Source organism: Bacillus sp. XF8 (genome assembly GCF_017498755.1).
GTDB lineage: Bacteria > Bacillota > Bacilli > Bacillales > Bacillaceae_G > Bacillus_A > Bacillus_A bingmayongensis.
Window position 1 is genome coordinate 1 of the sequence record NZ_JAGDQK010000036.1, and the last position, 57,671, is coordinate 57,671.

At 34.3% G+C, this 57,671-nt stretch carries 49 protein-coding genes, 4 tRNA genes and 3 pseudogenes (1 of these 56 running past the window's edge); 13 read left to right on the plus strand and 43 right to left on the minus strand.

The features are described from left to right. Positions 1 to 147: 147 nt before the first annotated feature. Complete coding sequence (locus tag J4P91_RS20825) at positions 148 to 1,455, minus strand: glycosyltransferase family 39 protein (protein WP_207995666.1); 1,308 nt, start codon at positions 1,453 to 1,455, stop codon at positions 148 to 150. A 311-nt stretch (positions 1,456 to 1,766) separates the two neighbouring features. Here J4P91_RS20825 and J4P91_RS20830 point away from each other — a divergent pair, with 311 nt between their 5' ends. The 4 genes from J4P91_RS20830 to J4P91_RS20845 all read left to right on the plus strand — a co-directional run bounded on the left by J4P91_RS20830 (position 1,767) and on the right by J4P91_RS20845 (position 7,955). After that, positions 1,767 to 2,282 (plus strand): acyl-CoA thioesterase, encoded by a 516-nt coding sequence (locus tag J4P91_RS20830; RefSeq protein WP_017150030.1) that lies wholly within the window; start codon positions 1,767 to 1,769, stop codon positions 2,280 to 2,282. Between the two features lie 221 nt (positions 2,283 to 2,503). After that, on the plus strand, positions 2,504 to 3,484 hold the full coding sequence (locus J4P91_RS20835; protein WP_207995667.1) for a glycosyltransferase family 2 protein: 981 nt from the start codon (positions 2,504 to 2,506) through the stop codon (positions 3,482 to 3,484). A 90-nt stretch (positions 3,485 to 3,574) separates the two neighbouring features. Then, positions 3,575 to 4,996, plus strand: a complete 1,422-nt coding sequence (locus J4P91_RS20840; protein ID WP_017150032.1) for an oligosaccharide flippase family protein — start codon at positions 3,575 to 3,577, stop codon at positions 4,994 to 4,996. 307 nt (positions 4,997 to 5,303) lie between these two features. After that, positions 5,304 to 7,955 (plus strand): YfhO family protein, encoded by a 2,652-nt coding sequence (locus tag J4P91_RS20845; RefSeq protein WP_207995668.1) that lies wholly within the window; start codon positions 5,304 to 5,306, stop codon positions 7,953 to 7,955. 150 nt (positions 7,956 to 8,105) lie between these two features. On the opposite strand, the gene J4P91_RS20850 is transcribed toward J4P91_RS20845, so the two are convergent. Next, a complete protein-coding gene (locus J4P91_RS20850) occupies positions 8,106 to 9,050 on the minus strand; it encodes an SDR family NAD(P)-dependent oxidoreductase (RefSeq protein ID WP_207995669.1) in 945 nt (314 codons plus the stop codon). Positions 9,051 to 9,106: 56 nt separating this feature from the next. Beyond that, entirely contained in the window at positions 9,107 to 9,679 is a 573-nt protein-coding gene (locus J4P91_RS20855; RefSeq protein WP_017150035.1) for a TetR/AcrR family transcriptional regulator, read from the minus strand. A 112-nt stretch (positions 9,680 to 9,791) separates the two neighbouring features. Between J4P91_RS20855 and J4P91_RS20860 the strand changes: the two genes are divergently transcribed. Next, positions 9,792 to 11,402: an ABC-F family ATP-binding cassette domain-containing protein gene (locus tag J4P91_RS20860; RefSeq protein ID WP_081584544.1), complete on the plus strand. Its 1,611-nt coding sequence runs from the start codon at positions 9,792 to 9,794 to the stop codon at positions 11,400 to 11,402. Positions 11,403 to 11,550: 148 nt separating this feature from the next. Further along, positions 11,551 to 13,023, plus strand: a complete 1,473-nt coding sequence (locus J4P91_RS20865) for an ArnT family glycosyltransferase (protein ID WP_207995670.1) — start codon at positions 11,551 to 11,553, stop codon at positions 13,021 to 13,023. 259 nt (positions 13,024 to 13,282) lie between these two features. Here the strand turns inward: J4P91_RS20865 and J4P91_RS20870 are convergent, their stop codons facing one another. The 5 genes from J4P91_RS20870 to J4P91_RS20890 all read right to left on the minus strand — a co-directional run bounded on the left by J4P91_RS20870 (position 13,283) and on the right by J4P91_RS20890 (position 17,708). Beyond that, complete coding sequence (locus J4P91_RS20870) at positions 13,283 to 13,612, minus strand: EamA family transporter (protein WP_207995724.1); 330 nt, start codon at positions 13,610 to 13,612, stop codon at positions 13,283 to 13,285. Beyond that, entirely contained in the window at positions 13,596 to 13,952 is a 357-nt protein-coding gene (locus tag J4P91_RS20875; RefSeq protein WP_207995671.1) for a DMT family transporter, read from the minus strand. Before J4P91_RS20875 ends, J4P91_RS20870 begins: the two co-directional genes overlap by 17 nt. After that, positions 13,949 to 15,697, minus strand: a complete 1,749-nt coding sequence (locus J4P91_RS29040) for a DUF6020 family protein (RefSeq protein ID WP_207995672.1) — start codon at positions 15,695 to 15,697, stop codon at positions 13,949 to 13,951. The genes J4P91_RS20875 and J4P91_RS29040 overlap by 4 nt, the downstream gene beginning before the upstream one ends. Continuing rightward, complete coding sequence (locus tag J4P91_RS20885; RefSeq protein WP_207995673.1) at positions 15,678 to 16,631, minus strand: glycosyltransferase family 2 protein; 954 nt, start codon at positions 16,629 to 16,631, stop codon at positions 15,678 to 15,680. The genes J4P91_RS29040 and J4P91_RS20885 overlap by 20 nt, the downstream gene beginning before the upstream one ends. Before the next feature lie 201 nt (positions 16,632 to 16,832). After that, positions 16,833 to 17,708, minus strand: a complete 876-nt coding sequence (locus tag J4P91_RS20890) for a TetR/AcrR family transcriptional regulator (RefSeq protein WP_017150043.1) — start codon at positions 17,706 to 17,708, stop codon at positions 16,833 to 16,835. Between the two features lie 150 nt (positions 17,709 to 17,858). Between J4P91_RS20890 and J4P91_RS20895 the strand changes: the two genes are divergently transcribed. Continuing rightward, a complete protein-coding gene (locus tag J4P91_RS20895; RefSeq protein ID WP_017150044.1) occupies positions 17,859 to 20,975 on the plus strand; it encodes an efflux RND transporter permease subunit in 3,117 nt (1,038 codons plus the stop codon). 24 nt (positions 20,976 to 20,999) lie between these two features. Here the strand turns inward: J4P91_RS20895 and msrB are convergent, their stop codons facing one another. From msrB to J4P91_RS20935, 9 genes and pseudogenes are all read right to left on the minus strand, one after another. Beyond that, complete coding sequence (gene msrB / locus J4P91_RS29775; RefSeq protein WP_374192061.1) at positions 21,000 to 21,452, minus strand: peptide-methionine (R)-S-oxide reductase MsrB; 453 nt, start codon at positions 21,450 to 21,452, stop codon at positions 21,000 to 21,002. A 45-nt stretch (positions 21,453 to 21,497) separates the two neighbouring features. Further along, positions 21,498 to 21,965, minus strand: a pseudogene (msrA, locus tag J4P91_RS29780) (peptide-methionine (S)-S-oxide reductase MsrA); the annotation flags it as partial. 98 nt (positions 21,966 to 22,063) lie between these two features. Continuing rightward, on the minus strand, positions 22,064 to 23,098 hold the full coding sequence (locus J4P91_RS20905; RefSeq protein ID WP_207995675.1) for an AI-2E family transporter: 1,035 nt from the start codon (positions 23,096 to 23,098) through the stop codon (positions 22,064 to 22,066). A 226-nt stretch (positions 23,099 to 23,324) separates the two neighbouring features. Then, on the minus strand, positions 23,325 to 24,017 hold the full coding sequence (lrgB, locus tag J4P91_RS20910; RefSeq protein WP_207995676.1) for an antiholin-like protein LrgB: 693 nt from the start codon (positions 24,015 to 24,017) through the stop codon (positions 23,325 to 23,327). A 35-nt stretch (positions 24,018 to 24,052) separates the two neighbouring features. Beyond that, positions 24,053 to 24,484 carry an antiholin-like murein hydrolase modulator LrgA gene (gene lrgA / locus J4P91_RS20915; protein WP_017150048.1) on the minus strand — a complete coding sequence of 144 codons (432 nt, stop codon included), beginning with the start codon at positions 24,482 to 24,484 and terminating at the stop codon, positions 24,053 to 24,055. 132 nt (positions 24,485 to 24,616) lie between these two features. Beyond that, positions 24,617 to 25,357 carry a LytR/AlgR family response regulator transcription factor gene (locus J4P91_RS20920; RefSeq protein ID WP_017150049.1) on the minus strand — a complete coding sequence of 247 codons (741 nt, stop codon included), beginning with the start codon at positions 25,355 to 25,357 and terminating at the stop codon, positions 24,617 to 24,619. Next, positions 25,335 to 27,107: a sensor histidine kinase gene (locus tag J4P91_RS20925; RefSeq protein ID WP_017150050.1), complete on the minus strand. Its 1,773-nt coding sequence runs from the start codon at positions 27,105 to 27,107 to the stop codon at positions 25,335 to 25,337. Before J4P91_RS20925 ends, J4P91_RS20920 begins: the two co-directional genes overlap by 23 nt. Before the next feature lie 136 nt (positions 27,108 to 27,243). Beyond that, on the minus strand, positions 27,244 to 27,996 hold the full coding sequence (locus J4P91_RS20930) for a DUF6944 family repetitive protein (RefSeq protein ID WP_207995677.1): 753 nt from the start codon (positions 27,994 to 27,996) through the stop codon (positions 27,244 to 27,246). Between the two features lie 329 nt (positions 27,997 to 28,325). Next, complete coding sequence (locus tag J4P91_RS20935) at positions 28,326 to 29,396, minus strand: nitric oxide synthase oxygenase (protein ID WP_207995678.1); 1,071 nt, start codon at positions 29,394 to 29,396, stop codon at positions 28,326 to 28,328. 297 nt (positions 29,397 to 29,693) lie between these two features. Between J4P91_RS20935 and J4P91_RS20940 the strand changes: the two are divergent. After that, positions 29,694 to 29,849 (plus strand): annotated as a pseudogene (locus J4P91_RS20940) (Fe-Mn family superoxide dismutase); the annotation flags it as partial. Positions 29,850 to 29,944: 95 nt separating this feature from the next. On the opposite strand, the gene J4P91_RS20945 reads toward J4P91_RS20940, so the two are convergent. From J4P91_RS20945 to trhA, 4 genes are all read right to left on the minus strand, one after another. After that, positions 29,945 to 30,814, minus strand: coding sequence for an NAD-dependent epimerase/dehydratase family protein (locus J4P91_RS20945; protein ID WP_207995679.1), 870 nt, complete (start codon positions 30,812 to 30,814; stop codon positions 29,945 to 29,947). 124 nt (positions 30,815 to 30,938) lie between these two features. Next, the gene (locus J4P91_RS20950) at positions 30,939 to 31,529 is read right to left on the minus strand and encodes an AmiS/UreI family transporter (protein WP_207995680.1); all 591 of its coding nucleotides are present in this window, start codon (positions 31,527 to 31,529) and stop codon (positions 30,939 to 30,941) included. 346 nt (positions 31,530 to 31,875) lie between these two features. Further along, a complete protein-coding gene (gene galE / locus J4P91_RS20955; RefSeq protein ID WP_207995681.1) occupies positions 31,876 to 32,892 on the minus strand; it encodes a UDP-glucose 4-epimerase GalE in 1,017 nt (338 codons plus the stop codon). Between the two features lie 297 nt (positions 32,893 to 33,189). Next, on the minus strand, positions 33,190 to 33,837 hold the full coding sequence (gene trhA / locus J4P91_RS20960; RefSeq protein ID WP_207995682.1) for a PAQR family membrane homeostasis protein TrhA: 648 nt from the start codon (positions 33,835 to 33,837) through the stop codon (positions 33,190 to 33,192). A 154-nt stretch (positions 33,838 to 33,991) separates the two neighbouring features. On the opposite strand from trhA, the gene J4P91_RS20965 reads away from it, so the two are divergent. Continuing rightward, the gene (locus tag J4P91_RS20965) at positions 33,992 to 34,552 is read left to right on the plus strand and encodes a DUF1836 domain-containing protein (protein ID WP_207995683.1); all 561 of its coding nucleotides are present in this window, start codon (positions 33,992 to 33,994) and stop codon (positions 34,550 to 34,552) included. Between the two features lie 36 nt (positions 34,553 to 34,588). Here the strand turns inward: J4P91_RS20965 and J4P91_RS20970 are convergent, their stop codons facing one another. After that, positions 34,589 to 35,299, minus strand: coding sequence for a Crp/Fnr family transcriptional regulator (locus J4P91_RS20970; RefSeq protein WP_207995684.1), 711 nt, complete (start codon positions 35,297 to 35,299; stop codon positions 34,589 to 34,591). 105 nt (positions 35,300 to 35,404) lie between these two features. Here J4P91_RS20970 and J4P91_RS20975 point away from each other — a divergent pair, with 105 nt between their 5' ends. Further along, on the plus strand, positions 35,405 to 35,758 hold the full coding sequence (locus J4P91_RS20975; protein WP_207995685.1) for a DoxX family protein: 354 nt from the start codon (positions 35,405 to 35,407) through the stop codon (positions 35,756 to 35,758). A 63-nt stretch (positions 35,759 to 35,821) separates the two neighbouring features. Here J4P91_RS20975 and J4P91_RS20980 read toward each other — a convergent pair whose 3' ends face one another. The 6 genes from J4P91_RS20980 to J4P91_RS21005 all read right to left on the minus strand — a co-directional run bounded on the left by J4P91_RS20980 (position 35,822) and on the right by J4P91_RS21005 (position 42,422). After that, positions 35,822 to 36,436 (minus strand): hypothetical protein, encoded by a 615-nt coding sequence (locus J4P91_RS20980; RefSeq protein ID WP_207995686.1) that lies wholly within the window; start codon positions 36,434 to 36,436, stop codon positions 35,822 to 35,824. Beyond that, positions 36,426 to 36,977: a sigma-70 family RNA polymerase sigma factor gene (locus J4P91_RS20985; protein WP_207995687.1), complete on the minus strand. Its 552-nt coding sequence runs from the start codon at positions 36,975 to 36,977 to the stop codon at positions 36,426 to 36,428. Before J4P91_RS20985 ends, J4P91_RS20980 begins: the two co-directional genes overlap by 11 nt. Positions 36,978 to 37,084: 107 nt before the next feature. Continuing rightward, positions 37,085 to 38,530 (minus strand): DEAD/DEAH box helicase, encoded by a 1,446-nt coding sequence (locus J4P91_RS20990; protein WP_207995688.1) that lies wholly within the window; start codon positions 38,528 to 38,530, stop codon positions 37,085 to 37,087. Positions 38,531 to 38,727: 197 nt separating this feature from the next. Further along, positions 38,728 to 40,005, minus strand: a complete 1,278-nt coding sequence (gene dctP / locus J4P91_RS20995) for a C4-dicarboxylate transporter DctP (protein ID WP_017150064.1) — start codon at positions 40,003 to 40,005, stop codon at positions 38,728 to 38,730. Positions 40,006 to 40,132: 127 nt separating this feature from the next. Next, positions 40,133 to 40,831, minus strand: a complete 699-nt coding sequence (locus J4P91_RS21000; protein WP_207995689.1) for a response regulator — start codon at positions 40,829 to 40,831, stop codon at positions 40,133 to 40,135. Next, complete coding sequence (locus J4P91_RS21005; RefSeq protein ID WP_207995691.1) at positions 40,821 to 42,422, minus strand: ATP-binding protein; 1,602 nt, start codon at positions 42,420 to 42,422, stop codon at positions 40,821 to 40,823. The genes J4P91_RS21000 and J4P91_RS21005 overlap by 11 nt, the downstream gene beginning before the upstream one ends. A gap of 87 nt (positions 42,423 to 42,509) precedes the next feature. On the opposite strand from J4P91_RS21005, the gene J4P91_RS21010 reads away from it, so the two are divergent. The 3 genes from J4P91_RS21010 (at position 42,510) to pepF (ending at position 46,910) form a co-directional block, all read left to right on the plus strand. Next, positions 42,510 to 43,583, plus strand: a complete 1,074-nt coding sequence (locus tag J4P91_RS21010; protein WP_207995692.1) for a DctP family TRAP transporter solute-binding subunit — start codon at positions 42,510 to 42,512, stop codon at positions 43,581 to 43,583. A 303-nt stretch (positions 43,584 to 43,886) separates the two neighbouring features. Beyond that, positions 43,887 to 44,870 carry a GMP reductase gene (gene guaC, locus J4P91_RS21015; protein WP_207995694.1) on the plus strand — a complete coding sequence of 328 codons (984 nt, stop codon included), beginning with the start codon at positions 43,887 to 43,889 and terminating at the stop codon, positions 44,868 to 44,870. A gap of 222 nt (positions 44,871 to 45,092) precedes the next feature. Next, on the plus strand, positions 45,093 to 46,910 hold the full coding sequence (pepF, locus tag J4P91_RS21020) for an oligoendopeptidase F (RefSeq protein ID WP_207995697.1): 1,818 nt from the start codon (positions 45,093 to 45,095) through the stop codon (positions 46,908 to 46,910). A gap of 54 nt (positions 46,911 to 46,964) precedes the next feature. Here the strand turns inward: pepF and J4P91_RS21025 are convergent, their stop codons facing one another. The 15 genes and pseudogenes from J4P91_RS21025 to J4P91_RS21095 all read right to left on the minus strand — a co-directional run. Continuing rightward, the gene (locus J4P91_RS21025; protein WP_017150071.1) at positions 46,965 to 47,843 is read right to left on the minus strand and encodes a radical SAM/SPASM domain-containing protein; all 879 of its coding nucleotides are present in this window, start codon (positions 47,841 to 47,843) and stop codon (positions 46,965 to 46,967) included. A gap of 369 nt (positions 47,844 to 48,212) precedes the next feature. After that, positions 48,213 to 48,335 (minus strand): annotated as a pseudogene (locus J4P91_RS21030) (CPBP family intramembrane glutamate endopeptidase); the annotation flags it as partial. Positions 48,336 to 48,601: 266 nt separating this feature from the next. Further along, the gene (rlmH, locus tag J4P91_RS21035; RefSeq protein ID WP_001026999.1) at positions 48,602 to 49,081 is read right to left on the minus strand and encodes a 23S rRNA (pseudouridine(1915)-N(3))-methyltransferase RlmH; all 480 of its coding nucleotides are present in this window, start codon (positions 49,079 to 49,081) and stop codon (positions 48,602 to 48,604) included. A 59-nt stretch (positions 49,082 to 49,140) separates the two neighbouring features. Beyond that, positions 49,141 to 49,326 (minus strand): CxxH/CxxC protein, encoded by a 186-nt coding sequence (locus J4P91_RS21040; protein WP_207995698.1) that lies wholly within the window; start codon positions 49,324 to 49,326, stop codon positions 49,141 to 49,143. A 55-nt stretch (positions 49,327 to 49,381) separates the two neighbouring features. After that, complete coding sequence (locus tag J4P91_RS21045; protein ID WP_207995700.1) at positions 49,382 to 50,566, minus strand: S1C family serine protease; 1,185 nt, start codon at positions 50,564 to 50,566, stop codon at positions 49,382 to 49,384. Positions 50,567 to 50,629: 63 nt separating this feature from the next. Then, positions 50,630 to 51,424, minus strand: a complete 795-nt coding sequence (locus J4P91_RS21050) for an MBL fold metallo-hydrolase (protein ID WP_207995701.1) — start codon at positions 51,422 to 51,424, stop codon at positions 50,630 to 50,632. 6 nt (positions 51,425 to 51,430) lie between these two features. After that, the gene (locus J4P91_RS21055) at positions 51,431 to 52,246 is read right to left on the minus strand and encodes a two-component system regulatory protein YycI (protein ID WP_207995702.1); all 816 of its coding nucleotides are present in this window, start codon (positions 52,244 to 52,246) and stop codon (positions 51,431 to 51,433) included. Beyond that, positions 52,227 to 53,564 carry a YycH family regulatory protein gene (locus tag J4P91_RS21060; protein WP_207995704.1) on the minus strand — a complete coding sequence of 446 codons (1,338 nt, stop codon included), beginning with the start codon at positions 53,562 to 53,564 and terminating at the stop codon, positions 52,227 to 52,229. Before J4P91_RS21060 ends, J4P91_RS21055 begins: the two co-directional genes overlap by 20 nt. Further along, positions 53,561 to 55,396, minus strand: a complete 1,836-nt coding sequence (gene walK, locus J4P91_RS21065; RefSeq protein ID WP_207995705.1) for a cell wall metabolism sensor histidine kinase WalK — start codon at positions 55,394 to 55,396, stop codon at positions 53,561 to 53,563. Before walK ends, J4P91_RS21060 begins: the two co-directional genes overlap by 4 nt. A gap of 3 nt (positions 55,397 to 55,399) precedes the next feature. Next, complete coding sequence (gene walR / locus J4P91_RS21070) at positions 55,400 to 56,107, minus strand: cell wall metabolism DNA-binding response regulator WalR (protein WP_017150079.1); 708 nt, start codon at positions 56,105 to 56,107, stop codon at positions 55,400 to 55,402. A 285-nt stretch (positions 56,108 to 56,392) separates the two neighbouring features. Next, positions 56,393 to 56,465: transfer RNA gene (locus tag J4P91_RS21075), tRNA-Phe, on the minus strand. Between the two features lie 42 nt (positions 56,466 to 56,507). Continuing rightward, positions 56,508 to 56,583 (minus strand) — tRNA-Asp (locus J4P91_RS21080). Between the two features lie 22 nt (positions 56,584 to 56,605). Next, positions 56,606 to 56,677 (minus strand) — tRNA-Glu (locus J4P91_RS21085). A 13-nt stretch (positions 56,678 to 56,690) separates the two neighbouring features. Next, a tRNA-Lys gene (locus J4P91_RS21090) sits at positions 56,691 to 56,766 on the minus strand. Between the two features lie 154 nt (positions 56,767 to 56,920). After that, positions 56,921 to 57,671: the 3' portion of an adenylosuccinate synthase gene (locus tag J4P91_RS21095; protein ID WP_207995706.1), read on the minus strand. 539 nt of this gene lie beyond the right edge of the window; only the last 751 of its 1,290 coding nucleotides appear in the window; its start codon lies beyond the right edge, outside the window; it ends in the stop codon at positions 56,921 to 56,923.

The window sequence follows — 57,671 nt, forward strand, 5'->3', positions numbered from 1 at the left end:
TGAGCCCTGTGGAATACAGAATCCAATCCTTATTAGCTGCTTAGAATATTTGTCTAACTTTTTGGGTTCACTTCATTACAAGTGGTGCGTTTTCTTTTATATTTCAAAATCCCTTCAAAAGTAAGATGCGAACCTCTCTACTTCACTTTATTTTTTAAAGAATAACTTTTGGCAATAAAATAACAGCGTATAAGCCCCTAAGCTTTGTAAAATAAAAACGCTTGGTATAGCTAAGCTACCAGATACAATATCTTTATCCAAAAACCTCATAATAATATATCCTGCTATAAGTAACAATAACAACATATACCCTTCGCTCTTTTGCTTTTGAATAAGAAAATGTAATAAGGCGATTGTCATAAATAAAGTAACAACTAGATAGATAAGCTTTTCACCTTTTAACAGTATCCCATTCATTCCTTCTGATGATAGTTGATCTATATTTGGTTTAAGAGAAGCTAACCGTTCTACTTCTAGTTCTTTTAATGTTTGATTCATACTTTCTTTCATACTTTGTGCCTGAGCCGTTTCTTGTTTATTTCGTTGTTCTCCGATTAAAATTGACTGCACATACGCATGATTAGAAATTGTATACTGTTTCATTCCCATCGCTTGAACCCCATAATTCATACCAAAATGGGTGGCGTAAAACACAGCAACAATTCCAATCATTTTCAACAAGACATTTTGTTTATCTGCACTTTGAAATACTTCCACTAGTGACACATATACAAGTACCAAAATAATGATGAACATTCCTACTGGATAAATGATATTACTAAGAGCAAGTAATATCGCTGCACATGCCCACATGTAAGAGTGACTTAATCCCTTATGGAGCAATATATAACAGGCGAAGTAAAATAAAAATATAGAGAATAGTTCCCCTGTTAATACTAGGCAAGAAAGAATATTTGGCAAGTATAGTGCATAAAATATTGCCGCAATGCGACCACATTCTTCTTGGAATAAAATTGTAGCAATTCGATAAATGAAAAACACGATTCCTGCACAATATAAAATATTACATAGTTGTAAAACAAATGTAGCATCACCAAACACCCGAATCAAAAATGACTCATATATAACGAAAGGTAATTGCCCCACAATATTTATGTTACCACTGTTTCCTAATGCAACCTGTTTTGCAGTTTCATGCATAGCTCTCGTATCACCGATCACTGAGGCATCTAAAAAAAGAACTGCTCCTATTCTGACAAGTAACGTCATACTCATTAAAAAAATGAGAAATTGTTTATCTGTAAATCGATATTGCAAAATAGATGAAAGAAGTAAAAGAAGTATAACGAAAATAAATAATACAATCGTTAAACTCGTAGAGCTTCCACCAAAAAATTGCTTACTTCCCTCGAAAGCGTTCCAGCAAGAGTAAGCAAAAAAGAAAAACATAATTCCAACAATTATTTTACTAAATCCTGTTTGTATGTGATTCATATGTACATTGCACCTCTATTTCCATTCATAACACAACGATTCTACCACGAATAGATACATGGCTGTTAGAAAATTTGTATGGCAAAAGTGTAGTAGCCACCTTTCACTTGCAATGTAAGCGAAACCTCTTTTACACTACAATCTATACAAAACAAAGTTTCTTTCAGTTACACGCATAGAAATACCACATTATTTTATATTTGATAAAACAAATTCCTTATCTAATCTCAATCACCTAGCTAACGAATGAGATTTTATACAATAAACACTACATGCCGCCCTGATTGAAAACATAAATAGGAGTAGATTATATGAATAAAAAATTTATGAGAGAATCAAAAGCAATTAAAACAACACGTGTTTTCCCAAATGATTTGAACAATCACCAAACATTATTTGGCGGAAAATTATTAGCGGAAATTGACAGCATTGCATCTATTGCAGCAGCAAGGCATAGCCGTAAACATTGTGTTACAGCCTCAATTGATTCCGTTGACTTTTTAACTCCAATCCATCAAACTGATTCCGTTTGCTATGAGGCATTCGTTTGCTATACTGGGAAATCCTCTATGGAAGTATTCGTAAAAGTCGTTGCAGAAAATCTATTATCTGGAGAACGCCGCATTGCTGCAACTTGCTTTATTACATTCGTAGCGATCAAAGATGGTAAACCTTCTTCCGTACCACAAGTGATACCTGAAACAGAGGAAGAACATTGGCTATATGAAACAGGATTAGAACGTGCTGAAAGTCGAAAAAAAGGGCGTTTAAAAAGCAAAGAAATGGCCGAAGTATTAACCTTAAATAAACCTTGGAATATTCAATAAATACCTTACCTTCCTTTTTTAAATACAAATAAAAAAGGAAGGTTTTTTATAATAAAACATATACTTTCTAGCATTTTAAAGCGTATTATACAAAAAACAGAGAGTTGCTTTACAAAGTTTATATGCGGTAAACTTATACAGATGTTCTTGTAATCTTCTTCCTTTAAAAAAGGCTTATATATATGATGCAAAACATAAAAAACTAGAGGAGATAAAATTCTATGATAGAACAAAAACGCCTCGTTTCAGTTGTTATCCCGCTGTATAATGCGGAAAAATATATTGAAGAAACGATGCAATCAATATTAGATCAAACATATAAAAACATTGAAATTGTAGTTGTAGATGATGGAAGTAAAGATCAATCATCTGCTATTGTAAAAGAATTTCAGCAAAAATATCCTGAGCAAGTGAGATATGTTCATCAGAACAATCAAGGCGTATCTGTTGCTCGTAACACAGGAATTGAACACGCTAATGGTGAGTATGTTGCTTTTCTTGATAGCGATGACCTATGGCATCCAAGTAAAATAGAAAAACAAGTGGAAAGTATGCATAGGAACAGCATGGATGCTTGTTATTGTGGATATATGAACTTCTATGAAGAAACAGGTGAGAAAGTAGAGCATGTAACAAACTTCATCAAGGGGGATATGACAAAAGCCTTCTTAACACATCAAGTTGTTGCTCAAACGAGTACATGGATTTTTAAACGTTCTATTGTCATGGATCACGATATCCGCTTTACACCTGGCTGCAGCTGGGGAGAAGATTTAGAGTTTCTCTTTAAACTGATGAGTGTTACAAACGTGTGCTACGTCGATGAATATTTAACATATTATCGAATTTTATCTGAAGGAAATCTTTCTTCTAAATATAAAGATTACGAATTAAAAACAACAAAAGAGTTAGAGGTATTCAATCGGATGAAAGACTGGGTTCATCAAAAATCTCAAGATTTGATAACAAAGGATTCTCAAGAACTTATCCAGATCTTAGAGACATACCTATTCCCATATACAGTTATTAATAATGCCTGTATCTATATTAAAGAGAACTCAAAATTAGAAAAATCACAAATTAACTTGATTAAGAAAGATTTAAAGAAGTATTGCCGCAAAATTTATTCTAAAAACGGAAAACGAAGTAAAAAACTATATGCAATGCTTTGGTTCGTACGAATCAAATTCATGTTTTCTTAAATAAAAATATGATTCTAAACATTCTTTTGTAAACAAATCATTGTTACAAATAGGAAAAATTCAGTCCTGAAGAATAGAAAGGTATTTTCAATGAAAACAAATAAAATCCTTAAAAACGCATCCTATCTCTTTGTAGGAAATATTATTGTTCGTTTTGTACTCGCTATTGCTACAATTCTCTTTGCGAGATATGTTTCGCCAACAGATTATGGTATGTTTACAACCGCATTAGCTGTTTCAGCTGTTATCTGTTATTTTACAGACGCGGGTTTAACACATACCTTTATGCGCGAAGGAACGAAACAAGGTGCTAATATTAGTGAACTCATAAGTAGTTATTTACGTGTTCGCTTAGTTTTAGCCGTTGTCATTTCTATTCTCTTTGCCATTTTCGCACAGTTTTTCTATGACAATGCTTACTTACGCGCGATGGTATATTTAATTGTATTGCCAACAATGTTCGGGGCAACCTTACAAGGTGTAGGAATGGCCTATTTCCAAGTAACAGAACGTATGCAATTCACTGCTATCATCTCTGTATTACAAGGTCTAACAGCAGCAGTTGCACTTTTACTAGGAATGTCTTTTAAGTGGTCGCTTATGATGGTTGCAGCAATGTACGGGGTATCAAGCCTTGTAACAGGACTGATCGCATTTATAATGGTAATCCGCTATACAACCATTCATAAAGGTTGGGATAGAAAAATTTTAGATCAGCTACTTGTTTTCACAATCAATGGAATCATCATTATGTTACTGCCACAGCTAGGTCCAATCATATTAGAGAAGGTTTCGACATTAAAGCAAGTCGGATTCTTTGGAGCTGCATCGAAAATCCCAGCAGTACTTTATCAAATACCTGGTGTAATTGCGGCTGCCTTTTATCCAAAACTATTCGCTTTTGGAAATGAAAAAAATATTGATGAGCATAGAAAATTATCACATTTTGAATTAAAACTTATGTCTTTTTTAGGAATGGGAATTTCTATTCCGTTTATCGCTGACCCAAGTTTTTGGATTGTTAGTCTACTAGGAGAAAAATATGCACCAGCAGGTAATGCGCTTGCTATTTTAGCATTTATGGTTATTTTGCAATCCATTAACTATCCACTTGCTGACAATTTAACAACAATTGGACAGCAGTGGAAACGTACGACAACAATGGCAATTGGTTTAGCAGTTGCCGTAATCAGTTATATCGTATTAGGTAGCAAATTCGGAATGATGGGTGCTGCTGCCGCAGCTATCCTAACAGAAGTTACTTTATTATTAGGATTTACTTTATTTGTTCATAAAGGATTCCAACTATTATTTAAAGGGATTATATTTAATACCCTAGCATTTGCAATTAGTTACGGTTTATATCGCGTTATATTAATTAATTTACCACCACTCGTTGCATTAACGCTTACTGGTATACTATACGGTATCATTGGTCTCGCAATTGACCCACAAATACGTGGTTTAATTTTAGGGTTTGTAAATAAAAAATTAGCTCGTAAAGAAGCGTAACATACTTGGTTAGACAAAAAAGATCAAAATATCTCCTTAATATTTTGATCTTTTTTTACTTTACTCCAAGCCTTTATATGATGCTGAGTGTGTACTCCCATGCCAAATTGACTTGTTTTCCCAGAATGATATACTGTAGATTGGGCAATACTGTTAATTTCATATGATTTAATAATACATATAACAGCTATTGTTTGCTTTATGTTGATATAGTTGTTATAGCACTACAGTACAATTATTTTTTCAACTGTAGTGCACATAAGAGATACACTTTGAAAAAACACTACTTAGAAGGAGTTATTTTGTAATGAATGTAGAACCGAATAATCGTAAATGGATTACAAAAAGCACTCTCATTGTAATTCCATTACTGATTGCATGTGCGTTTATTTTTCATTTCTTTTTTTTAGAATCGGATAATGCTTTTTCCAGTACAGGAGATGCATTAACCCAATTTGGATTTTTCACATTTCTAATTCAACATGCTTTTAAAGATGGAAACCTATTTTGGTCTTTTAACTATGGATTAGGCGGAGATTTGTTCAAAGAATTTAGTTACTATTATAGTACAGCCCCATTCTTTTGGATCACATTATTACTTCCAAAACTAAACCTTGAGCAAATTTTTGATTTGAAATTATACATGAGTATTATAAAAAACTTTCTAGCAATGCTCTTTATGTATGTTTCTTTACGTTATCATAAAAAAACAGCCTTTTCTTCTTTTATTGCTTCCATTATATATGGTGGATGTATCACATTTATCCGTCATTCTTTATTATGGGATTTTATGGCAGATGCTATTGTTTTTCTCCCTTTAGTAATATGGGGACTAGATAAATATATTATTGAAAAGAAAAAAGGACTCTTTTTATTTGCTACAGCTTGTATGTTAGCATCAAATTTTTATTTTGCATTTATGATAAGTATCTTTATCTATATTTATGCTTTTTTCCAATATTTCGCTACACAACAAAATAAATCGATTAAATCCTTTGTAACATACTATATAAGAATTGCTTTACTATACGCCTTATCCTTAGGATTAGCTGCTTTTTGCTTTATTCCTTCTGTAAATGGTGTATTAAGTGCGGATCGCTTATCGAAAAAGTTCCATATTCCGCTATTCTTTGAAGATTCATTTTATAAAAATGTAGTAGAAAGTATCTTTTTCATTCATGATCCAGAATACCAATTAGCATTACCTGTATTCTTACTTTTCCTAGGTTTTATGGGCTTATTCATTCGTGAAAAAACGATTTTTAATAAAGTATTATTTACAATATTTATGTTTATACTTTATCTACTTCCATATACCTATTCTGTCTTTAATGGATTTTCAGCAATGCAATCAAGATGGTTTTTCTTATTCGTATTTGTAATTGCACAAGCTATTGCGTATATATTAGATTGGCTACTTAGTCATAAAAGTAAATTCATCTATGTACTAACAACTATTGTACTTGCTAGTGGAACATTTATTTATGGATTTAATCACAAATTAAACGTAAATGGCAAAGCATTTACAAAAATTGATTATATTACAATGGGTGTCATTGTTGCTTCTATTATTATGCTGAGCATATGGCGATTTGTACCAAAAAAATTCATACAATTTTTAATCGCTCTCAATATACTTTTTAATTTAGCAATTGTAAATTACGCCTATTCCGATAAATCGCTCGGTGAATATTTCGGACAAGCTAGAGTCACAAAAGAAACATTACATGCATCTGGTTATGATAATAAAGAAGAAATAGCTGCAATTCGTTATATACAAAATCAAGATAAAGATTTCTATCGAGTTATCAACCCAAATAGTGTTCACAATACGCCGTTTGTTCAAGAATATCATGGCACGAGCACTTACCAAAGTTTAGTTGATTTTTATGTCCATGACTTTATGAAAAACAAATACAATGTTATGCAAAAAACTGATACCCCTTCAATGTTCTTCCAATTAGATAACCGACTATTTCTAGAAAACATGCTAGGTGTTAAATATTATGTAATGGGCGCAGACGTAACTCCGGAAAATATCCCATATGGTTATAAGTTACTAAAACAAGTGGGGACGCATAATATTTATGAAAATGAAAATGCATTGCCATTAGGAGTTGTATACGATTCCGCTATAAGTGAAGAAGAGTTTTCTAAATTAAACTTTGCACAAAGAGATCAATTACTATTAGATGCTGTAGTTGTTAATAATGCAAAAAATTATTCATTAGCTCATTTTGATACAAATAAACTGGATTCTAAATCATTACCTATTCATCATGATCAAATCAAATGGGAAAATATCGAAAAAAATGGCGATATACTAACTGTCCATGAAAACGGACGTATGATCGTACCTGTTGACTCTTCTAATGTTCTAGGTGACTATCTCGTTGAGCTGAAGATTAAAGATGTAAATAAAAATACTTTTACAGTCAATATCAATGGAAAATCTATGGTAAAAGGTCATGAAGACGGTGCTTATTCCTATCCATTAGAACGATTTGTCTATAACTTAGGAAAAAATAACCACCCATCAGAATTAACTATTTCTATAGATCCAGGTGAGTATTCTCTTCAAGACTTACAAGTTAATGTTACCAACTATCAAAACATGAAAGAAAAAGTAACAGCTTTAAAAGAGAATAGACTTCAAAATATTTATATAAAAAATAATTACCTAAAAGGTGATATAAATTCCAAAAAAGATGGATTATTATATCTATCCGTACCATATAGTAAAGGATGGTCTGTAAAAGTAGATGGAAAAGAGGCAAGCTTTGTAAAGGCAAATTCTTCATTCATCGGTATTCCGATTCAAAAAGGATCCCATACCATTGAAATGACTTATGTCACTCCATATTTCAAATTAGGTGTAATCATATCCATCACTTCATTAATCATCTGTATACTATTAATGGTTTTTGAAAAGAAACGCAGACAAAAAAGTTCTCAGTAAAACTTTTTACTGATGCATATACGATAATAAAAAGGTTATTTCCAAAATATAAGGAAGTAACCTTTTTTCATTATTAATTGATCTAACTTTACATCAATATATATTAATATATATTGATATTAACAATCGTAATAGAAAATAATCAATAACCTAACCAGTTTTAACTCTAGACCTCATATACTCAATTGTTTCCCGTAAACCATCAATGTACGCTGTCCTCGGAACTTCTCCTATATATCGTTCATACTTCTCTCCACTGAGCACTACCGGTTCTTCCGTTAAATATAACATCTCCACAAACTCTTTCATCTGTTTATCAAATAGACCAAGCATCCCTATCATACGTTTTTTTACGGTCATGACAGATTTTTTATATCCTGTTAGTTCCCTTATATATTGAATCATTTCTTCCCCTGTAATGACACCACAACCTGGTATATTCCAATTTTGTCCATATGCATCATTACGTAATGCAAGTTCAACAATTGCCTTAGCGCCATCAGGTGTAAATATATATTCTCTAGCAAGCTTTTTATCCCCAACAAAGCTAGATATTTTATTTTCAAGAACACTTTGTAACGTATGATGAATGAGGGTACTTTCCGCATTCGGACCATAAAAATCTGGAAAATGAGCAATAAGCACCGGCACGCCATATTGCTTTGCCATTATTTCAAGTTGTAAGCGAATGTTCCCCTTCTTTGTGTGCGGATTCTTTTCTGCTTCCTCCGTTATCTTCTCTCGCCCCTGCCTTCCGTACGCATAAATATTGTCTACCATCGCTAATTTAATGCCATAGTATTTCGTTGTTTCTAGAACATTCTTTAATAAATTTGACTGTTTTGCTTCCCAATCTGTATACGGAATATTTACAGCATGAAAAATAACATCAACACCTTTAGTCGCTTCCATTACATCCAATCGTTGAAATACATCTCCTGCTATTATTTGTACCTTTTCTTCTCCTTGAAATAACCTTTCCAGCCTTGTCTTATTTCTTGCAAAAGCAACCACATCAATTCCCCTGGCACATAACTCTTTCGTAATTGCATACCCCATTGCTCCAGATGCTCCCAATACTAACGCCTTTTTCATCACCATATCCCCCTTTTAATTAACCGATGTTCAATTAATGTTAAAAAGAAAATCACTTACATCAGAAGCGATTTTGCAATAAAATTCACATGTGCTTTAGCTAAATCTTCTACATCTTCAAATGTTTGATCACTTCCACAATAATGTGCAACAAATCCGTGTAATGATAAAAAAACAGACCATACTGTCATCGCATTTATATTTCCTTTACATAAAGAAGATATAACAGAAGCGAACTTCTCATAACTAACATTTGGTCCATCTGCTAAACATTCTTTTAATTCATCGTCTTTAATCAAGAACATGATTTCATAATGACTTTGATTTCGTAAACCGAATTCAATAAAGCCAAATAAAACCGCTTTTAATTGCTCTTCCTGTTTTAAATTTAGAGCATTAATTTCATCTAGTTTTTGATCCAATAATCGAAAATCTTGTTCAACCATCGCATAAAAAAGCTCTGCTTTATTTTTAAAATGATAATAGATTGAGCCATGACTATATCCTAATTCTGCTGCGATTTTACGCATTGAAGTATGCTGATACCCTTGTTTTATAAATAAATCCCTCGCTGCATTCATAATCATTTCTCTCGTTAATTCTTGTTTAACTGCTCTTCTTGGCGACATTTCTCATACCTCACAATACAATTAACCACTGGTCAATTATATTGTATTGTTTTTCCAAAAAAAAAGCAATCCTATTTTTGAAAAAATATACATTTTGAAAGGATAGCATTATATCCGAGAATTTAGTATCATGATTCAAGATACTATTTTGAAATGGACGGAGGACATTATGAGCTTATTAACAGTTGAAAATTTAGGTCATACATTTGGTGATCGTACACTATTTAAAGACGTATCAATGCGTTTATTAGCAGGAGAACATGTTGGTTTAGTTGGTGCAAACGGCGTTGGTAAATCAACATTTATGAATATTATTACTGGACAACTTATCCATGATGAGGGACGCGTAGAATGGACACCTGGTACACATTACGGATATTTAGACCAACATACAATCTTAACACCGGGCAGAACAATTCGTGACGTATTAACAGATGCGTTCTTACCTTTATTTGAGAAAGAAAAAGAACTCAATATCATTACTGAGAAAATGGGAACAGCTACGCCGGAGGAATTAGAAGAACTTCTTGATCAAATGGCAGAGATTCAAGATGCGCTTGAAGCAGGTGGTTTCTATTTATTAGATATTAAAATTGAAGAAGCTGCGCGTGGTCTTGGAATTGATGCAATTGGTTTAGATCGTGATGTTTCTGCATTAAGTGGTGGACAACGTACAAAAGTATTACTTGCAAAGCTATTACTTGAACAGCCAGAAGTACTATTACTGGATGAGCCTACCAACTATTTAGACGTTGAACATATTCAATGGTTAACAAATTATCTAAAAGAATATCCACATGCGTTCCTATTAATTTCCCATGATACGGAATTTATGAACAAATGTGTCGATGTTATTTTTCATCTAGAATTCTCAAAAATGACGCGTTACACAGCGACATATGAGAAGTTTTTAGAACTTGCAGAAATCAATAAAAATCAACACTTAAATGCTTATCAAAAGCAACAGGAATTCATTAAAAAGCAAGAAGATTTCATTGCAAAAAATAAAGCTCGTTATTCTACAACGGGCCGTGCAAAGAGCCGTCAAAAACAACTTGACCGCATGGAGCGTATCGATCGCCCAGAAACAGCGATTAAACCAGAATTTTCATTCAAAGAATGCCGTGCGAGTAGTCGCTTTGTCTTTGAAGGGGAAGACGTAGAAATCGGATATACACATCCACTATTACCAAAACTAACAATGACAATTGAACGCGGTGAAAAAATTGCAATTGTTGGGTGTAACGGTGTCGGTAAATCGACATTATTAAAAACAATCCTTGGAAAAATTAAACCATTAAACGGAAAAACAAGTCTTGGTGATTTCTTAGAACCAGCATACTTTGAACAAGAAGTAAAAGCAGATAACTTAACACCTATCGATGATGTGTGGAACACATTCCCGAATTTAGACCAACATCAAATTCGTGCAATGTTAGCGAAATGTGGTCTAAAAAATGAACACATCACTCGTCCATTAAGCCAATTAAGCGGTGGAGAGCAAGCAAAGGTTCGTTTATGTAAATTGATGGGTGAACAAAGTAACTGGCTATTATTTGATGAGCCGACAAACCACCTTGACGTTACAGCAAAAGAAGAATTGAAGAAAGCTATGAAAGCATATAAAGGAACAATCCTTCTCGTATGCCATGAACCAGACTTTTATGAAGATTGGGTAACAAAAGTTTGGAATGTAGAAGAATGGGCACAACAAAAAGCTTAAATACTAAAACATTTTCCTTGCTTTCTTATGCAAGGAAAATGTTTACTATATAGAACAAAATTTCTATCCGTACTTTACTTAAATAAATTTCATCTCATGTAATATCTCATTACTAAAAGTATGGATATACAAGGAGTATGAACGCAAAATGAAAAGTATATCCTCCACTAAAATCAATTCCCTTTTAACAAAATGTTTATTGATACTGTGTCTCATTATTTTTATATTTACCACATGGAATTCTGTAATCATTACTAGAGATACTTTCTGGACTCGAATCCTGATTATATTCCCAATCATTGTTATAATTCTACTTCTCCTACTTCTTCTAGGGTATATTGTAAATAAATATATTTCCCAGATATCATTTATTGTTTTACTAACTATCTTAGCTTTTTCTATTCGATTGATTTGGATTATAACCATACCCACTCTCATCGAATCTGACTTTGAAATGCTGTATAATAGCGCAGTGCAAGCAGCTAATGGAGATTTTAGCTTTGCTCAAGGCACGTATTTTACTACATGGGTTTATCAACTTGGCTTTACAATGTATCAAGCTTTCATTATTAAATTATTTGGTGAAGGAGCTTTCCCACTCAAATTATTAAATGTTCTATATTGCACAGGAACTGTATTACTCATTTATCTCATTACTAAAAAAGTTTTTAATGAATGGTCTGGACGTATTGCTGGATTACTGTATTCATTATATATTCCAAGTATTATGATGACCTCAGTATTAACAAACCAGCATCTTGCTACATTCCTTTTCTATCTTGGATTTTATTTATTAATTGCAAAAGGACTAAGTAGCCAATATACATGGATTTTCATAGGTCTTACATTATCTCTAGGAGACATCATTCGTCCACTCGGCATGCTAATTTTAGTAGCCGTAGTTATTTATATTTTCCTTCAAGGAATGTTGGGACAAACGAAAAAGGTGATTTTCAATTCTTTCAAAAAACTAAGTGGGATTTTAATTGTCTTCTATCTTGTACACTATGTAATAAGCTACGCTTTCATTACATCCGGAATTACACAGTATCCTTTATCAAACCGTGACTCCCTATGGAAATTTGTTTTGGGATTCAACCATGAAACAAGGGGAAGCTATTCAGATACAGACGCAGCTCATATTATGTCTTTTGAAATTGGTGAAAAGCGAGAGGCTGAAGAAAAGAGAATCATTAAAGAAAGACTAGCTGATAAACAAGAGGTTTTAGCTTTATTTAAAAATAAGTTTGCTCTTATGTGGGGGGATATCGATGCATCTCCATATTGGAGCTTAAATATGGAAGGTAAAGAAGATTTAAAAGAGACTTCCTTAAAATATGAACGCTATATGTATATCGCAACTATGCTATTCGGTATCGTATCACTCTTATCTCTCATAGCAACGAAACAAAAAAATTATTATTATACTCCTTTTTGTTTACTAATTATTGGATATATACTCATTCATTTCTTAATAGAAATTCAGGCACGATACCGTTATTTCATTATTCCAAGTTTCACCATTATCCAAAGTTATGGCATATACATGTGCTATAAACTGATAACAAAAAGAACAGTAACCAAAAGAAATAATGTAAAAACATCCTCTATTAGTAAATAAAGTGCCCCTTTAATTAGTGAGGATCTTCTTCATCCACCACCTAATTTCTTTACCTTTTCTGAAGTTTGAGGTGAGTGTATCATTGCCCGTTAATGCGAGATAAAAAATCATTACAAATATGAATGCTTTACGCAATGTTCTTTCATATTTCATAAACTAACTCTTCATTAAAATTGGGATAACAAAGATTGAGAACATTGAAGAATGAACATAAAAAGGTCATTGAGACACCTATCCTCAATGACCTTTTCTATATCTGTTACATACTAATGACTAAGGCACCTACAATAATAAAGCTCACACCAATCCATTTTCTTTTTGTAATCTTTTCCGATAAAAAGAAATATGCAATGATTAATGACCATACATACGTAATAGCTGTTAATGGATACACAATTGTATAAGGAACATATTTTAACAAGATAATGTTAAAGATTGCGCCACCTGAATACAGGATACCTCCTATAATGAAATTAATAAGAAAGCTCTTCTGAAATCCGATTCCATTCGATGTTGCCTTTTTAAAAAAATAGCCACCTAAAGCACCTAAAATTGTCATGAATATAAGTAAACTAACTTTCAGTATCACTGCCGCCAATTAATACAGCTCCTATAACAATTAATATTGTTCCTAAAATATGCTGATACGTTAAAGACTCTCCTAAAAAGAATGTTCCTAAGAAAAGTGCAAATACATATCCCATACTTAACAAAGGGTGTAGTACCGATAAACTTCCAAAACGAAAAGCTACAATCATAAGTGCTGCTCCTACAAAATACATAAAAAATCCAATTAAAAAATATAAATTTATATGACCATTGGACAACTTCCAAAGAAGCTGCCCAACTGCGGTACTGAAAGATGCTATAAGAATAAGCACAATACCAATCTGGTTATTTTTAATAGAGTTCCCTAGTCCATTCATCATGATTGCTGCTCTCGTTTCACCTGTACACTCGCCATTAAGAACAATATGTACGTAACTAAAATGTTTGCATATAAATACCTCACGTCTTGGGCTGGTAAAGCAACTGCCACTGTTCCTGCATTTAATAAACATGGTAAGGCTACTAAAATAAGTTTCCAGTTACTTTTTATAGCTGTTACAAATAAGCATAAAATCATAATAAACAGGTAAGCTGCAGGACGATTTAAAATATTTAAAGGACTATTCTCAACTTTAGTAAGTACTTTGCTTAGTACAGTTTGAACTTTTTCACTTCCATAAGCAACTTTAATACGATGCTCTTTTAGCACTTCAGGAGATGGTGGCTCTTTTCCATAAGTAGATGTATATCCATCAGCTGGCACCTTAATTTGCCACACAAGAGAGGTAATATCTAAGTAACTCTCCGTAACTAGTTTCGGATTTTGTTTACATAGTTCTAACCAATGCTCAAAGAATTCAGCTTTGTTTGCGTATAGAAACTTACGATTATAATTTTGACTTCCTTTCAATGGATCCGCAATATATGGATTATAATTGTTTTTCCACTCTTCTAACGGTAATACTTGTCCGTAATACTCTAACTGTTCTTTTGTAATATTACCATCATATGAAATTACTCGACCAATTTGCTGAATCGGTATTGCGTAAGCTTCGTTTGGGTCCGATGGCTTTACATGAAAATATGAAAAGATAGGTCCAGTTACGATAAAATGCAGTGCGATTACAACAATAGCGACCGCATACATTTTAACAAGCTTAAATCTAAAAATAATAAAGAAAATGATCATTGTAACAAGGAAGGCTGGAAAACCATTGTGTCTGAAGAACACAACGCCCACACTTGCTATAAAGAATAGTAGCACATTTGTGTTTTTATGTAGCCATTTTCCTTCCGTACTAACAATATTAAACAGCAAAATGGTTAAGAACATGATTGCTGTGCTAAATAAAATATCTTTCCATAGTGTTACAGAATAAACACCATTAATTGGCATACATGCAAAACCTACGATCGCTAAGTAAACAATCCATTTATTCGCACCTTGTTTTCTAAACCGATAAGCGCCATAAGCAAATACAAGTGACATGATTAAGATTTGCGCAATACCAACTACAGCTGGCGAATCCCAAATCTTTGTAAGTAATAATAAAAACCATGTGTGTACAACAGGATGCCAATCATTAAATTCAAGTATATGGATTTGTATCCATTGGAATAAAGAATCCACTGTCATAATCCCTGGGAAAAGACCGGCTAAATATAAAGAAAAAACAGCCATACTCGGTACTGCATACCAAAGAATATGAACTTTACTAACTTCCTTCTTATCGTTACGTAATCGGAAAAGAAACCGAACAATTACCAATATGAGTGCAAACAACACAATATATGTTGATACGTACACATAGATTTTCGTAAAAGTACTGTTATCTTGTAAATAATACTGTTCACCCTTTAAACTGAGTAATAAACATAAGGTATACAACACAAGAAAAGTAAAAGAAAATCTTTGATTTCTACGCTTTAGTTGGTAGTATGGTTCAAATGTCTTTCGACTAAAAGTAATAAAAAATAAAACGCTAATTGCAATTAAACTAATAATTAAATGAGTAGTCGATACATCGCGAATCGGATAGAAAAAGAAAATAAATCCGATTCCAAAAAACACAGCAAGTGATAGAATAATAGCTATTCTTACTAGACTAACATTTGCTTGTTTCACGCTCAGTTCCTCCTATTCTTTCATAAACACGGTGCAATTCCATTTCATACTGTTTTCTATTATTAGAAACAACCGTGTCTAGAATTAAACCACAAGAGAAGCTTAGCATGGATAAAACCACGAACCCAACAGCAAGAATTGCAGAAGGAACTTTTGCTACATACTGGGATGTGAAAAATTCAATAATTACAGGAACCCCTACAATAAGCCCTAATAATAAAAATACACTAGACCATACAGAAAAGAATGCAAATGGTTTATAGTCTTTAAACAATGTAAAGATTGTTTTTAATACTTTCATACCATCAGAAAATGTATTTAATTTCGATTCACTACCCTCTGGTCTATCACGATAATCAATTGGGATCTCTTTCAGTTTCATTCTTTTATCTAAAGAATGAATACTCAGCTCCGTTTCAATTTCAAACCCTGGGCTCATAACTGGGAATGATTTAACAAAGAACTTATTAAATCCTCTATATCCCGTCATAATATCTTCAATATCACTTTTATATAACTTATTAATTAAGCCTTTTACAAGATTATTACCAAGGTTATGAAATGCTCTTTTATTTTCATTTCCGTAGGTTCCATTTGACAAACGATCTCCAATAACCATATCTGCCTCATTATTTATCAACGGTTCTAAAATTGAATGTACAAATTCAGCCGGATACGTATCATCACCATCAACCATAATATAATAATCAGCTTCAATGTCCATAAACATGGAACGGACAACATTCCCTTTTCCTTGTCGGAATTCTTTTCTCACAATAGCCCCATGCGATAATGCCACCTCTGATGTACGATCAGATGAATTATTGTCATAAACATAAATTTTCGCAGTTGGTAATTCTTTTTTAAAATCATCAATTACTTTACCTATTGTTATCTCTTCATTATAACAAGGTACTAAGACCGCTATATCCACTTACTACTCCTCCTTTAATTATACGAACAACCTTCCAAATATCACTTTGTATAAAATTACCTTAGTAATATTTACCAAACAATTCTATCATAAATTAAAGAAAATATTAAATCCCTTTAATTAATTTAAAAATCCGTGTCTTTTGATGAAAAGACACGGATTTTCACTAAAATTACTTTAAATTTCTACATACTCTACCGTTTAAAACACTTTTATATGATAATATCCCGCTAACCTCAACCGAAAATCTTTCAACTTAGCATATGACTTCAAATTTGCCAACATCCCCTGAATCACCGGGATTCTTGGATTTAGTAGTCTCATTTCAGCTTCCAAAACATCCAGTGTAACTAACAACTCATCGTTTTCTAATTGATCTGCTAATGTACGTTTGAACGTAACAATTTCCTGTAAAAAATGCTCTTTTGCCTGCTCTTTAATAAGCTCTGAACTACAAAAGAATTGTCTTAGCTTTTCTTCATGTAAAACAGGCATATCCTTAGATTGTACAAGACCTGCTACAATATTATCCATTCTCTTTACAATAAATGATGAAACATGAAATAGATCTATTTCAGCTGCATTTAAAATAATCAACTCTAAATAACCCCTGCATATCCCTTCTACCATAATAACAAGATCTAAAAGGTATGGAATAACCTGTTCACCATAAATTGATAATAAACTATTTCGATAAAATGCATGTGACTCGAGCTTCATTCTCATCATAAATGCTTCTACTTCTTTATTAAACGGAATAGCACTTTCCCTTGCATGCATAATAATAAATTCCTTATGCTCTTGTACATCACTAAACTGACAATACAATTGTTTTTCAAACTTCTCACGTGGAACTAATGATTCTTTATCAAGATCCATCATCTTTTTATGGATTTTGTCATAATAATATCGGAGTGTCGCTAATAACAATTCATCTTTCGACTTGAAATATAAATAAAAAGCCCCTTTGGATATGCCGCATGCTGTTACAATCTCTTGAACTGACGTTGCATTCACGCCCTTAGTTGCAAATAACTTCATTGCCATTTCTATAATTAAACGTTCTTTTTCTTTCATGGTTTCTCTCCTAATTCAATCTCGCATCATAAGATTTTAACTGCCTTTTATTATATCATCCTTTTCCATTGACGACTGACCACTCAGTCAGTTATATTATGTATTAGACTGACCAGTTGGTCAATACATGTTAAAAAAGGGAGCGCAAACATGAACAAAATTATTAACTTTTCGTTAAAAAACAAGTTCGCAGTTTGGCTATTAACCATTATCGTTACCGTGGCAGGAATTTATTCTGGGCTTAATATGAAGCTAGAAACAATCCCTGACATTACAACACCTGTTGTAACAGTAACAACGGTTTATCCTGGTGCTACACCAGCGGAAGTAGCTGATAAGGTATCTAAACCGATGGAACAGCAACTGCAGAATTTAAGCGGAGTCAATGTTGTCAGTTCTTCCTCTTATCAAAATGCCTCTTCTATTCAAGTAGAATATGACTTTGAGAAGAATATGGAGAAAGCTGAAACTGAAATTAAAGAAGCACTCGCAAATGTAAAATTACCAGAAGGCGTGCAAGATCCAAAAGTTTCTCGAGTAAACTTCAATGCCTTTCCTGTTATTTCATTAAGCGTAGCAAGTAAAGATGAATCTTTAGCTGCCTTAACTGAAAAAGTTGAAAAAAATATTGTCCCAGGACTAAAAGGACTTGATGGTGTTGCATCTGTTCAAATTTCGGGACAACAAGTAAATGAAGTACAACTTGTCTTCAAAAAGGATAAGATGAAAGAATTAGGTTTAAGTGAAGATACCGTTAAAAATCTCATTAAAGGTTCTGACGTATCTTTACCACTTGGACTTTATACTTTTAAAGATACGGAAAAATCAGTTGTTGTAGATGGTAATATCACAACACTCAAAGCTTTAAAAGAAATGAAGATTCCTGCTGTTCCTTCAGCAGCAAGTGATCAAGGTAATCCAGGAGCAGGGGCTCAAGCACCGCAGATGAATCCAGCTGCAGCTAACGGTATCCCTACTGTTACATTAGAAGAAATTGCTGATATAAAAGAAATTGGAAAAGCTGAATCCATCTCTCGTACAAATGGAAAAGAAGCAATCGGCATTCAAATTGTCAAAGCTGCCGATGCGAATACAGTTGACGTTGTAAATGCGGTCAAAGATAAAGTAAAAGACTTTGAGAAGAAATATAAAGACTTAGAAATCATCTCAACATTTGACCAAGGTGCACCAATTGAAAAATCAGTTGAGACAATGCTAAGCAAAGCCATCTTTGGTGCAATCTTTGCCATTGTCATTATTATGTTGTTCTTACGCAATATCCGAACAACATTGATTTCTGTCGTTTCTATACCACTTTCTTTATTAATCGCCGTTTTAGTACTAAAACAGATGGATATTACGCTTAATATGATGACACTTGGAGCCATGACCGTTGCCATTGGGCGCGTTGTCGATGATTCGATCGTTGTTATTGAAAATATTTACCGACGTATGTCCTTATCAGACGAAAAATTAAAAGGTAGAGACTTAATTCGTGAAGCGACAAAAGAGATGTTTGTTCCAATTATGTCCTCTACAATTGTAACAATTGCGGTCTTTTTACCTCTTGGACTTGTAAAAGGTATGATTGGTGAAATGTTCTTACCGTTTGCTTTAACAATCGTCTTTGCTTTATTAGCTTCATTACTTGTAGCAGTTACAATTGTACCGATGCTAGCACACTCTTTATTCAAAAAGGAAAGTATGAGAGAAAAGCAAGTACATCATGAAGAAAAACCAAGTAGGTTAGCAAATGGCTATAAAAAAGTGCTTGAATGGGCACTAAATCATAAAATCATTACATCTAGCATCGCTATTCTTTTATTAGTAGGTAGCCTTGCACTTGTACCAATTATCGGTGTAAGTTTCTTACCATCCGAAGAAGAGAAAATGATTATTGCAACATATAACCCTGAACCAGGACAAACATTGGAAGACGTTGAAAAAATAACAACAAAAGCTGAAAAACACTTCCAAGATAAAAAGGATGTAAAAACAATTCAGTTCTCATTAGGTGGAGAAAACCCAATGAGCCCAGGGCAAACAAATCAAGCTATGTTCTTCGTTCAGTATGATAATGACACGAAAAACTTTGAAAAAGAGAAAGAAAAAGTAATTAAAGACTTGCAAAAGATGACAGGAAAAGGTGAATGGAAGAGCCAAGACTTCGGGGCTAGTGGCGGTAGCAATGAAATTAAGCTATACGTATACGGAGATAGCTCAGAAGACATTAAACCTGTCGTTAAAGATATTCAAAATATCATGAAAAAGAATAAAGACCTAAAAGATACCGACTCTAGTATTGCAAAAACATACGCAGAATACACATTAGTGGCAGATCAAGAAAAACTAAGTAAAATGGGTCTAACTGCTGCGCAGATTGGAATGGGACTTTCTAATCAACATGATCGCCCTGTTCTTACAACCATAAAAAAAGATGGTAAAGATATTAACGTATATGTAGAAGCTGAAAAACAAAATTATGAAACTATCGATGATTTAACAAATCGTAAAATTACAACACCACTTGGTAACGAGGTAGCTGTTAAAGATGTTATGACTGTAAAAGAAGGTGAAACTTCTAATACAGTAACCCATCGTGATGGCCGCGTTTATGCAGAAGTAAGTGCAAAATTAACATCCGATGATGTTTCCAAAGCATCTGCTGCTGTTCAGAAAGAAGTAGATAAAATGGATCTTCCTTCTGGTGTAGATGTGTCTATGGGCGGTGTAACAAAAGATATTCAAGAATCATTCCAGCAACTCGGCTTAGCGATGTTGGCTGCGATTGCCATTGTATACTTCGTTCTTGTCGTTACATTCGGCGGTGCCCTTGCACCATTCGCGATTTTATTCTCGCTACCATTTACAATCATTGGTGCTCTTGTTGCCCTATTGATTTCTGGTGAGACATTAAGTGTATCAGCAATGATTGGTGCCCTTATGTTAATCGGTATCGTTGTAACGAATGCGATTGTTCTCATCGACCGTGTTATTCATAAAGAGAATGAAGGTCTATCAACACGCGAAGCATTATTAGAAGCTGGCGCAACACGCTTACGTCCAATCCTAATGACAGCAATTGCAACAATTGGCGCTCTTATCCCACTTGCACTAGGATTTGAAGGCAGTGGATTAATTTCTAAAGGCCTTGGAGTAACGGTAATTGGTGGATTAACAAGTTCTACATTATTAACACTTCTTATCGTTCCAATTGTGTATGAAGTGCTTAGTAAATTTAAAAAGAAAAAGAAAATAGTAAAATAAAAAATAACCTCGCGTGCAGCGAGGTTATTTTTTATTTCCAAACAGAATGAGAAAATCCCCATAACCCTCTTTCTCTAGTTCCTCTTTCGGAATAAAGCGAAGTGCCGCTGAATTAATGCAATAACGGAGGCCATTGGGCCCTGGTCCATCGGGAAATACATGACCAAGATGGGAATCTCCTTCTTTACTTCTTACTTCCGTACGCGTCATATTGTGACTAACATCCATTTTCTCTTTTACACTAGCTGACATAACTGGCTTTGTAAAACTTGGCCACCCACATCCACTATCAAATTTATCTAAAGAGGTAAATAGTGGTTCACCAGAAACAATATCCACATAAATACCTTCCTCTTTATGATTCCAATATTCATTTTGAAACGGTGGCTCCGTCCCATTTTCTTGTGTTACATAAAATTGCATATCTGTTAATCGCTCTTTTAAGTGTGCATTATCTTTCGGCCAATGTTGTTTAATAAAGGCATCTCGCCCTGATCCTTGGCGATATAATTCATACCGAAAAGCATTTTTCTTATGGTATCCTTGATGATATTCTTCAGCTGGATAGAAAGTAGCTGAAGGGAGAATTTTTGTAGCAATTGGCTTCGAAAAACGACCGCTCTCAGCAAGTTTTATTTTTGAAGCTTCTGCTTGTGCACGTTGTTCTTCACTATGATAAAAAATTACGGTTTCATAAGATTGTCCACGATCATGAAATTGGCCGCCGACGTCTGTTGGATCAATCTGTCTCCAATAAATATCCAATAATTTTTCATACGGCATTTTATTTGCATCGAATGTAATTTGTACCGCTTCATAATGCCCTGTTGTTTCAGAACATACTTCTTTATATGTTGGGTTCTCTTTATGCCCACCCGTATAACCTGAAACAACCTTAATTATGCCTTCCATCTCTTCAAATGGTGAAACCATACACCAAAAACAGCCTCCAGCAAATGTAGCAAGCTCTACTTTTTCATTTATAGTCAATTCGCATCACCTCACTATTTATTCTTCCTACAGTATGGCATATAAAGATAGACAATATGAAAGAAAAAGCATCGGACGCCGATGCTTTTTCTTTTACTTTATTTTTCAGCAAGATCTTTTTCTTTCTCATCACTCGTCACATCTAACACATCTAATAAAAACATAAAGACTGGAATACCGATAATAAGTCCCCATACACCTAAAAAGTGTTCTGAGAAAATTAACACCATAAATGTATAAAAAATCGGTAAATTTGTTTTTTGTGACATGAATTTTGGATTTAAGACATAACTTTCAAGCGCATGAATAACGGTAACAATAATTAAAATGTAGATTACATACGTAATGCTACCAATATTATAAGCAATCATACAAAGCGGAACAAGCGAAATAATGACACCAGCCACTGGAATTAAACCAAGTAAGAAAATCATTAACGCTAAACCGAGTAATTGCGGAAATCCTAAAATCCATAGTGCAATCACTGACAGAATACAATTGACAATCGCAATTAGGAACTGCGCTTCAATTACTTTCCCAAACGAACGAGCAAATTTCTTTCCGAAATATTCAATTTCATTATAAAAAACAGCAAGTCTGCTCTCTTTGAATTTTGCAGTAAAGGCAACAATACGAGCCTTCTCTAGTAAGAAGAATAAACTTAAAATGAGAGAAAGTAAAAATTGCAGGCCAAATTTTCCGACATTGGCAATAGATTTATAAAGAATATCTACACCTTGCCCCACATATTTAGAAAGTTCCATATGGTTAATTGCATTAATTGAAGCCTTGATAATTTCATTATCTGGTGGATTTTTAAGAAACACGTTAAACTGATAGATCAATTGTGAGATTTGCACCGTCAATACTGGTAGATATTTAAATAATGTAATGAAAATTCCACCAACTAACATTACATATAAAAATGCTATAATAATTTTCCGATTAATCGGCATAAAATGACTCAATTTTCGAGAAATAAACTTTTGGAATCGATCCATTAAATACGTAAGAATAAACGTAATTAAAATTAAATTAAACATACTTTTTAGCCCATATAGCATAAGGGCAAGTAAAAGTAGTACAAGTAATCTTTGGAATCCTTTGCTTTGAAACAGGTTTTTCATTTGCATAATCGACGAGTGATCTCTCCTGTCCTATAAATCATGTTACTTTCTATTTTACAATACAATGGTCCTTTTCAGAACGCATTATGCAAAGTATTAATGAAGATTTAAGAAAAATCTTATTTTCTTTCATATAAAATAGGTCTTACGACTACTGTAACACAAAAAGCAAGCTATCAGTAGAAATCTGTTCTACGAATAGCTTGCCTTTATTTTTCACAAATATATCCTGCTACGCGATGAATGGCATAAACATTGGAATAACAACAACTGTTACAACCCCAACTACTGTTACAGCAATACTTGCCATCGCTGCCTCTACTTCACCCATTTCAATCCCAACTGCAACGCCAAGTGCATGTCCTGCTGTTCCTAGCGCTAAGCCCTTTGCAATCGGATTTTTCACTCTAAATGTTTTTAAGAATAAAGCACCAAGTGCATACACAATAACCGCATTAAAGATAACTGCAAAAGATGTAATTGCTGGAATACCGCCGATGCTTTCAGATAGTGGTAATGCAATTGCTGTTGTTGCTGCTTGTGGTAACATAGAGTTCATTACAGATGTATCTAAGCCAATTGCTTTTGCGACAATGAACACGACAACCACTGAACAAACAGACCCAACAACGATAGCAGATAAAATTTGCCACCAATATTTTTTCAACTTATCAACTTGTTTATATAACGGAATTGCAAAGGCAATTGTTGCTGGCTCTAAGAAGAAACTAATCATTTTACCGCCAGTATTATATTCTTCAAATGTAAAGTTACCAACCTTCAAAAAGACAATTCCAAGTACCATTGCTACAAACAGTGGTGTGAATAAGAAAAATCCTTTTGAATGTTTAAATAAGAATGTTCCGATCCCGTATGCGATTAATGAAACGACGATTCCGAAATATGGAGTCATTGTGCTTGCCATGTTCATTACCTCCTAACCATGTATGGTCTAATATATTACGCAACTTTTCCGTGTTTGCGTCCTTTATTTACAACATCTAATTGTTTTGTATCTGTTGTTTCTTTTTCGTCTTTGCCTAGAATAAATTGTGCAAATAAACCTGTTACTGCTAATAAGATGATTGTTGCAACAACGATAACAGTTATGATTTGTACAAAGTACTGCCCCATTACGCCAAGAGAGTTAATAACGGAAATACCAGATGGTACGAATAAAAATCCGATAATACCTGTTAATGCTGTTCCAAGTGATTCAACCTGTTCCAATTTGATAACCTTTAAACATAATAGACTAAACAAAATGACTAATCCGATTACTGATGAAGGCATTGGAATTGGTAAATGCGTTGCAATAATATGAGAAACAAACATAATAGCTGAAAAAACAAATGCTTGTGATAAGAAACTGTATACTTTTTTTGTACTCATTTTGGCCACCTCTTTCGATTTGGTACCTTTATTGTATATGATGTAAACGATTAAGTAAGCGTTTACATATCGGAACGTCAAATATACGGAATCAGTTACAAAAATAACAGGATGAAATGCAAAAGCTGCTTCTTAAATACGAAGCAGCTTTTTAAGTTCTTTTGCATATGTACGACTTACAGGTACCTTAGACCCATCTTTCATAATTAAATTATAAGTAGAGTTAAACCAAGGTTGTATTTCTGAAATATGGTTGATATTCGCAATAAAACTGCGATGAACACGCATAAAGTTTGTTTGTGGTAATTTTTTTTCTAAAATAACAAGTGTATCATGGGTTACATATGTTTCCAGGGTTGTCTTTACAGTTACCTTCCCGTCCACAAGCCCTACATAAACAATATCTTCAATATTCACAAGTACAATGGACTCTTCTATTGGCAGTGCAAGCTTATGCATCTCTGCTGTAACATCTGGAACTTTCACATCCTGCTTTTTCTCTGTTTCACTTTGCTTGCGCTTCTTATATTTTTTCAGTGTCTGTGCAATCCGCTCTTCATCAAACGGCTTTAAAATATAATCTAATGCATCCACCTCAAATGCTTGCAGCGCATATTGATCGTACGCTGTTGCAAAAACAATGGCTGGCGGATTCTTCATTTTCTTTAATATATTCGCAATCTCAAACCCATTATCATCTGAAAGCTGAATATCTAAAAAAACAAGATCTGGCTTGTTCCCCATTAACTTTTCTAATGCATCTTCCACACAATCAGCTTCATCAATTACGTCAACTTCTTTTGTACGCTGTAATAAATATTTCAATTCATCCCGTGCTAACATTTCATCATCAACTACTAATACCTTTAACACCGCTTTCTTCCTCCCCTATGTTTTGGATGGGTATTACAAATGAAATCTCTGTCCCTATTTCTACTTCACTCTTGATATGAAGGGTTGTTTCTTTCCCAAACAATCCTATTAACCGTTGATTAATATTATATAAAGCTGTGCCAGTCCCTTTTTTTGATGGCACAACTGCTTTTCCTAATTGTTCTAGACGCTCTTCTTCAATTCCCTGACCATTATCTTTCACTTTAAAATGAATCATATCTCCCTTAGCGTGTGCATAAACTTCTACCTGGCAAATCGGTTGTTTTTTGGGAAAAGCATGGCGAAGTGCATTTTCTACTAACAATTGCAGTACAAATGGTGGAAGTAAAATCGTCTTTAATCCTTCCCCAATATATGTTTTCACCTCATATTTATTTGGAAATCTCGCTTGCTCTAATGATAAATATGCATGTACATGATTTAATTCTTGTTCTAATGGAATAAGTAACTGACGTGCTCCCTGTAAATTACAACGAAAATAAACGCTAAGTTGTAATAAAAGCTTTCTTGCCTTTTCTACATCTGTACGACATAAAGCTGAAACCGTATTAATTGCATTAAATAGAAAATGTGGGTTAATTTGTGCTTGTAATGCCTTTATTTCTGCATCTTGAAGCAGTTTACTTTGCAATTCTGCTTCTCCTAATTCAAGTTGTGTCGAAAAAATCTTCGCTAATCCTTCTGCTAATTCTTCTTCTACACGACTTAATCGATTTGGATTTTTAAAATAAAGCTTTAATGTCCCAATTGTATTCCCATGTGATGTTAGCGGAATTACTACCGCTGCTTGCAATGGACATCCTTCATGTTGACAATTAATCACCTCTCGTGATTTCGCTTTCATTATTTTCCCTGTTTTTAATACTTCTTTTGATAATCCTGTAATTAAACTATGGGACGGAATATGGTGATCAGATGCTAATCCAACATGTGCTAATATTTTTTCTGTATCTGTTAAAGATACTGCATCTGTCCCTGTAAAACGATGAATAATTTGTGCCACATGCTTACAAGATTCCTCCGTTAAACCTTGGCGAAAGTAAGGTAATGTTTTATCAGCAATCCGAAGCACTTTATGAGTTTGTAAAGCCTTTGCGTTTTCTTCTTGGCGCATAATAGCTTGTACCATAGACAGTAAAATAAAACTACCAAAACTGTTCACGAGAATCATCGGGATTGCGATCGTTTTCACAACGTTTATCCCATCTTCTACAATAAACAGAATCATCACCATTTCTAAAGATACAATAAAAACACTTAAAATAGCAGAAAACTTAGGTGTAATTACACGATTATGCTTTTGAAAAATACGGCCAATATAACCAGTAATAATCCCTGCTAAAATAGACGAAATCGCACAGCTAAGCGCTGTCGTCCCCCCAAGCATATAACGATGAATACCAGCAATAAATCCAACGCCAATCCCAATAATCGGTCCACCTAATAAACCACTAATTCCAACCCCCATAATACGTGTATTGGCAATCGTACTCGATGAAGAGACACCTTGCAGCCAATTTTCATTCATAATTGTATTCCCTGCAATTTCAATCCCTGTGTAATTGCTTACAATTGTAAATAACGAAAAAATACAAATAAGCATAAGCTTATCTTTATATCCATCCTGTTTATGAAGGAGACGTCTGAATGTTTTAATATGAGAAAGTAAAAAACCTAATATAACAATTAACCCAACACGTTCAATCATCATAAGCACTAAATCTAGCATCTGTGATTCATCCTTTATTTGTTTAGTTAGTTTTATTATCGGGAAATAATGGAGCAAGAGTCAAGGATGAATAAATCAACGAAAGTAAAATTATATAAAAATAGGATGTTTTCTTTATTATGAAAACATCCCTTTATCAACTTTGTGGCTCTACTGTTTCTCCAATTGCTTCAATTACTGCTCCAATTGCTTGTACCCAGTTTCCAATAAGCCCAAGTAATTGTTCATCTACTTCTTTCTTTTCCCCCTCTTTCTTATTAGCAGCTTCCTGATCATCAGCATTTTCTTTTTCCATCCGCTCTTCCTTTAAAACATTATATATACCTTGAAACGCTTGTAATCCAGCTCCGAGTGTTTGTATAGAGTTTCCTATTACCTCTAACCATTGAATATTCGGAATGTCTCGCAGTTCATCAACAACTTCTAAAAAAGCCCCTAAAGCTTGCAAACTATTGCCCGTAATGATTAAATAATCATTTTCTTTTTGTTCTTTCTCCATATTCAAAATCGTCCCAATAATATCAGAAATATTCCCTAAGGCTTGCACTTCAGCACCCGTTTTCTCGAGTGATTTTCCTTGCTCCCTCATCGGCTTTATATTATTTTCTTTTTGCTCTTTTGCATCATCTGATTGTTTATTTTCTTTTTCCTGAACGGATTCATCTAACTGTCCGGTTGTTTCCTTTTCACCTTCTTCGTTGTTTATTGAATGTTCTGGCGCCACCGCTTGTAATACATTCCCAAGAGCTTGCAATGACTCCCCAACAATAACAAGCGGATCCTCTACATTTTCTTCTCCTATAAACGCTCTTGTATTTCCAATGGCTGATATAATATTTCCACCCGCTTGAAACCACGCTCCCGTAACTTCGAAACCTCTTGGATTCATGATTCTTCATCCACCCTAAATAAATCTCCTTATAATTTATTACAATATTCGAAAGCCTTGCCCATTGTTTATATACAATTAAAACAAATCCCATTTTACCTCTTTATTCATATAAATACGTATACCCTTTTACAGGAACACGTATGCTTTTTTGGCCTTCTTACAATACTAGGTGAGAAGACCTTTTATTATTCTTCCATAGCGAATGTATAACAAATGAGGAGGAGTAATGAAGTACAACAAAGAGCAGAAGAACCGAAGGGAAAGTACTAGACTAGACTTAATCAAAGAAAAAAGCATTGAAATCTCTTATTTCAATGCTTTTATTTTTATTTATGAAAGAAATTTGGAGTCAAAATGTTATTCGGATAAGGTTTATGATAAATATGTGTTGTAGCTGGTGATAACGGCGGAATAAGCCATACCCAATTTCCTGTCACAACGCGTCCACAAGCTGCTTCTTGCTTTTCAAATTGCCCAAACTGCTGCGCAGCTGTATGGTGATCTACAATACTTACTCCTTGTTTTTTGAAAGAATGCAAAACAGCTACATTTAATTCAACTAACGCCTTATCTTTCCATAATGTACTGTTTCTCGAAGTATCCAAGTTCATCATTTCCGCAACAGCTGGAAGTAAATTATAACGATCATAATCTGCCAAATTACGAGCTCCAATTTCTGTTCCCATATACCAACCATTAAAAGGAGCAGCTGTATAAGAAATACCACCAATTTCTAGACGCATATCTGAAATTATTGGTACTCCATACCACTTTACTCCTAGGTCGGACAATGGATATTCTGGGTGCTCAATCTCAACCTCTTTTACCTCTTCTTTAGGAATTTCCCTATATACAGGTTCTCGTCCATCAACGGAAAATACGAGTGGCAACACATCAAAGTTCGTACCTTCTCCATTCCAACCAAGCCCCTGACAAAACGCTGTAAATGGAACTGAATGAGAATCACCAATCACTCCCATTTCTGTTTCATATCCCGCATAACGAATTAACTGATGGTTATAAATTCGAATGTTGTTTTGTTCACCGTTATACTGCTTAAAAATCGTAATTGTCGGTTTAATTTTCCCGTTATTTGTTGCATATCGAATATGATGAATAAGCGCATTATATACACCTTCCTCATCATTTACTTCACGAGCATCTAATATATGCATTTTATTCCAAAATAATCTTCCGATACATCGATTACTATTTCTCCATGCCATCCGTGCACCATGAACAAGTTCATCAAAAATATGTTCATACGTTCCTGTCCGCTCTATTTCTAACATAATTTGATTGAGACGTTCTTCGATTTGCTGTTCTCTACCAAGCTCTTGATAGCAAGTTGTAATAAACTTCCTTGCCTCATCTATTAATTCTTTCATTTTATCCATAAACAATCTCCTTCTGCTTCAACAAGACACTATTACTTTACAGTATAAGCAAAAAGGAGTGTAGTAACAAACCAAATAGGATGGTCTATCTTCTTCATTACAACTTATATTTTCAGAAAATTAATAGAATTATATGTTTTATTGTTGACTTATAAAAAAAACAGGTGTATTTTTGAGTTGGGTAAATTATCTTTACCTTGCGCAACTTTTTTAATTAAAAAAGGAGGTGAATCATATGGCTTCATTTCATTTGCCTGAACTTTCATATGACTATGATGAACTAGAGCCGTACGAGAAAAAGTCCCATTGCTTGTAATTGATGTATGGGAACATGCTTATTATTTGAAGTATCAGAACCGTCGCCCAGAATTTGTTACAAATTGGTGGAATACTATTAACTGGGATCAAGTAAATGAAAATTATTTAAAAGCAATTAAATCACAAAAACATTAGTTATGCGTATAAGGTACATTTGGTAATGTAAAAGTAGTATCATCGAAATCCTCCAGAATCCCCCGGATTGCCACCGGGGGATTTATACATAACCATTAAATTACTTCAATATAATGTTTCAATATATTATTCACATCAGTCTCTAACTTCCTAAACTGAAATCCTAACTCTTTTGCTCTCGTATTATTTATTGTACAATTTGTCATCCCATTATACGGGGCTGTGTTCTCTCCTTTTGATTCCATACGAGCTTTCATTCCTGTATTCTCTTCTACAAAATGAATAACTTCTCGCATAGAGATCACACCATTACTACATGCATTGATTGGACCGCTTACATCTATCGTACTAAGCCAAGCTAGAAATTCTCCCGCTTCTTTTTCATGTATAAAGGACATTTCTCCATCTATATCTTCTACTACAAAGGGCTTTTCTCTTACAATATTCTCAACATAGAACTGCAATCTCTTTGTATAATCATTTTCACCAATGACAACTGGGAAACGCACTGCAATTACAGGGAATGTTGCATGTTTAAACAAAACGGCCTCTGCTAATCGTTTTCCTTCGCTATAAGAAAAATCATGTCTGTCTCCATAAACAATCGGATACTGATACGGATTGAAATCTCCTTCTTTTACAGATAATGCTGGCTCATAGACAGCCATTGAAGATATAACAATGTATTTTTTTACTTTGTTATGAAGTACATTACATATAACCTGTGCTGCATTGGAGCTATAACAAATGTTATCATATACAACGTCATAGCTTTTTCCTACTAGCACTTTCTGAAGTGCCACTTCATCTTCTCGATCTACAACGAGTCTTTTAACAGCACTACCAAATGAATCTTTCGTAAGTCCTCTCGTTGCAATTGTTACATCGTGTCCAGCTTGCATGAGACTTTCAACTAATCGTTTTCCGAAAAACCTTGTTCCGCCCAATACTAATACCTTTTTCATATTCACCATTCCCTACTTACTATAGTTTTTCATGATGACTGAATTTATGATTATTACCTTTATTAATTATATATAAAAAGCAGGGAATCTCCATACAGATTCCCTGCTCCTCAAATTAAAACAGTTATCGTATTCGATACTTAAAAATACAATAACAAAAATATAAAATTGAAAGCACTGAGACATAAATCCATGCCTGATAGGCTACCGGTGTTCCCCATACCCCCATAAAATAAAGAAGAGATGGAAGCGTGAGCGTTACCCATGATTGTACAAATGCTATTCTCCCAAGATATTGGTTTATATTCTTTTTCTGTACATTTAATACAAAGAATAAATACCAAAGAAGGGCCCACATAAACCAAGTCAGTGCATTAACGATGTCTTGAAATTGAACAAACGACACAACCATATAGAATAATGCAACAATGGCTACCCATAGACAAAACCATCCTAGCCCATTACCACTCATTCCTGTAATAAAAGTGATACCTACATATAAGTACGTCAAACCAAATAGAAAAGTAGCTGCATATGAATACACAGTCCAGTTACTTTGATCTGATATCATAATAAGATAAAACGGAATTACAATTTGTAGTACCCCTACAAATAAATTAAAAACACCTGCACTTTTTTCTTCTGCTTTTCCTAATATAACAAGGCTATTTAAAAATAGTGCTGCACCTGAAAGTAATAATCCAACATAACCCATACCTATTCGTGTGAAAAATTATTCCTTTTCACACCCTATCCTCCCCGCATCATAAAATCATACTAGTAGTATTTTTCTTCTTATTTAGAACTGAATACATAAAAATATATATCAACAACGCCTACCTGTATTTTCACAAAAATAATAAGTCAGACTTCCTACCTCTGAAATTAAAGATATAAAAAATATTAGCTACACAACTCAATGGTTAAAACGCTTTCAATTAAATGCATCAAGAGCAAATAACAAGTAGGATTCCTTGATTATAAACTTACTCTGGGATCGATACAAGTGGATGAAAATAAAAATAACCTTTTTAGCTTTTCTAAAAAGGTCATTTTTTATTTTATGCTTCTTGATAGCCATTTTTATTATTCGACTGCCATTTCCATGAATCCGCGCACATTTCTTCAAGCCCATGCTTTGCTTCCCATCCTAATTCTTTCTTTGCTTTAGAGGCATCCGCAAAACATACCGCTACATCTCCAGGACGGCGCTCTGTAATTTTATATGGAACGGCTTTTCCTGAAACTTTTTCGAAAGCTTCAACCATTTCTAATACACTATAACCAGTACCTGTACCAAGATTATACGCGTCTACTCCTGTTGTATCTAATACTTTTTCAAGAGCCTTCACGTGACCATTTGCAAGGTCAACAACATGGATATAATCACGGACACCTGTACCATCTTTTGTTGGATAGTCATTTCCAAACACACTTAATTCCTTAAGCTTCCCAACTGCTACTTGTGTTACATATGGCATTAAGTTATTTGGAATTCCATTTGGATCTTCTCCGATACGTCCACTTTCATGTGCACCAAATGGGTTGAAGTAACGAAGTAACGCAATGCTCCATTCAGAATCAGCTACAGCTACATCACGCATAATTTGTTCGATCATCAATTTTGTTTGACCGTACGGATTTGTTGCACTTAAAGGAAATTCTTCCGTAATTGGTGATGTTTCAGGAATACCATACACTGTTGCAGATGAACTGAAGATCATTTTCTTCACATTGTGCTTCTGCATCACATCACATAACACTAATGTACTTGTAATATTGTTATGATAATAAGTAAGCGGAATTGCTACTGATTCCCCCACTGCTTTTAAACCAGCAAAATGAATTACCGCTTCAATTATATTTTCTTCAAAAATCGTATCAATTGCCTCATGATTTAAAAGGTCTTCTTTATAAAATTTGAATTGCTTTCCTGTTATTTCTTTTACTCGATTTAACGATTCTAATGAGCTATTAGAAAGGTTATCAACTACTATGATTTCATAACCATTATTTAATAATTCCACGCATGTATGACTACCAATATATCCTGCTCCACCTGTTACAAGTATCGCCATAGTTATAGTCCTCCATATTTTATTTCATTCATTATAAACTTTTAAAATTATACCACATATTTGCTACTATATGTTTATTCATCATATACTTCATTTTACATTTCATCCCATATATAAATGTTAAAATAGTCGCTTTATCCCGCATGAACGGGCATCTCCATCTCAAGATTCAGAGAGAAGCGAAGAAGATAAGTGGAAGATGAAGAAAACCTTCACTGAGGGAAGTTTCATTTTATCCTAAATAATGAAAAGCCACATAACTTCCGCTATGTAGCTCTGCCATATAATTTATTTACGCTAAATTACATAAAAATATATACATAAAAAGTGTGCAAGACTACCTAATAATACAAAAATATGAAAAATTTCATGATGTCCCATATATTTAAATTCTAACCATTTTGGTTTTGCACCATAAATAAATCCACCAATCGTATAAAAAATACCACCAAGTACTAAAAACAAAATACCCTCCATACTTAGATTTTCTGATAGTGGTGCAAAGAATAAAACAATTAGCCATCCCATCATAAGATAAATTGCTGTTGATAGCCATCTCGGACAGTTAAACCAAAACATCTTAAAAACAATGCCACATATAGCTGTTGCATAAACTAGCACAAACAATAGCAAACCATTTGCAGCCTGTAATGTAATTAAGCAAAAAGGTGCATATGTGCCTGCAATTAAGAGAAAAATCATGGAATGATCCAGTTTTCTAAAGAAATAAATAACACGTTCACTTGCTACAACACTGTGATACACCGTCGAAGCCGCATAAAGGATCATCATCCCTACTCCAAATAAGATAACCGCTGAAATTGTAGAAACAGATGGCATTTTGACAGAAACCTTCACCAACATAGCTAAAAGTGCAACAAATGATAAAATAGCGCCTCCTAGATGGGTAAACGCATTAACTGGTTCTCTTACATAAGCATTCACATTAACAACTCCTTATATAATTACATGTAGTTTTGATAACTACATGTAATTATATACACAATTCATCTAGCGGTCAACATTTACAATTCATTTGTTTCGTAATACCATATTTAAAGATAAAGTGTACATTATTCTTACAAAGGTGAGGGTTTATATGGAAAACATAAAGAACTTACTCGAAACATTACATTTAGAAAAAAATATTAAGCTTGAAGATATCCCTAATGTGGATTTATACGTAGATCAAGTTGTTCAACTATTTGAAAATAACTACGGCGATACAACACGAACAGAAGATGAAAAAGTACTTACAAAAACAATGATCAATAACTACGCAAAAGGAAAATTATTCATCCCTATAAAGAATAAGAAATACTCAAAAGAGCATATGATTTTAATTAGTTTAATTTATCAATTAAAAGGTGCTCTCTCCATTAATGATATTAAAAGTTCTTTGGCAAATCTCAATGAGAGACTAATAAACGAGGATACTTTTGAATTGGACAGCCTCTACAAAGATTATCTTGAACTTACAGAAACCAATGTTGAGAACTTTAAAAAGGATGTAGATCATCGGGTAGCTGAGGTAAAAGCTGCTGCTTCATTTGAGGATAAAGAGTTAGAAAAATTCTTATTGCTAACTTCATTTGTAACAATGAGCAATATGTATAGACGTTTAGCAGAGAAATTAGTTGATGATTTGAAAGAATCTTAACCATGAAGAAAAGCCACCTTTCTAGGTGGCTTTTACTTATTTTTGTTTTTCATCACTTTCTAACGCCCTCATTAATTTCACCAAATGAATGTGTATTGGTTTACGTACGCCTATTTTACGGATAATACCATCTTTAGTTAAATCATTTAATAAACCTGTTACCGTTTCGCGAATACTTCCCATCATATTTGCCAATTCTTGATGTGTAATAGAAATTTCAAGTTGTCTCCAATCTTCAGCAGATTCTACTTCTACTCCAAATTTCTCCGATAATTTATATAATAAAAAGAGCAATCGTTTTCTGGCACTGCCATACGCCATATGTTCTAAAAGCTCTTCCATTTCCTTCAGACGATTGGATATTACTTCTATAAACTTTAAAGCGATATCTGGCCTGTCGCGTATGATTTTTTCAAATTGTACTTTATCCATTTTACAGATATGCGAATCTTCCCATGTTTCTGCGTATACACCTTCAGATCCCATTGTAAATACTCCCACTGCGCCAAATACATGCCCCATACCTAATATATCGATCGTAAGCTCTTTTCCATCTTCAGATAATTTATATAAGCGAACTTTACCTGATTTAATCAAATATAAAAATTTTTGTTCCATATGTGGAGATGTAATAATCGTTCCCCTTTTCATCACATCAATCGGGGTATCCGGCTCAATATTCTGTAATTCTTCTAGTTCTAATTCATGAAATAACTGTATCCTTGATAAATATTTTATTTTATCCATGAAATTCCTCCCCTTGTAGTCTAGACTACATATTTTCCGGATGAAGCATACTACACTCTTATGTAAGAATCATTTATTCTATTATCTTATCAAGGAGGACATCGTATGGATATTGTTATTATTATCATTCAGATTGTTTTAGCATGTATGTTTTTATTATCATTCTCCCTAAAAGTTTCACGTGCAAAATCAATGGTTCATCATTGGCATGAGTACCGTTATCCTAAGTGGTTGATGAATGTTATTGCCTTATTAGAGCTAACTAGTGCTATTGGGGTAATTATAGGGTTTTGGCATCTAAACTTCTTAAAATATTCGGCTATTCTTATTGTTTTTCTTATGTTAGGGGCATTACATGCTCATTTCTTTCGCGCAAAACATAAAGCAGTTATGACACTTAATGCGTTTCTTATGCTTATTCTTTCTGTTGTCGTTCTATTGTTTTCACAGAATATGTAAGTAAAATCCCCAAAATAAAAGGAAAAAGTACAGCTTACACCAAAAGAATGTACTTTTTCCTTTTTAATGGTCTCTTTTCGAATTAATCTCCTTATCAAAATACTTAGCTATACTATCCCTATCTGAGCTATTAATAACCATATTAATTCTTCCTTGCAAATATCCATAAAACATCCAATTTGAACATTCTCTTAACTGATTATACTTATCCCTTTTTGCTTTAAAACATAATACCGTATGGCTCTTTTTTATTTTATAATAATATTTAAAGATATCATCATAATCAATAATATACGCCCTTTGAACTTGATAAAGTTCCTTTACTTCATAGATCATAACTTTATGTCTTGTTCCAAAAACAACAAATCGATTTCCTACATCCATAAGCGCTAATGGCATTACAGCATAGTCTGCTGAACACATAAGCGTGCTCAAATAGTAGCCACCTGTAGCTCGTGCTTGAAATTGTAATTCGATAAATTCCTTTTTTTCTAATTCATTATTTGCTTTTTCTTCTATCTCTTTAAAATTTTCTCTAGCAATTCGTTTTCTAATATCTTTTTTCTTATTCTCTAAACTTCCAATAAGGCGCTCCCCTATTGCTTCAAATTGGAGTATTTCTTGTTTATCCCACTGCTCAAAAGCAATTTGATCGATACAATAGTTTTCACAATTCATAATACCCCTCCATTACTCTTTTTAATTTTTGCTTTCCCCTTGATAATCTTGTATACACTGCACTTGTACTCATATGTAACTCTTTTGAAATGTCTCCTATACTCTCATCCACAATATACCTTCGATAAAAGATACTATGGTCTACATCATCTAACTGATTAATCGCTTGCAAAACAAACTCTTTTTCCTCTTCTTTAAGCAATACTTTTTCTACATCTTCGTCATCTTGTAAAATCAGTTGCTCTATTGTTTGTTCAATACGCTTTCGCTTAAGTTTCCTTTTATAATCCAGTGCTTTAAACTTCGCAATAGAAATAATCCAGTTCTTAAGCTGTCCTTTTTCAATTCGAAAATTGTCTATTTTATACCACAGTATAAGAAGAACATCGTTATAGCACTCTTCAATTTCTGCTCTTTCATGATGCTCTCCTAATACACTTCCAATTACTCCATAAATCAACTTACTATATTGAAGAATCAATTGATCCAATGCTTCCGTATTTTGTTTTTTTATTTCATCTATTAATTCCCTATCATTCATATCTGCCCCTCCTTCACTTATATATACGAATATAACAAATATAATCTTACATGATTTCCTTATTTTTCAATAAAAAACGATCCACCCGTTAGAGTGGATCGTTTCTTTTACTTAATCGCCTCATGAACTTTTAACTGCTTACCTTTGATTGTCGTATTTTTCATTACTTTTAAAACAAGTGGGCCTTTCCCGTTTAATATATCAACATAAGAAACATTATCTTGTATCGTAATAATCCCTATATCATCCGCTGTGACACCTGGAATTTTGGCAATTGTACCAACGAAATCTACTGCTCGGATTTTCTTTTTCTTTCCACCATTAAAGTACAACTTCATAATATCTTTATTTAACCCTGCGCTTTTCTCTTTTTTCATAATTGGTTTAGCATATATTTTATCTTCAAAGGCTGCTGTTTTCTTTGCAACATCCTCTTTTGATGGAGCATCCATTTGTGAAATTTCAAAACCAATATATTCTTCAATTTCGGTCAAGAATCTATCTTCATACGGCGTTACAAATGTAATTGCTTTTCCGCTATTACCAGCACGTCCCGTTCTTCCTGTCCGGTGTACATAGCTTTCTTTTTCTAATGGAATATCATAATTAATAACATGGGTAATATTTTCAATATCAATTCCTCGCGCTGCTACATCTGTCGCGACTAAATAACGGAACTTCCCTCTTTTAAAGTCATTCATTACCGCAAAGCGGTCTTCTTGTACCATACCGCCATGAAGTTTATCACAAGGGTAACCAGAACGTTTTAACTGCCTAAATATATGGTCTACATTTTCTTGCGTACGACAGAAAATAATACAACTATCCGGATTTTCAACAGTTGTTATATCTTTTAAAAGTGAAAACTTCTCTTCCTCTCTCACATTCAAAAGACTATGTTCAATTTTATCTGTCGTAATTCCAGACGCCTTTATCTCAATATTGACTGGCGATTTCATATAGGTACGAGATAAATTCTCAACGTCCTCTGGTAATGTCGCAGAAAATAGCATTGTCATTCGTTTTGTAGGTAATTCATCAATGATTGCCTCTACTTGATCGATGAATCCCATATTTAACATCTCATCTGCCTCATCAATCACCAAATATTTCAGACGCTCTAAAGAAAAAGTTCCTTTTTCAATATGATCTAACACACGCCCAGGGGTTCCGACAACAATATGTGTTTTTTGCTTTAATTCTAATTTTTGTCGTGCAAACGGTGATTTTCCGTAAATGGCTGTTGCCTTAATCCGTTTAAATCTTCCTATATTCGTGATATCCTCTTTCACTTGCGCAGCAAGTTCCCTCGTTGGTGTAAGTATTAATGCTTGCGGCTTATTTTCTTCCCATTTGACCATTTCACAAAGCGGGATACCAAATGAGGCCGTTTTCCCGCTTCCAGTTTGTGATTTCACGACAAGATCTTTTTTTTCTAATGCAACTGGAATTACTTTTCCTTGCACTTCTGTTGGCTTCTCATATTTTAAACTAGTAAGTGCTCTTACAATTTCCCTACTCAATGCATATTCTTTAAAACTTTTTCCGCTCATGTACTAACCTCATTTTGTTATGTATTTTAATTTGTTTATTATTTAACTATAATCTAAATATTATATTTGTCATTTCCTACACTTCATTATACTGAAATTATTTCCCTAATCGAAAATTATGTTCATCATTTAATAAGAAAACAAAAAGCAGACTTAGAATAAAGTCCGCTTTTCTATTTCTTATGTTCTACACATATTTATACAGCTTCTTTTGTCTCCTTCAACACTTTCATATTAGCAACTGCTTCTTCATGCTTTGTTTCATCAAACTCATTCTCACTCTTTGCAACAACGATTGTAGCAATCCCATTTCCAATTAAGTTTACGATCGCTCTTCCCTCACTCATAAAACGATCAACACCAAGAAGTAATGCTAATCCTTCTAAAGGGATAACCTTTAGTGCCGCTAACGTAGAAGCTAACACGATAAATCCGCTTCCTGTTACACCAGCAGCACCTTTAGACGTTAACATAAGTACTAAAATAATCGTAATTTGCTGCCCGATTGTTAAATCGACACCAAATACTTGCGCTAAAAAGACAACTGCCATGGATAAATAAATTGATGTACCATCAAGGTTGAAAGAATAACCAGTTGGAATAACAAGTCCAACAACAGATTTTGAACAGCCATATCGCTCCATTTTATTCATCATTCTTGGAAGTACTGATTCCGAAGAACTTGTTCCTAATACGATTAATATTTCATCTCGAATAAACTTCAAATAATTCCATAAGCTAAATCCATATATCTTGCAAATAATGTTTAAGACAACAAATACGAATAAGAACATCGTAATATATACCGACATCATCAATTTTCCAAGTGGTACGAGTGAAGCAAGTCCAAAGTGACCGATTGTATATGCCATAGCACCGAATGCCCCAAGCGGCGCTGCCTTCATTACATAACCAATAATTTTAAAGAATACGTGTGAAAGCTTGTCTAAGAAATCAATCACCGAATTTCCTTTTTCCCCAAGAGCTGCTAGCCCAACACCAAACAAAATGGAAAAGAATAATACTTGTAAAATATCACCCTTTGCAAACGCATCAACCATGTTAGAAGGAACAATATGAGTGACAAAATCAATCCAATTAATCCCCTGTCCCCCGTCTTGTGTATATTTAGATACGTCTCCTTTTGCAAGTTCATTAAAGTTAAGACCTGAACCCGGCTTCATAACATTTACAACGATTAATCCAACAATAAGTGCAAATGTTGTAACAACCTCAAAGTAAATAAAAGCTTTTCCACCGACCTTACCAACCTTCTTCATATCTCCCATTTTGGCAATACCAAGTACAATTGTTAAGAAAATAATTGGTGCAATTACCATTTTTACAGCATTAATAAACGTATCGCCTATCGGCTTCATTTCCTTTCCAACGCTTGGCCACATAAGCCCGACTAATACGCCGAGTGCAATGGCTGTTAATACTTGAAAGGTTAAATTTTTGAACAGTCGTCTCACCTTCACTTCTCCTCCCCCTTTTTCATTTTTGAAAACTTTCCCATCATTATGTTTTTACATAATGATAGCGTTTCCAATTAGAGATGAAAAGTTTATGGTCATAACGAATGTTTTGGTCATTTTGGTCTCATTTTTTTACTTCACGATATACATAACGATTGATTGGTCTTCCAACTCCTCCATATTGAACTGCTAAACGAATCAATCCGCTTTTCTCTAAATAATCTAAGTAGCGCCGAGCGGTAACTCTGGCTATTCCAATTGCACTCGCTACCTCTTCTGCAGAACGAGGTTCATCTTGTTTTTTTACATAATCTTCAATTTCATTCAATGTAAATTCATTTAATCCTTTTGGCAAATTGCTTGATGTTTTTTTAGAACGCCCGGAATATAATAATAAATCAAGCTGTTCCTGTGAAATCGCCCCAGATTCCTTCAGACTCATTCTATATTGCCGATATTTTTCTAGAGCTTGCTGAATTCGGTATAACTTAAAAGGCTTAATAATATAATCCATCGCACCATTTTGAAGCATGAGTTTAATTGTTTCCCTATCTTTTGCAGCAGACACAACGATTACATCTGTTTCTAACTCTTGTTTTCGAAATTCCTGTAATACCTTGATACCATCCTTTTTCGGCATAAAAATATCTAAAATAACGAGATCTGGATTTATTTTTTGGACAAGGTTAATCCCCTCCTCGCCATTGCTAGCGACGGCGACTACTTGAAATCCCTTTACACTTCTAATAAATTCTTTATTTACTTCTTGAACCATTGGATCGTCTTCAACCAATAGTACTTTGATTTCCTCTTTATATTTCATACAATTCCGCCCCCATCTCCATTGGAAAAGTAATGATAAAAGAAGTTCCTTCACCTTGAAAAGATGAAATGCAAATTTCTCCTCTTCCCTTTTCAACAATTTGCTTTACTAGAAAAAGTCCATAACCTGTCCCACTCATTTTATTCACAGTAAATCCCTTCTCATACACCCTTGGTAAATACTCCTCTTTTATGCCGCATCCATTATCCTCAATCAATATCGCACATACATCTTCTGACTGTTCAATACTAATATCAATTTTTTTATTCTCTACATCAGTTTGTTCGAATGATCCAAATGCATTTTCAATTAAGTTACCTAGTAATACAACAAAATCATGTTGATCTAGTTGATAAGGAAATGCTTCTAAATAACTATTTTGATCAATTACAACTTGTATACCTAATTCCCTTCCTCGGCTTATTTTACTCAAGAGGAGACCTGCGATAGCATCATTTTTAATCGTTTCATTTAGAAAATTTGTTACACTTTCCTGTTCTTCTGAAGTGTGAAAAGCAAGTTGCAATGCCTTATCTGCTTTACCAAGTTGAATTAAACCTGCTATTGTATGAAGTTTATTCATATGCTCGTGGCTTTGTACTCGAAGTGCCTCTACAAAGGTTTTCACTCCTGTTAATTCTTCTGCAAGCTTTGTTACTTCAGTACGATCTTGAAAGATTGCCACGGCTCCAATTAATTCATTATCCTTCTTGATTGGTATACGATTACTTAAAATTACCTTCCCACTCACTTTTATCTCTTCATTGTATACTGCCTGATTCCTCTCCACGATTTCTGGAAGTCTTGTATCCTTTAAAACTGTACGGATAGGCTTTCCTACGACATTTCCATCTACATGAAAAACCTGCTTTGCTTTCTCATTAAAAATTGTAATAACTTCTTGGTTATCAATTGCAATCACGCCCTCATTAATCGAATGAAAAGTTGCTGTCCTTTCTTCTAACATTCGCTTAATTTCATATGGTTCTAACTGAAACATCTGTTTTTTTATATGGTTGGCAAGCATTAACGAACCTATCAATCCAAATATTAAAGTTAATATAACAATAAAAGAAATCTCTTCCGCTAGTCCTATCATAATCTCCCAAAAGTTCGGGATTTTGTTCCCTACAACAACAACACCAATTTGATTTAAGCTTTGATCCTTAATGGGCATAAAAGCACGAATTACAGTACCTATCTCTCCTTTTGCTTTTGAAAAATAAATATGTTCCGCAAATGCTGGTTCTTCATCGGCCCCTTTTGATTGCCTTCCAATCATTTCTTTCACAGGATGAGAATATCGAATTCGCTCCATATTCATTACTACAATATAATCTGTTTCATTAATCACCCGAATATTTTCAATAACAGGATTCAATGTAAACCACCCCGTTTTTTCCTGAAGTGATTTCTTTACATCTGACAGTTCCGCTACTGTCCGCGCCGTATTCATAGATCTAATTCTTAATTCTTTTTCTTCCTTCTGTTGAATATTTGCGATGATAATAATTCCACCTATCAGTAATGAAAAGATAACTACAGCATAGGATAAAATCGTAATTTTCCAGCGGATGGGCAATTGTTTCACTGTTCATTCCCCTTTCCTCTAAAAGCATCTTTACGAATAAAAATCTTGTCGGTATGCTTACAATAACAACCCAAGAGGAGGTTTAAGATGAAAAAAATAGTTACTTTTATACTCCTTGTTATTGTTTTAATTACTAGTGCTTTATTTGTAGGGTCTCACAGTCTTTTTTCCCAAAGTAAACTTGCTTATGACGATGACCAAGAAGGGCTGAAAAAACAAATTGTTTTCAAATTTAGTCACGTTGTGGCAGAAAATACCCCTAAAGGGCTTGCTGCTAGTAAATTTGCTGAGCTTGTGAACGAGAAATCGAATGGGACTATAAAAATAGAAATTTTCCCAAACGGGAGCCTCTACTCTGATATAGAAGAAATCCGTGCTTTAAAAGCTGGACAAGTTCATTTTATTGCTCCTTCTACTTCAAAGCTTGGCATGCTATCTCACGAATGGGGTGTACTAGATTTGCCATTTGCTTTTCCAAATTATGAAGCCATTCAAGAAGGCTTAAACGGAAAAATTGGGGAACAATTACTTCAGTCCTTACAAAAAGATAAAATTAAAGGTCTTGCCCATTGGTCAAATGGCTTTAAACAAATCACTTCAAATAAAGGGCCTATTTATACACCTGAAGATATACAAGGACAATCCTTTCGCATTATGCAAAGCGATGTGATCCAATCTCAATTTGATTTATTAAAAGTTGATGCACACCAAGATTCATTTAATTCTACATATAAATTAATTGAAACTGGCAAAGTTGATGGTGAAGAAAATACAATTTCAAATATCTACTCTAAAAAATTTTATAACGTTCAAAACTATTTGACAATTAGTAATCATGGGTATTTAGGCTATGTTGTCATGATGGATCAAAAAACATGGAATCAACAAACAGAAAAAACGAAGCAAATACTACTTGACGCAATAAAAGAAACGACTGACTGGAATAATCATCAGTCCATCCGAATGAATGAAGAACAACTTGAACTTATTAAACAAAATTCATCCATTCAAATTCATGAACTAACTAATGCACAAAAGAAAGAATGGGAAAAGGCATTAGCTCCTATATATGAAGATCTTGCTCCTACAATTGGAGAGAATTTAATAAATGATTTAAAAGAATTGAAAAAGAAATATCAATTTCTTGAAGAGAATAAATAACAAAGAAAAAGGGTATTGTTTAATACTCTTTTTCTTTGTTAAGTCCGTCATTATATATATTGAAATATTATTCCGATATTATCATTCGAACTTTTGTAATATACATTTTTAAAATGCGAACATTTTTCTAATATAAAAGAAGTTTAATTCGGTATTACTTCTATAAAAATTAGATTTCACACCTATATTTGCTAAATAAACAATAAAAAACTTTGACTTATTGGTAAAAATAATGTACATTATCAAATGGACGAACATTTTTAATGATACACAATGAAATATTCGTATTTAGGGGTGTAAATGATGGAAAACGTATTCGACTATGAAGATATTCAATTAATTCCGGCAAAATGTGTGGTAAATAGCCGTTCTGAATGTGATACAACTGTAACTTTAGGTAAACATAAATTTAAATTACCCGTGGTACCTGCAAATATGCAAACAATTATAGATGAAAAGATTGCTACTTACTTAGCAGAAAGTGGCTATTTCTATGTAATGCATCGTTTTGAACCAGAGAAACGTACATCTTTTATTAAAGATATGCACTCACGTGGATTAATCGCATCTATTAGTGTTGGAGTTAAAGAAGAAGAATATGGATTTATACAACAATTAGCTGAAGAACACCTTGTACCTGAGTACATTACAATAGATATTGCACATGGCCATTCCAATGCTGTAATAAAAATGATTCAACATATTAAAGAACATTTACCTGAGAGCTTTGTTATCGCAGGAAACGTTGGAACTCCAGAAGCAGTAAGAGAATTAGAAAATGCTGGTGCTGATGCAACAAAAGTAGGCATTGGTCCTGGTAAAGTATGTATTACGAAAATTAAAACTGGATTTGGAACTGGCGGTTGGCAATTAGCCGCTTTACGCTGGTGTTCAAAAGCAGCAAGTAAACCAATTATTGCTGACGGAGGCATTCGTACACATGGTGATATCGCTAAATCCATTAGATTCGGCGCAACTATGGTTATGATTGGTTCTTTATTTGCTGGACATGAAGAATCTCCAGGAGAAACAATTGAAAGAGATGGGAAACTCTATAAAGAATACTTTGGTTCAGCTTCAGAATTCCAAAAAGGTGAAAAGAAAAATGTTGAAGGCAAAAAAATGTTTGTCGAACACAAAGGTTCTTTAGAAGACACATTAATCGAAATGGAGCAAGATCTTCAATCTTCCATTTCTTATGCTGGCGGAACGAAATTAGAATCAATTCGTACTGTAGATTATGTTGTCGTGAAAAACTCAATCTTTAATGGTGATAAAGTATACTAAGGGATATTCTCCATTTTAAATGTAATAAATATTTGATTGTTATATAAAAAACGAGCAAGTACTTCATTTCGTGCTTGCTCGTTTTTCTTATGATACGATTCAATGTACATAACCAATCAGAGATTCCTCCGATTCCCTTATCAAATAGATAAATAGTTTAAATTAACAGAATTTTCTAGTATTATTTTATTAAATATTAGAAATAATAAGGAGGGATTCAAAATGGAAAATGTAATAGAGAAACGTCTTAATCGCTCAGAAGTCCCTGTTGAATTAACATGGGACCTTACTGATTTATTTATGTCCAATCAGGATTGGGAAGATGCACTCAAAGTGCTGGACGAAGATATGAAGAAAATAGATACCTTTAAAACAACTTTGCATAATGGACCAAGGGTTTTATTAGATTGCCTACTCTTACAAGAGCAACTGTTGATGAAATTGATTAAACTTTTGACATTTGCAAACTTAAAAGAATCTACAGACCGAACAGATCCGATTATCCAAGCAAATTCATCAAAAATTTCTGCCTTAGGCACAAAGCTGCATACAGCCCTATCTTTTATTCCAAATGAAGTTCTGCTACTTCCTGAAGGAACAATTGAAAAATATCTTCAAGATGAAACAGAGCTTGAGCCTTTCCGTAAATCGCTATTAGACATTCTGGAAACGAGAAAGCATAAGCTTGAGCCAGAAACAGAAGAAGCACTCGCAGCGCTTGGTGAAGTACATGGAGCACCTTATAAAATCTATGGAATGACTAAGTTAGCAGATATGGAGTTTTCTCCTATACAGGATGAACAAGGCGCGGAATTACCGGTATCCTTTGCATTATTTGAAAGTCGCTACGAGTTTTCTCCTAACACAGATATTCGCAGAAAAGCGTATAAATCTTTCATTTCAACGCTCAAACAATATAAAAACACTGTTGCTGCTACTTACTCAACAGAGGTCATGAAGCAAGTAACACTCTCTCGTTTACGTAAGTATGATTCTGTCACTCATATGCTTTTGGATCCACAGAAAGTAACACTTGAAATGTATAACAATCAGCTAGATATTATTTATAAAGAATTAGCACCTCATATGCGCCGCTTTGCTGCGCTTAAAAAGAAAGTTTTAGGACTTGAACAAATGCTTTTTTGTGACTTGCATGCACCGCTAGATCCAGATTTCAATCCAACAATAAATTACAAAGAAGCTGGTAAATTAATTCAGGAATCTTTAAAAGTATTGGGCCCTGAATACAGTGCAATCATAGAAAAAGGTTTTAAAGAAAGATGGGTAGACCTCGCAGATAATGTTGGAAAATCAACTGGCGCCTTCTGCTCTAGCCCATATGGATCACATCCTTACATCCTCATTACGTGGCAAGGTAATATGCGTGGATGTTTTACATTAGCACATGAATTCGGACATGCCGGACATTTTTATTTAGCAAATAAAAATCAACGTATGATGAACGTTCGTCCGTCCTTGTATTTCGTTGAAGCACCATCTACGATGAATGAAGTGCTACTTGCCCAGCATTTGCTAGCTACAAATGAAGATAAGAGAATGCGCCGATGGGTTATCTTACAGTTACTAGGAACTTATTATCATAATTTTGTCACCCATTTACTTGAAGCCGAATATCAACGTAGGGTATACACTTTAGCTGAGGATGGAAAAGCCCTTACTGCAACAACATTAACAGAAGTAAAAACGAATGTTCTTTCTGAGTTTTGGGGAGATACGGTTAAAATTGATGAAGGAGCAGGTTTAACTTGGATGCGTCAACCGCATTATTATATGGGTTTATATCCATACACGTATTCTGCCGGTTTAACTGCATCGACTGCTGTAGCCCAGTTGATTCAAGAAGAAGGACAGCCAGCTATTGATCGTTGGCTCGATGTACTGCGTGCAGGCGGAACGATGGAACCAATTGAACTACTAAAACATGCTGGAGTTGATATGTCGACACCAGAGCCAGTCCGTAAAGCTGTTTCTTATGTTGGTTCATTAATTGATGAGTTAGAACGTTCTTATCAAGAGTAATCAAAAATGAGCCCCCATGAGAATGTATTTACCATTCTTATGAGGGCTCATTTCTTATTTTCCAAATCTTTTACGATACCCACATTTTCTACATAATTCCTCTACTGCCACTCTACGTGAAAATCCATCTACAAGATTTTTAGCTCTATCCCTTTCGATAATCTCAGAGAATGAGGCCTCATTAATATTTCCAAGGTTAATGATTCCCTCACCATCTAAACAACAAGGAATAACAGTTCCGTTTGCTAAAATACCTGCTTGATTTCGAAGACCATGACAGAAGCCCTTTCCATCGTCCTCTTCTTCATGCAAGGCCGGCCACTGAAATTCGTAATCTTGGTTAATGAAAATGCGATCCGCAATCTTCACACCACTTCCTGGGGTGATCTTCTCTTCAATTTTGTATGGTAAATCAAATTCTTTCTCAATAATTTCTAATAATTGTCTGTTTCTTTGTATTTCAAGATTCGTCTTATTGTCTTGTGTCAGGTTCCATAGTCTCAGCGAAACAATTAATTCTGATTGACTCGTTGCTTCTTTAATAAAAGAAAGGATGCTTCTTACATATCCTTCTTTATCTTCAGATCCTGGATGACCATCAAAACTATGAAGTGAAAAATTCATCTGTCTTAATGCAGGTTTATTTAATAATTTATGCCTCTTTTTATTAATTAACGTTCCATTGGTTGTAATATTAACTTTAAACCCTTTTTCATGACTTAAGTCTAGCAATTGATCTATTTTAGGATGGAGCAACGGCTCACCTTTTACATGTAAATAAATGTAGTCTGTGTGAGGTTTAATCTGGTCTAATCTCTTAGAAAAATCCTCCACAGAAAGAAATTGCTTCTGTCGTTCTGTTGGCGGACAAAAACTGCATGCAAGATTACATACACTAGTAATCTCTAAGTAAAACTTCTTAAACTTTTTCAATCTTAATTCCCCACTTCTTTGACTACTTAGAACAGAACGAAATATTGTTCTATCACTATTACAGCATAATTTCTCCAAAATGAAAATATGCTTATTCAAGACACATGTTACCATTTTCACTCAAAAAATATGTAGAAGACCATCAGAAACTTGTCTCCGATAATCTTCTACCATTCACACACTAGTGTATTACTATACTATTATTACAACAAGAATACCAAAATATATATCTTTTAGTTTATATATTAATATATTTTTACTTAAAATCCGGTTCACCATATTGTATTTCATGAGGGTTATATTTCCACCTATTTTAAGCCAGTAAGATCGTTATATACGTAAAATATTGATACCTTAAAGAGAGGGACTTTAAATTGTAACTGATTGTTCAACCTTATTGTTTGGATTACTTTCTCTTTTGATTCTTATCGCTCTAAGAAACATCCCTATTCCAAGAAATAAGACCGTTGCAATAACTCCGCTGATTGGATTATATGACGCATGTAGTTCTCCTGCTGTAAACTATCTACTTTTATAACAGCTGTACCAATATAAACACCCCTTGGCACAATTGTGTCAAGGGGTGTTTATATCAAGATTTAACTTCTACTTTAGTTTTCTAAAAAACAGCTTAAAATAGCGATTTTTTCCGGTATAATATTCGGAATTTTCCCTTTTAATTACATTATACTTGAATACAAGCGTAGACTCTGCAACTGTATTTCACAATAAAGAACATCCTATTTGAAAAATCTTATTTACTTATGATACGGTTCACCACGATTAATCCGAAACGCCCGATACACTTGCTCTAAAAGTACCAATCTCATCAACTGATGCGGCAGTGTCATTTTCGAGAATGAAAGTGATTCGTTAGAGCGCTTCATCACTTCCGAGCTAAGGCCTAGTGAGCCCCCGATTACAAATGCCACTTTACTTTTTCCATATGTCGCAAGGCGATCAAGATTCGCTGCAAATTCTTCTGATGACTTTTGTTTTCCTTCGATTGCTAATGCAATAACATGTGTATCATCTGAAATTTTATCCAGTATACGTATACCTTCTTTTTCTTTTACAATTAACATTTCTGCTTCACTTAAATTTTCCGGCGCTTTTTCATCCGGCAATTCAATAACTTCTACTTTTGCATACGCAGATAGTCGTTTTAAGTATTCTGCAATACCTTGTTTTAAATATTTTTCTTTTAATTTTCCAATTGAAATAATCGAGATATTCACACGTATTCCCCACCTTACAAACACGTTATCCACAAAACTTATCCACATATCCACATACACTACCCACATATTGTGTGAGAATCTGTGTTCGATACAACATATGTCGCCTTATTTTGACAAAATTCACATGTTTTTTGTTCTTTTTCTGAGTTATCCACACTGTTGATAATCGGCGCCACTTCACACTCATCCACAATGATATCTAGTGCTAACTCTACATGTTCTAGACAACAAGGTAAATCCATATTCTTCACCTCACTTTTCCACAATAGAAAACAGGAGGGCTGTCCTCCTGTTTTCTTAATAGTTTTGACTGCCTAATTTCACTGTTGTTGTTGACCTTTTTGTACCATGATAAAATGTTAGTGTCATTTTATCATCGATTTTTTTATTATATAAAACTGTTCGGAATCCAATAATATCATGCACTGGTTTTCCATCGATTGCTACAATTACATCATATTCTCGTAACCCAGCATCTGCACCAGGTGATGGACTTTTTACATCTAAAATACAAACGCCCGTTGTTACACTACTTGGTAAATGCAATGTTTCGGACCAGTGATAATTCGGAATTTCATTTAAAGATCTTAGTTCGACCCCAACATAAGGGCGCCTTACTTTCCCGTGCTTTTCAAGCTCATTCATAACAGGAACTGCTCTTGTAACTGGGATAGCAAGCCCAATTCCTTCTACTTCTTTCGCTGCAATTTTCATCGAGTTGATTCCAATAAGTTGTCCTGCCACATTTACAAGTGCACCGCCACTATTCCCTGGGTTAATAGCTGCATCTGTTTGCAATACTTCTACTTGCCAGTCATAATGCCCATCTTGATCTAAGTCTACAGGTACAATTCTCTCATTTGCAGAAATAATTCCTTGTGTAACAGTTCCTGAAAATTGTAATCCAAGTGGGTTTCCAATTGCAATAACTGCTTCTCCACGACGAACCGTATTAGAATCACCAATTTCAATTACTTTCTTTATTGGTTTTGCATCTATTTCTAGAACAGCTAAATCTGTAACTACATCGCTACCTAATATTTTACCAGGAACCTTTTTTCCATCACTTAAGCTCACCTCAATACGATTCGCTCCCGCAACAACATGATGATTTGTTACGATATAAGCATGACCATTTGTTTTCTTATAAATGACGCCTGATCCTGTCCCAGCTTCTGAATCTGCTTCTGAAAAATTATCACGCTGAATGTTTATTACACCAACAACCGCTTCCGATGCACGATCAACAGCATCTACAAAACCAGAATGGTTCGCTGTTTGTGATTGCTTTACTATCATATTCTCTTCACTTGCTTCAGCTTGCTGTAATGGGCTAGTTTCAGATTCAGAAAATAAAGGAGCTCCAAATGCAAACAATGAAGCCCCAACAATTGTTCCTGCTATGCTAGAAATAACGATACCTTTGTTCTTCTTTTTACCTGTTCGTTTCATACGAAATTCTTCTTCATCAATAAAGGACATACTTGTTCACCAATCCTCCTGAAAACAACTATATTTTCCTTTATTGTTTACTAAAATCAAGAATTATACGTATTGAATTTTCGTTGGTGCCTTTGGATCCGTATCATGTATCTCAAACGCTTCTCCAACTGCAAAACCTTTTTCCTCTAGCACCTGTGCAACAGACATACGTGCTAATTCTTTCATATTATTATCTAAACTTAAATGCGCTAAATAAATGTGTTTCGTCTCATCTGTGATAACATCAGTCATTGCAAGTGCTGCATCTTCATTAGAAACATGACCCACATCGCTTAAAATGCGTCGTTTTATACTCCATGGATAGCGTCCCATACGAAGCATTTCAACATCATGATTACTTTCAAACACAAATGCATTTGCTCCTTTAATGATACCTTTCATACGATCACTTACATAACCTGTATCTGTAATAAGAGCCAATTTCCTACCATTATGATGAAATGCATAAAACATTGGCTCTGCCGCGTCATGAGAAACACCAAACGATTCCACTTCAATATCTCCAAATGTTTTCACATCACCAATTGAGAAAACAAACTTTTGATTAGTTGGAATGTTACCAATTAAATGTTCCATGGCGTTCCACGTTTTTTCATTTGCATACACAGGTAACTGATATTTACGTGCCAAAACACCGAGACCTTTAATATGATCACTATGCTCATGTGTTACAAGAATACCTGATATATCTTGAATGTCCAATTCAGCTTTCTGAAATAAAGCTTCTGTCGCTTTTCCACTCAAGCCTGCATCAATGAGCAATTTTTGTTTCTCAGTCCCTACATATAGCGCATTTCCTGTACTGCCGCTTGCAAGTACACTAAAATGCAAACTCATTTCTGCTCACTCCATTATTTTTTCATTTTCCTTTTCTTTCTCTAACTTAATAACTTGTCCTTCAATAGCATTCACAAAATAATCTACTTTTCGATCTGTTTTTAAATTCCATGTCGGAGCAAGCACTTGTATATTAGAAGCAGAAGATGCAACAAGAGTTGCATATCCAATCTGTGCTTCTTTAAAATGCGTATTTTGTTTTATTTCATTCTTAAAGTATAAATTTTCTAAAGCTGTTTGAGCTGTAATAATTTCTTGCTCTTTTGCTTTTTCATTTTCACCCATCTCTTTTAAATCGGTTAACATTGTTTGTGTATACGAAACAAATTCACCTTTCTCATTTAAATCCACAACAATCATCCCATGATCATTATAAAAAATAGGCTTATCTTTATACTTTTGAAAGAAATAGATTTTCGTTGCTTCCGCTTTACCAAACTCATATTTCTGACCATCTAACACATAGTTTTTCAAAAAATCACTATACTTATCTTTAGATACTGTTTTTGCGTTTAACAATGGTTCCTTTAATTTACTTACAATTGTATTTACACCTTGTAAAATAGCTGTTTGGTTTTTTAAGGAACGGATATCCTCTTCTTTAAATTCCTTATTTTTCGCTATAATAAAAGAATCTTTCTTTGGTTCTTTTGGCAAATCACCAACGGTAATTTTATCATCTTTTAACTGCTGATCTACCTTTGTTTCTGCCATTAACTCTAATTGATTACTATCTTGCTTTTGAATGAATTGAAACACGAGAAAGAGGTCTAAAATAAAAAAGGTAACAATAAATATTGTTTTAATCCGATTCCAATCCAATTAGCTCTCCCTCCCTCTCTTCACTCCACTCAAATACTTGATGATCTTCATCATAAATTACATACCAAATTGGCTCTAAGTTTCCACTTGCAACATGTCCATTCGGTCCATTTTCTGTTACTAATTTATAACCAATTCCTATATCTTGAATTAATTTTTTATCTATATTCGGATTTTTTTCTAATGACTGGATAACGGTCCGTCCAGCTGGAAGCACTATCTTTTTATCCTCAGCTTTATTAATTAATAAATTAAATAATGGTCGCTTATAGCTAATTAGTTCTTCCGATCCCCATACTTGTGTTAATTCAGTCATTCCATCACGATTAAATACAGGTAAATCTTCCTCATATAAACGGAATTTTGTTTTTCCCTTTGAATTTAGATAATCAAATCTATATGCATCCGTTAAGCCGCTATGACTATTAACAAATTCGAAACTTCTTTGCATAAGGAGATTACCGGACATGCGCGCACCGCTAGCCACAGATGAATTTGTATACTTCAGTATTCGGTTCTGCTTGTTTATTTGCATAAGGCGAATACCATCTGTATAGGTTTCTTCTAATTCATTAGAAATAGGAGTTACATAACGCGGATCACTAAATAGTGCATTTTTAAATGATTCCACTCCCATTTCTGTAGCAAAATACATTAGATTTTGCATTTCTGTTGAATCATCTGGTAAAAATATTTTTTTCGTATCATTTATTTCATAAGCAAAATACGGTCTTGCTAAAGCTAGAAATTGATTTTGTGCATTTACAATATCTCTTAGATTCACACCTGTTAATGTCATTTTATATATTTTACGATTGCTGTAAGAAACAAAATTCACATCAATATTTTGATCACGACTTCTAGAAGGATCGACAATAATACGATCAAAATTAAGCATATCTAATTTCTTATCTTTAATTGTTAATACGCTCCTAATTGCATCAAATGGAACCTCGGTCGGAAAGACAATTTCAATCTTGTCTTCCCCATGCACATAAGAGAGGAAATCACCTTTTGAGATAGAATTCGTGATATCCTTAAAATCATGCAATTCTCCTCTCTCGATAACTGTATATAACAAGTCAATATTAGCTTTCCTTTCACTTACGAAATGCTTCTTATCCTTATGAACAATCATAGAGGATGGGACAATTACATCTGAAATATCTTGTTTTAGTGCATCTGCATTCCCTTGGACAACCTTTGTGCTTTGCACCGAATTAGAATCAGGTACATACGTCCACAAATTAAAAGTAAGAAACAGGCTAATGACAACTAAGTTAATAAGGACAATGGTTTTAAAGTTTTCCATATTCATTCCCAATCGTCCTCTTCTTCCTTCGCCATTGGAAGGGTGAAATAAATAGTTGTTCCTTTCCCTTCTTCGCTTTTCGCCCAAATAGATCCACCGTGTGCCCCAATCATTTCCTTAGCAATTGCTAAACCTAAGCCTGTTCCACCCATCTGTCTTGAACGTGCCTTATCTACACGATAAAAACGTTCGAAAATCTTCTCTACATTTTCTTTTGGAATACCCATTCCCTGGTCACTTACACTAATTTCTAACATATCCTCTCGATCGCGCAGGCGATATGTTACTGTTCCACCTTCAGGAGAATACTTTAAAGCATTCGAAATAATGTTATATAAAACTTGTGTAATTTTATCAGCGTCCATATCAATGAATCGAGATTTCTTAGAGAATGAACGTTTAAAGATTACATTTTGTTCTTTCGACATTTCAAAACGATCGATAACATTATTAAAGAAATCTGTAAAGTCTACCCATTCTTTCATTAAACGATGTTCCGTACTATCTAATTTAGATAATTGCAACAATGCATTCACAAGTCGAATCATTCTTTCCGTTTCTTCTTGTGTAACTGTTAAAAATTGTGGTGCGATATTCGGATCTTGCCATGCACCATCACTAAGTGCCTCTAAATAGCTACGCATCGTCGTTAACGGTGTCCGCAGTTCATGTGATACGTTCGCTACAAACTCACGGCGCTCACGGTCAATACGCTCTTGTTCTGTCACATCATATAATACAGCGATTAAACCATTTGTTTTCCCTGTTTCCTTTTGAATAACGGAAAAACTAGCTCGCAAAATATACGGTTCATTTCGCGTACTGAAATCTAATAAAACAGAATCTGGTTCTTCATATAGATGATCGAGTGTAAATTCCTCTTGAATACCTAATACTTCTAAAACAGACTGATCTAATGCCGTTTCACGTGAAACGTTTAACATCTTTTCCGCAGGATCATTTAATAAAATAATGTCTCCTTTTCGATCAGTAGCAATTACGCCATCTGTCATATGAGATAAAACGGACGAAAGCTTACGTCTTTCACTTTCAGTCGAAGAACGTGCTTGTTGTAATTTTTTTGATAAATTATTAAACGATAGTGCTAATTGACCAATTTCATCGTGACTATGTACTTTTACTTTACGAGAGTAATTTCCCTTTGCCATTTCAATTGCTTGTCTTCGCATATCTGAAATTGGTCTTGTAATTGTTTGAGCTAATAAAATTCCTAAAACTGCTGTTACTAATAAAGCAATCACTGTCCCGGTTGCAAAAATTTGATTGATATCCTTCATCTGCTTATAAACATCTTCCATAGAAGCAACGATATGAATGACCCCAATTATTTTCCCCTTCTCTCCCTCAATTGGGGTTGCCATAACTTGGACACGATGACCGGTAGTTCCATCTTTCTCAATCTTTCCTTCAGCCTTTTTTTGTACAATAGCCCGTTGGACAGATAAATCTGTTACCGTTTTCCCTACCCTACCTTGCTTAGATTCTAAAGATACCGCTAAAAGTCGTCTGTTTGGATCAATAACACTTACTTCTTGAATGTCTTTTTTTCGGTCTGATGCGAATTCCGTGATTGACGTTTTAATAGCCTCTTCTAAGGGTGGGTCTGTTTTTTCACGCTCTTTTGTAAACTCTTGCTTCAAATTGTAAGACAGTAAATTCGTTTGTTGCGTTAATGAATCCTTAAAACTTTGTACGAGACTTTTCTCAAGTTCACGAACAAAATATACACCAATAACCTGCATTGCTATCAAAATTAATAGCATATATATGAGCACAAATTTCAAATGAATCGATTGAAAAAAACCAACTTTCTTCATATACTATTCCTGCTCTGGATCACGCAAGTAATACCCTACTCCACGTCTTGTTACAATTAAAGTCGGGTGACTTGGGTTGTCTTCAATTTTCTCACGTAAACGGCGTACTGTTACATCTACCGTACGTACATCTCCAAAATAATCATATCCCCAAACTGTTTGTAATAAATGCTCACGCGTCATAACTTGTCCTAAATGTTTCGCCAAATAGTGGAGCAATTCAAATTCACGATGCGTAAGTTCAATGCTTTCTTCTCTTTTTGTTACACTGTACGCATTTGGATTAATCACAATTGGTCCAATAACCATTTCTGTATTTTCTTCTTTTTCAGCTGAGCCACCTTGTTGATGACGACGCAAGTTTGCTTTGACACGCGCCAATAATTCGCGCGTACTAAATGGTTTTGTTACATAATCATCTGCACCAAGTTCTAGTCCCAGCACTTTATCGATTTCAGAGTCTTTCGCAGTTAGCATAATGATTGGCATTTCAGAGTTTTTTCGTATTTCACGACAAACCTCTAACCCATCTTTCCCCGGTAACATAATATCCAATAAAACCATATCTGGTTGTTCCTCGTTCGCCTTTTCAATGGCTTCGTCACCGTCATGCGCCATCACAATTTCAAAGCCTTCTTTTTCTAAGTTAAATTTTAAAATATCTGCAATCGGTTTCTCATCATCAACGACTAAGATTTTCTTTCCCATCATTGTTTATTTCCTCCTAATAAAAATATGGTCAATCATCCTCAAACATGCACAGCTATCTGTATGGCATATAGCCAAACAATCGTATCCTTTGTTTGAGTATTTTCTCCTCTATTCTCATAGAATCATGTATGATTCACTTATAAGTGGATCACTATACGATCTACAGAAAAACCTCTAGCTTCAACTGCTAGAGGCTCCTCATTCTATTGTAAAATAACTACTCTCATTTGTAAAATTGAACAATATAAAAAGGATATTAAGTGGGCCCACTTAATATCCTGAGAGTGGCTCGGGACGGAATCGAACCGCCGACACGAGGATTTTCAGTCCTCTGCTCTACCGACTGAGCTACCGAGCCAAAACATATATATAAAACCACTAATGGTGGTATAAACAAAAGTGGCGGTCCCGACCGGGGTCGAACCGGCGATCTCCTGCGTGACAGGCAGGCATGTTAACCACTACACCACGGGACCACAAAACATATATAAAAAGACATGACCCGTACGGGATTCGAACCCGTGTTACCGCCGTGAAAGGGCGGTGTCTTAACCACTTGACCAACGGGCCACGAAAAATAAAATGGTGAGCCATGAAGGACTCGAACCTTCGACCCTCTGATTAAAAGTCAGATGCTCTACCAACTGAGCTAATGGCTCATACTCACCAACGTCATATTTTCGTGACGACAAGAGTTATCTTACCACAACAACTTTTATTTTTGCAATACCTTTTTATATTTTTTTTATAAAAGAATAAGAAAAAACTCACATAAGCATGAGTTTTTTCTTAAATAAATCAATTTTATCTTAATTAACCACCGTATACGTTACGAACGATGTTTGTTTGATTACGATCTGGACCAACAGAGAACATAGATAATTGAATACCTGTTAATTGAGACACACGCTCTACATAATGTCTTGCATTTTCAGGAAGTTCAGCTAATGTTTTTACACCTGTGATATCTTCAGTCCAACCTGGAAGTTCTTCATATACAGGCTCACATTTCGCTAAAATGTTTAAGTTTGCTGGAACTTCATCCAGAACTTCTCCATTATATTTATATGCAATACAAATTTTCACAGTTGGAATACCTGTTAATACGTCGATAGAGTTTAAAGATAGATCTGTTAAACCACTTACGCGGCGTGCATGTCTAACAACAACGCTATCAAACCAACCTACACGGCGTGGACGACCTGTTGTTGTACCATATTCACGACCAACTTCACGAATTTGATGACCAATTTCATCATTAAGTTCAGTAGGGAATGGACCGTCACCAACACGGCTTGTATATGCTTTACATACACCTACTACACGTTTGATTTTAGAAGGACCAACACCAGAACCGATTGTTACACCACCAGCAACTGGGTTAGAAGATGTAACGAATGGGTACGTACCTTGGTCGATATCAAGCATTACGCCTTGCGCACCTTCAAATAATACGCGGCGTCCTTCATCTAATGCATCATTTAATACAACAGATGTATCGCATACGTATTGTGCAATTTGTTGACCATACTCAAAGTACTCTTCAAAGATTTCATCTGCATTA

Bases quoted from the DNA above. Each gene is read 5' to 3' on its own strand.
- J4P91_RS20950 (WP_207995680.1), bottom strand. From the start codon at position 31,529: ATGGGTTATGTTGGATTATTACTTTCAGGTGCAGCACTATTTTTAAAT.
- lrgA (WP_017150048.1), bottom strand. From the start codon at position 24,484: ATGAGTACAAAAAAAGTATACAGTTTCTTATCACAAGCATTTGTTTTT.
- J4P91_RS20990 (WP_207995688.1), bottom strand. From the start codon at position 38,530: ATGAGCGGAAAAAGTTTTAAAGAATATGCATTGAGTAGGGAAATTGTA.
- J4P91_RS20850 (WP_207995669.1), bottom strand. From the start codon at position 9,050: ATGAAAAAGGCGTTAGTATTGGGAGCATCTGGAGCAATGGGGTATGCA.
- J4P91_RS20895 (WP_017150044.1), top strand. From the start codon at position 17,859: ATGAACAAAATTATTAACTTTTCGTTAAAAAACAAGTTCGCAGTTTGG.
- J4P91_RS20905 (WP_207995675.1), bottom strand. From the start codon at position 23,098: ATGCAAATGAAAAACCTGTTTCAAAGCAAAGGATTCCAAAGATTACTT.
- lrgB (WP_207995676.1), bottom strand. From the start codon at position 24,017: ATGGCAAGCACAATGACTCCATATTTCGGAATCGTCGTTTCATTAATC.
- J4P91_RS20890 (WP_017150043.1), bottom strand. From the start codon at position 17,708: ATGAAAGAAAAAGAACGTTTAATTATAGAAATGGCAATGAAGTTATTT.
- J4P91_RS20835 (WP_207995667.1), top strand. From the start codon at position 2,504: ATGATAGAACAAAAACGCCTCGTTTCAGTTGTTATCCCGCTGTATAAT.
- J4P91_RS21045 (WP_207995700.1), bottom strand. From the start codon at position 50,566: ATGTCCTTTATTGATGAAGAAGAATTTCGTATGAAACGAACAGGTAAA.
- J4P91_RS21000 (WP_207995689.1), bottom strand. From the start codon at position 40,831: ATGAAATATAAAGAGGAAATCAAAGTACTATTGGTTGAAGACGATCCA.
- J4P91_RS20975 (WP_207995685.1), top strand. From the start codon at position 35,405: ATGGATATTGTTATTATTATCATTCAGATTGTTTTAGCATGTATGTTT.
- J4P91_RS20930 (WP_207995677.1), bottom strand. From the start codon at position 27,996: ATGAATCCAAGAGGTTTCGAAGTTACGGGAGCGTGGTTTCAAGCGGGT.
- guaC (WP_207995694.1), top strand. From the start codon at position 43,887: ATGGAAAACGTATTCGACTATGAAGATATTCAATTAATTCCGGCAAAA.
- J4P91_RS20830 (WP_017150030.1), top strand. From the start codon at position 1,767: ATGAATAAAAAATTTATGAGAGAATCAAAAGCAATTAAAACAACACGT.
- J4P91_RS20945 (WP_207995679.1), bottom strand. From the start codon at position 30,814: ATGAAAAAGGTATTAGTATTGGGCGGAACAAGGTTTTTCGGAAAACGA.
- J4P91_RS20855 (WP_017150035.1), bottom strand. From the start codon at position 9,679: ATGTCGCCAAGAAGAGCAGTTAAACAAGAATTAACGAGAGAAATGATT.
- J4P91_RS21010 (WP_207995692.1), top strand. From the start codon at position 42,510: ATGAAAAAAATAGTTACTTTTATACTCCTTGTTATTGTTTTAATTACT.
- J4P91_RS20980 (WP_207995686.1), bottom strand. From the start codon at position 36,436: ATGAATTGTGAAAACTATTGTATCGATCAAATTGCTTTTGAGCAGTGG.
- J4P91_RS20840 (WP_017150032.1), top strand. From the start codon at position 3,575: ATGAAAACAAATAAAATCCTTAAAAACGCATCCTATCTCTTTGTAGGA.
- J4P91_RS20925 (WP_017150050.1), bottom strand. From the start codon at position 27,107: ATGCTAGATTTAGTGCTTATGATGATTGAACGTGTTGGGTTAATTGTT.
- J4P91_RS20865 (WP_207995670.1), top strand. From the start codon at position 11,551: ATGAAAAGTATATCCTCCACTAAAATCAATTCCCTTTTAACAAAATGT.
- J4P91_RS20825 (WP_207995666.1), bottom strand. From the start codon at position 1,455: ATGAATCACATACAAACAGGATTTAGTAAAATAATTGTTGGAATTATG.
- J4P91_RS20965 (WP_207995683.1), top strand. From the start codon at position 33,992: ATGGAAAACATAAAGAACTTACTCGAAACATTACATTTAGAAAAAAAT.
- walK (WP_207995705.1), bottom strand. From the start codon at position 55,396: ATGAAGAAAGTTGGTTTTTTTCAATCGATTCATTTGAAATTTGTGCTC.
- J4P91_RS21040 (WP_207995698.1), bottom strand. From the start codon at position 49,326: ATGGATTTACCTTGTTGTCTAGAACATGTAGAGTTAGCACTAGATATC.
- J4P91_RS20845 (WP_207995668.1), top strand. From the start codon at position 5,304: ATGAATGTAGAACCGAATAATCGTAAATGGATTACAAAAAGCACTCTC.
- J4P91_RS20985 (WP_207995687.1), bottom strand. From the start codon at position 36,977: ATGAATGATAGGGAATTAATAGATGAAATAAAAAAACAAAATACGGAA.
- galE (WP_207995681.1), bottom strand. From the start codon at position 32,892: ATGGCGATACTTGTAACAGGTGGAGCAGGATATATTGGTAGTCATACA.
- J4P91_RS20935 (WP_207995678.1), bottom strand. From the start codon at position 29,396: ATGGATAAAATGAAAGAATTAATAGATGAGGCAAGGAAGTTTATTACA.
- J4P91_RS20970 (WP_207995684.1), bottom strand. From the start codon at position 35,299: ATGGATAAAATAAAATATTTATCAAGGATACAGTTATTTCATGAATTA.
- J4P91_RS21050 (WP_207995701.1), bottom strand. From the start codon at position 51,424: ATGAGTTTGCATTTTAGTGTACTTGCAAGCGGCAGTACAGGAAATGCG.
- pepF (WP_207995697.1), top strand. From the start codon at position 45,093: ATGGAAAATGTAATAGAGAAACGTCTTAATCGCTCAGAAGTCCCTGTT.
- J4P91_RS21060 (WP_207995704.1), bottom strand. From the start codon at position 53,564: ATGAATATGGAAAACTTTAAAACCATTGTCCTTATTAACTTAGTTGTC.
- walR (WP_017150079.1), bottom strand. From the start codon at position 56,107: ATGATGGGAAAGAAAATCTTAGTCGTTGATGATGAGAAACCGATTGCA.
- J4P91_RS20875 (WP_207995671.1), bottom strand. From the start codon at position 13,952: ATGATGAATGGACTAGGGAACTCTATTAAAAATAACCAGATTGGTATT.